This window comes from Aurantiacibacter sp. KMU-128 (genome assembly GCF_056933515.1).
On sequence record NZ_JBXORT010000001.1, the window covers coordinates 455,914 to 512,146 of the forward strand.

Consider the following 56,233-nt stretch of genomic DNA (forward strand, 5'->3'; position numbering starts at 1 on the left):
ATGAGCCGGTCGATATCGCCATCATCGTGCACCGGCGAAGGGGTCAGCCGCAGCCGTTCGGTGCCCACCGGCACGGTCGGATAGTTGATCGGCTGCACATAGATGCCGTGATTGTCCATCAGCCAGTCGCTGATCATTTTGCACTTGCGCGCATCGCCCACCATCACTGGGATGATGTGGCTGGGATTGGGCAGGTGCGGAATGCCCAGCAAATCCAGCTTGCGGCGCACTGTCTCGACGCGCTCACGCTGCGTTTCACGCTCGACTTCGCTCGCCTTGAGATGCTTGATGCTGGCGCAGGCGCCCGCAGCAACTGCCGGGGGAAGGGCGGTCGAGAAGATAAAGCCGCTGGCGAAAGTGCGCACGAAATCGACGAGATCGGCAGAGGACGCGATATATCCGCCCATCACGCCGAAAGCTTTGCCCAAAGTGCCCTCGATCACGGTGATGCGGTCCATCAGCCCTTCGCGCTCGGCAATGCCGCCGCCGCGCGGGCCGTAAAGGCCGACCGCGTGAACCTCGTCGATATAGCTCATCGCGCCGTGTTTCTCGCACACGTCGAGAATCTCGGCGATGGGGGCGATGTCCCCGTCCATCGAATAGACGCTTTCAAACGCCACCAGCTTGGGAACATCCGGCCCGTAGGCGGACAGGTGCCGGTCAAGATCGGCCGGATCGTTATGCTTCCAGATCTTGTATTCGGCGCGGCTGTGGCGGATGCCTTCGATCATGCTCGCATGGTTGAGTGCGTCCGAAAACACGACGCAGCCGGGGATTTTGCCCGCCAGCGTGCCGAGGCCCGCCCAGTTCGAGACATAGCCGCTGGTGAACAGCAATGCGGCTTCCTTGCCGTGCAGATCGGCGAGTTCCGCTTCCAGCAGCACGTGGTTGTGATTGGTGCCCGAGATATTGCGCGTGCCCCCCGCGCCCGCGCCGCATTTGTCGAGCGCCTCGTGCATCGCTTCGAGCACTACCGGATGCTGGCCCATGCCGAGATAGTCGTTGGAGCACCACACGGTGACCTCCTGCGTGCCGTCATTCACATAGCGGGTGGCGTGGGGAAAGGCCCCGCGCTTGCGCTCGATGTCAGTGAAGACGCGGTAGCGTCCTTCTTCCCGCACGGCCTGCAACTGGCTGGCGAAAAAGCCGTCAAAATCCATGACTATAATTCCCCTTTGGTAATCGTGTGGTGCGCCGCCTTTCCGGATGCGCGGCGCGGCAGGGCCCAGCCCCACAAAACACCGTCGCGGAAGGGCAGGGCGAGAAACAGATGTTCGAGAGTGCCGAGCGCGGCGAAGGCGAACAGCAGGCTTGCACCCACCGCCTCCGCACTGCCCGCAGGTGCAGCGATCGCCAGCGTGCCCAGCCAGAAGCTAAGCGCTGCGGCAGCGGCAATCGATGAGATAAGCAGCCAGCTGAAACGCTGCGGGCCGTAATAGCTTTTCAGATAGGCCAGATGCGGCGGCAGGATATCGGTCGCCGAATTGGGCACACCGTGGAAGATGTTGAGCTTGGTCGACAGCCGCATTGTATACAGCATGGCAAAGGTCATCGCGGCGATCTGGTTGGGCGCGTTCCAGGTGAGCGAGATCAGCAGCACGGCGGTAACCGCCAGCGTGATTTCATGGTGCACCAGCGTCTCGCTCGCCTGCCGGAAGCGTTCCCAGCCGCTCACTTGCGGGTCGCAAGCGACACGCCGCGGACCGGAAACGGCACCGGTGAGGAAGCCGATCTCGTGCCAAGTCCACACCATCAGCGCGCCGCCAAACGCAGCGTAGGACGCCCAGACGCTGACCGAACCCATGCTGAGGAATACCACGCACAGGCCGAGCAGCCCTGCGGCTCCGCCCCAGGCGAGGCTGCGCGGGAAAGTCTTTTCGCCGCGATTGTCCAGCCACGCCACAAGCCCTGTGGCGATGAACCAGATCGCAATGGTCGCCAGAACCGGCAGAATATGGCCGCTCCAGCTTACCATGCAGGGCGCATCGGGGTGGCTTGGGTGATGGTGTTGGTTTTTGTGCGGTGGAAATACATCCGCGCGAAATGCCATCCGGCGCGCGCCATTCCATTGATCTGGGTCAAATATCCGCCAACACCGCCTTTTTCCTTGCCCGCCTGGATCGTGTCATTGGCGCGGCGCAGGCCTTCCATTTGCGCGCGGAAGGCAGGGCTGTCGATGTCCAGCTCCACCGGGAAGACCTGGCGGCAAATCTGGTTGCAGATATTGAAGACCTTGTAGTCATAGACGGTCGGATCAATGCCCAGCGCGGCGTGGAACACCGGACGGTTGTGATCGCGCACATACATGGTGGCGTAGACCGAGAGCAGGAAGAAACGGATCCACAGCTTGTTGTGGCCTTTCAGCAGCTTGGGATCGGCGTGCATCAGCAGCGCGAAAGCCTCGCCATGGCGGAACTCGTCATTGCACCATTCCTCGAACCAGCTGAAAATCGGGTGGATCTGCTTGTCGGGGTTGGCGGCAAGGTGGCGGTAGATCGTGATATAGCGCGAATAGCCGATCTTTTCCGACAGATAGACCGCGTACCAGATAAATTTGGGCTTGAAGAAGGTGTATTTCTTGGTGCGCGTCAGGAAGCCGAGGTCGATGCCGATGCCCGCATCCTTCAGGCTTTCATTGATAAAACCGGCATGGCGGCTTTCATCGCGGGCGAGCAGTTTGAACAGCTGCTTCACGTCGGGATTTTTCGTCCGCTTGGCGATCTCGGCATAGAGCACACAGCCCGAAAATTCGGCGGTGAGCGAGCTGACGAGGAAATCGACAAACTCGGCGCGCAGTTCCGGCTCAAGCCGGTCGATTGCACCGATGAAGCTATCATCCTTCTTGAAGTGCGTTTTGTTGGGATCACCCTGCATTTCCGCGATCAGTGCGTCCCATTCACGGCGCACCGAAGACACGTCGATGGCATCAAGCGCATCGAAATCGGTGGTGTAGAAACGCGGGCTGAGTACCGTGTTCTCTTTCGCCAATTCCATGGCATCGTCTTTGGTGATTGGTGTGTGTGCGTTCATCGCACCCTCCCCGGGTTAAAACTCACTTCGTAGAGTTCTTTGAAATCGAAATAGGCCAGCAGCCGCGTCCACGCGCGGCCCAGCGGCGTCGCACGAGTTACGGTGGCCATGCGGTCAAACACGGCGGTTTCGCCGAACGCGATCTGGATCGGATCGCCATGGACGCGCACGCTGTCGCCCGGTTCGATGGCGATGTTGTCGGCCAGTTCGACATGGGCGTGGAAGTGGTTCGCGCTCTGCTCCACGCTGATGCGGCACGGCAGATCGAAGCTGCGGGCACTCATGAGGCATCTCCCTGGTCGAGCATTTCGAGGAAGACCGTCCGGTTATCTGCTCCGAATGCGCCCAATTCGATACTGCGGTTGGTCGCCGTATCGACAAGCGAGAGCGAGCCGTCTTCCCACAGGGTGAGCGCAAAGGGCGGTTCGGAACCGACGGAATGCATCCGCCGTTCGCGCGCCATGCCGCGCATCACGCCGCGCACGAAGCCGCCGCTTTGCGTTTCCATATCGATCACGGCCACCGTTTCCCCGCTGTCACCGTCGCTGACGAGGACAGTGCCATCGGCCTGGTCGGTAAAGCGCAGGTTGCGCTCCGCAACCGCGCCGACATTTGCCTCCGCCCGCGTCACCTCGGGCACGGCAAGCCGGTCGACGAAGCCCAATGAGGCCGCCGTGGCGAGGCCGAGGCAGGCGAGCACCAGCACCATGGCGCTGGCAAGCGCGGGGCCGGGGACGGTGTTTTCGTGATCGTGCGTATGGCTCATGCGGTGGCTTCCTCCAGACCGGCGCTGGCGGCGCGGCCATTGGTGCTGACGAGTTCTCCGCGCACATTGGGCACTACCGCCGCGCAGGCATCACCCAGCAGCTTGGCGACTTTTGCCGCATCGGGCACGGCGCGCAACATTGGCTGTACGGGGCTGATCCGCCACGGGCGCGCGTGCGGCCAGAGCATCGCATAACCAAGCCCGTGACGCCCCACGAGCTCCAGCGCGATATCTCCGGTCTCGCCCAATTGTGAACGCAAATGGGCAGAGCCGATCATTTTCAGGGGCAAATTGACGCAGGCATTCAGCGCCACGCCGATGCGCAGAACGATGCGGCGATTGGTGATGGTGTAAACGCTGGTACGCGCCACCAGCACGGCAAATCCGGCCAGCAGGCCGATCGTGCCAAGCCCGCCAATCACACTCGCCACCGCGCCTCCCACCGAACCGCTGGCGAGGCTGACCAGCGCCAGCGCGGCGAAGTAGAGCGCGATCCAGCGGGAGTATAGCGCACTGCGCAGGAACACCCGCCAGTCCGGCGCGCCCTGCCAGAGGATGCGCTCGCCTTGCGGCAGCTCCCCCGGCAGGCCGCGCACGGGCTCGTTCTCATATTCCATCATATGAGCGGCTCCTGCCGGCACTCCTTGGCGTAGAGATAGCCGCCGCCGAAGTAGCCGATCACGCGCTCTTCTTCGAGGCGGGTGATCTCGGTCGCCGATGCCAGCGCCGGAACGCCGGCATAGTCAGCGGCATTGATCGCGTCGATCTCGACATAGTCGCGCTTGACCACCGCCATCGCCATGGGCGCGAGCACTTTCTTGTCACCGATATCGACTTCGAGATAGCGCACGATGTGTTCGGAACGGTCCACCCACATATCGCTCACCTTGCCTGCCACCTTCTTGTCGGCGCCGATCACGTCCAGCCCGCGCGGATCGGTGCTGAGCAGGAAGTGGGCAACCCCGAAGTCGGCATCGCTCGACATCGGCACGATGCGCGCCGTGCCGTGGGCGGTCATGTCGGGATAGTTTTCACGCTGGGCGTAGCTGGCAGGGCCAACCCCGTCAGCCAGCGGATTGCCGGTAGGGAAATAGGGCGCACCGGCGAAATTCTCGCGGCGCCGTGCAGCGATTTCTACCGGCTCGCGCCCGTCGCGGCGGCTGCGCGGATAAGACACGGTGCCTTTGCCGAAGGGCAGTTTGAACGTCTTGGGCGAAGCCGTGCTCAGCGGGCCGCCATATTGCCCGACATGGCCTGTCACCGCATCTTCCAGCGGATAGCCTTCGCGCCGGTCTTCGCGTCGCAGCCAGAAGACGAGCGCAAGAAAGAACAGGAAGAATAGCGAGAGCGCTATCTCCGCAAGGTCTATCGACCCAACAATATTACCGTCAGCCATCGCTTTTTCCTTTCACGAGGATCATGTCGGAAACTCCTGCAAGCCGAACCGGGCGCTTCCGGGCGTGGAAGCGTCGGTGCGGTTGCGTCCGACAAGGGGGCCGAGCACAACCAGCGTGCCCAGCAAGAGGAGAATTTCGAGAGTGTAGACCGCCGTGTAGCCGGTCGCGCGGCCCGCCATCGCCGCACCGAAACCGTCGGCCACCGCGTAGTCGCCAATAAGGTCGCGCATCGCGCCGCCCATGGCGATGGCAAGGCCCGTGGCCGTTGCTTGCACTGCGCCCCATGCGCCGAGTGCGAGGCCCGCCTTGTGGTCTTTCGCAAGATCCATCGCGGCCACCAGCGTGCCGACCGAGAACATTCCGACGCCAAGGCCGATCAGCAGCGCACCAACCGTCAGAAGGAAGGGGGCGGAGAGCGGGGCTGCGAATAGCACGATCAGGAAGGCTGTGACGCCGATCACACCGCCCGCTCCCGACAGGCGCAGCGGATCGCCGCCGCGGGTAAGTCGGTGGCCCGACCAGGCAAAGCCGCAGAGCGCGCCCATTGCCCATGCACCGGTCAGCCGCGTTGTCGCGCCCACCGAGAGGCCGAGAATCTCGCCGCCAAAGGGTTCGAGCAGCGCGTCCTGCATGGCAAAGCCCATCGTGCCGAGCGCAATCGCGACGAGCAGCCGCACCGTGCTGGGCCGGGCAGTGTATTCGCGCCAGACGGCGGCAAAGGCGGGCGGCGCTTCGGCAATATCGGTCGCCGCGCGGTTGCGCGCCTCCTGCTTCCAGAGCGCGGTCATGTTCAAAAGCACGGTAATCACCGCGCAGCTCTGGATCACCTGCACCAACCGTGTGTGCGAATAATCCTGCAGCATCCCGCCGATGACAAAGGCGGCGAACATCATGCCGACGAGCAGCATCACATAGAGCAGCGCCACGGCGCGCGGACGCTTGCTTTCGGGAGCGAGATCGGTCGCCAGCGCGAGGCCTGCGGTCTGCGTGGTGTGCATTCCTGCTCCGGCGAGAAGGAACGCGCCCATGCTGGCAATCACGCCGAGCGTAAAAGTGGCAGGGCCGCTCATCAGGATAAGCGCGAAGGGTATGATGGCAAGGCCGCCGAACTGCCCCAGCGTGCCGAACCAGATATAAGGCACCCGCTTCCAGCCGAGGACCGAGCGGTGATTGTCCGAACGGTGGCCCAGCGCCGCACGGAAGGGGGCCACGAGCAGCGGCACGGCGATCATTAGCGCGACCAGCCAGGCAGGGATGCCCAGCTCGACAATCATGACGCGGTTCAGTGTGCCGTTCAGCAGCACCAGCGCCATGCCAACGCTCACCTGGAACAGCGAGAGACGCAGCAACTGGCCGAGCGGCAGCTCGGTGCTCGCCGCATCGGCAAAGGGCAGCCAGGCCGTCGCGACCCGCGTCCATTTTGCCGAAAGGGGAGCGCGTTCGGCCATCAGCGGCGCACCAGCTCGAATGCTTGGGACTTGTAGAAGCCGCTTGATACGCGATGGCTGCGGGCCACGCGCCAATCGGCGAGAGCGGCCAGCCGTTCGCGCAAGCGCTTTTCCGCCACCGGCACAATCGCGGGCGAACGGTCGCTGCGCGGGAAGACTTTGCCGACCTTGTGCATCGCGCCCAGCAGCGGCGTGTGCGGGGCGAAGGTGAACAGAAGCGAGCGGTTGCAGCGCGCGGTCAGCTTCGCGAGCGTCGCCACCATATCTTCGGGCGAATAATGGATCAGCGAATCCATCGCGACGATGTGGTCGAAGCTGCCCAGATTGGGATCGAGCATATCGCCCGTGCGCCAGTGGATTTTGCCATGTCCGGTAAATCCGTCGGCACGCTTCGCGGCAATATCGACAAGCCCGCCTGCAACATCGATGGCGGTGATTTCCGCACCCCGGCACGCCGCTTCCATGCTAAGCGCGCCCGTGCCACATCCGGCATCGAGCAGGGTTGTGCGCCGCATATCGACGGGAAGCCAGCCGAGCAGCGTATTACGCATTTCATCGCGTCCTGCGCGCACCGTGGCGCGGATGCCGCTGACCTTGGCATCAGAGGTGAGATCGATCCACGCCTTGCGAGCCGTCCCGTCGAAATAGGCGGCGAGCTTTTCCCGCTGGGCATCATATTGGGTGGGAGCGTGGCTGGCCATCATTCAAACCCCAGGAAGTCGAAGATATCGCGGTCTTTCATCGGGTGGGCGACTTGCGGCTCCACCCCGTCCCAGAGCATTTGCGCCAGCCGCATATATTCCATCTGCGCAGCGAGCACGTCCGGGTCGTCGCTATCCATTTCGAAGAGGGTGCACTTTTTCAGGCGGCTGCGGCGGATTGCGTCGAGATCCTTGAAATGGGCGAGGCGCTGCATTCCGATGGCATCGGCGAAGCGGTCAATCTCGTCAGTCGCGGCCGAGCGGTTGGCGATCACGCCGGCGAGCCGCACGTCATAATTCTTCGCCTTCGCGCCGATGGCGGCGACGATGCGGTTCATCGCGAAAATGCTGTCAAAATCATTCGCGGCGACCACCAACGCGCGCTCGGCGTGCTGCAAGGGTGCGGCGAAGCCGCCGCAAACAACATCGCCCAGCACATCGAAAATCACCACATCGGTATCTTCGAGCAAATGGTGTTGCTTAAGCAGTTTGACCGTCTGGCCGACGACATAGCCGCCACAGCCGGTGCCCGCCGGGGGGCCACCCGCCTCGACACACATCACGCCGTTATAGCCTTCGAACATATAGTCTTCGGGGCGCAGCTCTTCGGAATGGAATTCCACGCTTTCCAGCACGTCGATCACCGTCGGCATCAGCTTTTTGGTGAGTGTGAAGGTGCTGTCATGCTTGGGGTCGCAACCGATCTGCAGCACGCGGTGGCCCAGCTTGCTGAAGGCGGCGGAGAGGTTGGACGAGGTGGTCGATTTGCCGATCCCGCCCTTGCCATAGACGGCAAAAACCTTCGCGCCCTTGATCTTGTCTTGCGGATCAAGCTGGACTTGCACCGATCCTTCGCCATCGGGCTGCATTGTCTTCGGGGGTGTCATCAGGTTCATTGCACTGTCCTCATTCGGCCGCGACTATGCCTTCGAGCCGGTCTTCAAGATCGTTAGAGGCTGCTTGCAGCGCCTCCAGCGTCTCGTCATCCGGCTCCCACAAACGGCGTTCGCAGGCTTCGAGCAGGCGTGTGGCAACCCGCGCCGAGCTTTTGGGGTTAAGCGCGGCCAACCGCTCGCGCATTTCGGGATCGAGCACGAAAGTCTCGGAAATCTTCTGGTAAACCCAAGGATCAACCTGGCCGGTGGTGGCAGACCAACCGAAGGTGTTGGTCACATGGTTCTCGATATATTTCACACCTTCATAGCCGTGCTTCAGCATTCCTTCGAACCATTTGGGATTGAGCGTGCGGCTGCGTGTTTCCAGCGCAACCTGTTCGGCCAGTGTGCGGACCTTGGCAGCGCCTTGGGTTGCGTCGAGAATATAGACCGGCGCGTCATGGCCCTTGGCCCGGGCAACCGAACGGCTGATGCCGCCAAGTCCGTCAACATATTGATCGAGATCGGTAATTCCGACTTCGACGCTCTCGAGGTTCTGGTAGGTGAATTCGACTTCGGCGAGCGCGCTGCGCAGCAATTCACGTTGCTGCACCGGCGTGCCGTTCACGCCGTAGGCATAACCCTTATGCGTTTCGAACGCGTTCGCCAGCTCGTCGGGATCGGCCCAGACGCCGCCTTCGATCATCTGGTTCACATTCGCGCCATACATCCCCTCGGCATTGGAGAAGACGCGCAGCGCGGCGGTTTCCATATCGCAGCCATGCGTCTTGGCGTGGGCGATCGTGTGTTTGCGAACGAAGTTCTGGTCGGCAGGCTCGTCGGCCTGTGCGGCAAGCAAAGCGGCCTCGGCCAGCATCCGCGTTTGCAGTGGCAGCAGGTCGCGGAAAATGCCCGAGAGGGTCATCACCACGTCGATGCGTGGGCGGCCCAGTTCTGCAAGCGGGATTAGTTCCGCGCCGCACAGGCGGCCATAGCCGTCATGCCGCGGGCGCGCGCCTAGCAGTGTCATCGCCTGCGCGATCTGCACGCCTTCGCTCTTCATATTGTCGGTGCCCCAAAGCACCATGGCGAGGCTTTCAGGATAAGGCTGGCCGGTGGAGACATGACGGGCGATCAGACCTTCGGCTTGCACGCGGCCTTCCTCGCAAGCGAAGCGGCTGGGGATGCGGAAGGGGTCAAAGCCGTGGATGTTGCGGCCCGTCGGCAGCACCTCGGGATTGGCGAGCAGATCGCCGCCCGGTGCGGGCTTGGTATAGCCGCCGTCGAGCGCATGGATTACCGCGCCCAGTTCGTCGCAGGCATCGAACGCGGCGTTCAGCGCCCTGGTATCGGCGTCGGGATCGGCCTCTGCCATCGCGGCGAGCAGTTCCTCGCGCTCGGTTCCGGCGGGTGACTGGCCGAGCACGTGCAGGCCCTGCGGGATCAACGCGCGCTCCATCTCGTATAGCTGCGCGGCAAGATCTTCCGGATTGGCGCAATTAATGTCCAGCGCATCGCACTGGTCGACGATCAGCTCCTGCAGCGCCGCGCGCTCCTCGCCATCAGGCAGGCCGCGCCAGCGCTCGACGCTCGCCTTCAGTTCGGCAAAGCCTTTGTAGAGGCCCGCCTTGGCAAGGCTCGGCGTCAGATAGCTGATCAGTGTCGCGCCCGAACGGCGCTTCGCCAGAATGCCCTCGGACGGATTGTTCGAGGCGTAGAGATAGTAATTGGGAAGATCGCCGATCAGCCGTTCGGGCCAGCAATCGCCACTGAGGCCCGCCTGCTTGCCCGGCATGAACTCCAGCGCGCCGTGGGTGCCGAAATGCAGCACCGCATGGGCGCGGAAATCCTCGCGCAGATAACGGTAGTAAGCGGCAAAGGCATGGGTCGGGGCAAAGGTGCCGTCAAACAGCAACCGCATCGGATCGCCTTCATAACCAAAGGCGGGCTGGATACCGACAAAGACATTGCCGAATTGCGCGCCGAGCACATGGATGCTGGCACCATCCGACTGGATTTTGCCTGGCGCAGGGCCCCATTGTGCTTCGATTTCAGCCAGATGCTCTTCGCGCCGGACATGGTCGTCTGCCGCGATCCGCGCGGCAACATTGGCATCGGCGCCGTAGCGCTCCGAATTGCCAATGAGCACGGCTTCGCGCAGCGCGTCTACCGATGCGGGCAGATGCACCATATAGCCTTCCGCCTTTAGGCGGGTGAGGGTGGCGAACAGCGATTCCCAAACGGCGAGGAAGGCTGCTGTGCCAGTCGCGCCGGCGTTGGGCGGGAAGTTGAACAGTGTGATCGCGACGCGCCGCTCGGCCCGCTTGGCGCGGCTCTGGCGGATGAGTTTGACCGTTTTCGCGGCTAGTGCCTCGGCCCGCTCTTCGCAGCACATCATGGCGCGGACATTCTCGGCTGAGGGCGTGGCGCAGTGGCGCTCGCATCCTTCGCAATGTCCGCCGGGATCGGAGCGTCCGCCGAATACGCTGGGGCAGATCGACCCGTCCAATTCGGGCAGCGCGACCATCATGGTGGCTTCCAGCGGCAGCAGTCCCTGCGCGCGCTTGCGCCATTCGCCCAGCGTCTGGAATTCGATGGCATGGGCGGCGAGGTAGGGCAGGTTTAGCCCCGCCAAGGTCTCAACCGCGGCTTCGGAGTCGTTGTAGGCGGGGCCACCCACCAGCGAGAAACCGGTGAGGTTGATCACTGCGTCCACCGTCGGCTGGCCTTCGCGGACGAAGAATTTCTCTATTGCGGGGCGGGCATCAAGACCGCTGGCGAAGGCGGGGATGACGCGGAGGCCCGCCGCTTCCAGCGCGGCAATCATGCCATCGTAATGCCCTGCATCCTTGCCCAGCAGGTAAGAGCGCAGCAGCAGCACCCCGACCGTGCCGTTCTCGCCGCCCTTGCGCGGCAGCAGCCGCAGGCTTTCGCTGATCTTCTGGTCGGTGCGCGGGTGATAGACCCCGCATTCGGGATATTCGCGCGGCGGCTCGACCTTTTCCTCGCCCGCCCGCCACGCGCGGTCACCGGTGGCGTAACGGTTGATCAGCGCGCGCACCATGTGGACGACATTCTCGTCCGAACCGGCCAGCCAGTATTGCAGGGTGAGGAAATAGGCGCGCACATCCTGCGCGGTGCCGGGAATGAATTTGAGGATTTTGGGAAGACGGCGCAGCATCTTCATCTGGCCGGCGCCCGAGCTTGCGCCCGATTTCTTCGATCCGCGCAGTTTCTTGAGCAGCGCCAGCGGCCCCTTGGCGGGCGCATCCATGCGGTATTGCCCCATCCGGGTCAGCTTCACCACTTCGCCTGCCGACATCATGCAGACCATCGCGTCGCATTCCTCACGCCGCGCTTCCAGATCGGGCATGATCGTACGCACGTGATCGTCGAGGAACAGCATGGTGACGATGACGAAATCGGCCGTTGCAATGGCGCGCTTCGTGTCTTCCAGCGCAGCGCCGCGATCCCAGTCGGCTGCGGCGTGGAGCGAGAGCGAAACGCCGCTGTCGCGCAGGGTTTCACCGGCGCGCTCGACCGCACCTTTCAGGTGGTTGTCGAGCGTCACAATGGCGACGCGCACGGGAGCTTTGCGATTACCGAGCATAATGCGCCTTTGCGTCGTAAAGCGTGTCGAGATCGATCTGCGCGCGGCCTTGGTCGGCGGCGAATGCTTCGGTGTTACGCCGCGCCTTGCCGCGAACGAAGAACGGGATTTTCTTGAGCTCGCGCTCGGCTTCGGGGGTCCAGAGATCGTTGGCGGCAGCCGGCATTTGTGCTTCCGGCTCTTCCGGCGCGGTCTTCTTGGCGGACGAATGCGCCGCATGGTGCGAGGGGCCCGCCTCGTCCGAGAATTCGAAATCGTCGCGGAACATGGTGAGCAAGTGCTCTTCCAGACCCATCACCAGCGGGTGCACCCAGGTGTCGAAAATGACATTCGCGCCTTCGAATCCCATTTGCGGGCTATGGCGCGCGGGGAAATCCTGCACGTGGACAGGTGAGGAGATGACTGCGCAGGCCATGCCCAGCCGCTTGGCGATGTGCCGCTCCATTTGCGTGCCCAGCACCAGTTCGGGTGCGGCGGCGGCGATGGCGTCTTCGACCACCAGATGATCGTCGGTAATGAGCGGCTCCACGCCATACTTCTTGGCGGCATTGCGCACTTCACGGGCGAATTCGCGGTTGTAGCAGCCAAGGCCGCAGACTTCGAAGCCCAGTTCCTCATGCGCGATGCGTGCAGCGGCCACCGCATGGGTCGCGTCGCCGAAGATGAAGACGCGCTTGCCGGTGAGATAGGTCGAATCGACCGAGCGGCTCCACCACGGCATCCGGCTGCCGCTATCGCCCAGCGCAGGAGCGGGGTCGACGCCGGCAAGGGCGGCGACGGCGATGATGAATTCGCGGGTGGCACCTACGCCGATGGGCACTGTGCGGATGGCGGGCTGGTGGAAAGTCTTCTCCAGCCAGCGCGATGCCTCTTCCCCGATTTCGGGAAAGAGCACGATGTTGAAATCGGCGGCACCGATGCGGGTGATGTCTTCAGGCGTCGCGCCAAGCGGGGCGACCAGATTGACCTCGATCCCCAGAGCATCGAGGATCTTGCGAATTTCGATCACATCATCGCGGTGGCGGAAACCCAGAGCAGCAGGGCCGAGTATATTGACCAGCGCGGTCTTTTCCCCGCGCGGGGTGATCGCCGTGTCGGCCAGCGTGCGCACGACCTGATAAAAGGTTTCCGCCGCGCCCCAGTTCTCCTTGCGCTGATAGCTCGGCAGTTCGAGCGGGATCACGGGGCAGGGCAGGCGCATGGCTTCGGCAAGGCCGGCGGGATCGTCCTGGATCAGCTCCGCCGTACAGCTTGCGCCCACCATCACCGCCTGCGGCTGGAAGCGTTCGACCGCATCGCGCGCCGCGTCCTGGAACAGCTGCGCGGTATCCTTGCCCAAATCGCGCGCCTGGAAGGTTGTGTAGGTGACCGGCGGGCGCTTGCCCCGCCGCTCGATCATCGTGAACAGCAGATCGGCATAGGTGTCGCCCTGCGGCGCGTGGAGCACGTAGTGCATACGTTCCATCGCGGTCGCGACGCGCATTGCGCCGACATGGGGCGGGCCTTCATATGTCCAGACGGAAAGCTGCATCGCCCCTACACCTCCAGCACATCACGCCGCCGCAGCGGTCGTGCAAAGAGTTCGGCGAGGTCACCTGCCTGATCGAAACCGTGGATCGGCGAGAAAACGAGCTCGATCGCCCACTTGGTCGCAAAGCCTTCAGCTTCCAGCGGGTTGGCAAGGCCAAGTCCGCAGACAGTCAGATCCGGGCGGTCCTCGCGGACTCGGTCCAACTGGCGGTCAAGATGCTGCCCTTCGCTGATCCGTGCATTGTCCGAGATCAAAGCGAGGTCTTTGGCGAGATGCGCGCGGTGCAGATAGGGCGTGCCGACTTCGACCGGCACCATTCCCAGTTCGGTTTGCAGGAACCGCGCCAGCGGCACTTCCAGCTGCGAATCGGGCAGGAAGGTAATGCGCTTGCCCGCCAACCGTTCGCGGCTGTGTTCGATAGCGCGCTTGGCCCGTTCGCGACCCGGTGCGACCACGCGGTTGAAATGCATTTCATCGACGCCAAAGGCATTGGCGGCGGCGCGCAGCCAGTCGGTCGTGCCTTCTGCGCCGAACGGAAAAAGGGCATCGAGCCGCTGCGCACCGCGATCTTCCAGCGCCAGCGCGGTTTCCGTGAGGAAAGGCTGGGCGAGGAGATAGCGCGTATGCGCGCCGACCGAGGGGAGGTCGCTCGCATTGCGCGCAGGCAGACAGTGCACGCGTTCGATGCCGAGCTCTGCAAACAGACGAAGGAACTGGTCCTCGACAATATCGGGAAGCGCGCCGACGATCAGCAACTCGGGCGCTGCATCAGGTTCGCCCGCAGGCATTTCGGGAACGAGGCAGGCAAGACAGGCATCCTCGCCCTCGGTGAAGGTCGTTTCGATCCCGCTGCCCGAATAGTTGAGGATGCGCGTGCGCCCTGCATATTTCGCGCCGAGCCGCTGCGCAGCCTTGCCCAGATCCATCTTGATGACTTCGGACGGGCAGGAGCCGACGAGGAACAGCGTGCCGATATCGGGGCGGCGGGCGAGCAATTGCTCGACAATCCGGTCAAGCTCGTCCTGCGCATCGACCATGCCCGCCAGATCGCGCTCTTCCATGATTGCGGTGGCGAAGCGCGGCTCGGCAAAGATCATCACCCCGGCGGCGCTTTGCAGCAAATGCGCGCAGGTGCGCGAGCCGACGACGAGGAAGAAGGCGTCCTGCATCTTGCGGTGCAGCCAGATGATGCCGGTCAGGCCGCAGAAGACTTCTCTTTGACCGCGCTCACGAAGGACGGGGGCGCAGTCGGCGCCGTTTTGCACGCCGTTTTGCACGCCGCTTTGCACAGGGGCGGTTTGCCCGACGCTCATGCCGTCGCCGCCGTCATTTGCGCCGCCTGCAAGCGGGCGGCGCGCAGCTTGATGATAAACTGGCCTGCGTTGATGACATAGGTGGCGTAAGCCGCCAGCGCGACGAACAGCCGCTGCTCCACCGTGCCGATCGCGCCCAGCAGCATCACCAGATAGGCGGTGTGCAAAGCGAGCACGAGCATGGAGAACACGTCTTCCCAGAAGAACGGCTTGGCAAACAGCCATTTGCCGAACACGACCTTCTCCCAGATCGAGCCGGTGATCATGATCGTGTACAAAACGAGCGTCTTGATGACGACCGAGAGATCCGCCGCAAATGCGCCCCGACCTGAATCGAGATAGCGCAGCACGAGTACAAAGCTGACCAGAAAGACGACGAATTGCAGCGGGGCGAGCAGGCCTTGCACCAGCGTCCAGCGGCTTTCATCGCGGCGCTTGCGTTGTTCGGGCGTGTATAGGGGATCGGCAGCTGGCTGGCTGCTGGTTTGCTTCGCGTGGGTAATCGCCCCGTTCCGCATTACCGTTCCTGTCCCCTCATTGCGCGGCCACGTTCTTCGCAGAACTGGCCTTCCGCTGATTAGGGACGGAGCCTACGCCTTTACAGGGGAGGGTGTCAACTAAACTGGACGACAATAAAAATTGACACGGATGTGTTTGCCAGAATTGACAAAGAGGCGTAGGGTCCAATTTGTTCGTTGCATTGCCGGGACGGTTCTTGGTGGCGCGAGCTGAGCGCGCAGCGCGTCGATTCCTGGGAGGGTCGGCTATGGCATCTCAATCCGGTCCAGCGGGTAAACCTGAATTCGGCAATCCACGCGGTTGGAGCGACGGTGCGAGAGATTATCGCCGTAAATCAAACGCCTTTCCGCCTGAAACTGTAAATGTTAGGGCGGGCCTATATGGTGGCGACGCCTTCCTCAGCGATCTTGTGGAGCGGGAAATTCTACCGCGTCTGCTTCTCGCACACGGACCCGAAAAGGGGAGTATGCCGAAGGTGGCCGCCCGCTCCGAGTCGTCTGTTTTGGGCCGCGATGAGATTCGTGCCTTTGTGCCGTTGATCCTTGATGGCGACATCGACGTTCCGCTCAATCTGATCGAGTCGATGATTGCCCGCGGTGTGCGGATCGAGTCGATTCTCGTTGACCTGCTGGCGCCGACCGCAAGGAAGCTGGGCGAGTACTGGCAAGACGACACCTGCGATTTCGTTGATGTGACGATGGGGCTGTGGCGCTTGCAGGAATTGATGCGGGAAATCGCCCTGCGCTACCCCGATCGCACACACAGCAGCGGGAAAGTGCGCAGCGCGCTCTTTACGCCCATGCCGGGTGACCAGCACAGCTTTGGCACGCTGATGATCGAGGAAGTGTTTGCGCGGGCGGGTTGGGACAGTGAAGCGCTGCCTGAAACGCAGCGCCCGCAATTGTTGCAGCTGTGCGCCGGACATTCCTTCGACCTCGTGGGATTGACGGTCTCAACAGACTGTCATAGCGCGGAAATAGCCAATCTTGTGACGGCGATCCGCAGCGTTTCGCAATGCTCAGAGGTCAAAGTCATTATTGGAGGACAGGCGGTCCAGGCCGATCCTTCGCTGGTCGAAAAAACCGGCGCGGACGGTACGGCGAATTGCGCCGAGGCTGCTCTTGCTCTGGCGGATCGGCTAGTCCCGTCGCCCGCAACTGTGGGTAACCCTGTCCTCTAATTGCGTTTCAAAAACTGGATGCTCACGCGCAAACACAGCATTGAAGGCAAGCTGCATTTCGGTGACTTCGCCGGAATCTTTGACGACTGCGATCCGGACGCGGCGGCAAAACTGTCGCTTATCGCCGGCGACATTGCGCTTGTATTGGACAGGGACGGGGTGGTCGTTGGCGGCAGCGGCGATCCGGTGATGTTCCCCGAGCTTGAAGGCTGGATTGGTCAGGTCTGGCTCGACACGGTGACGCCGGACAGCCGCGAAAAGGCAACAGATTTGCTCGCGTCCATGCGCGCGGGCCGGCAACAACGCTGGCGGCAGATCAACCACAAGGGCAAAAGCGCGGATCTGCCGGTCCGGTACGCCATGGTCTCTTTCGAAAACACCGACCGATGCCTGGCGCTGGGGCGCGATATGCGCGAGGAAGCCGCGCTGCAGCAGCGCTTCCTGCAAGCGCAGCAGGCGCTTGAGCGCGACTATCTGCGGCTACGGCAGGCAGAGCAGCGATACCGATTGCTGTTCGATGAAGTGAGTGATGCGGTGCTGGTTGTGGAGGCCGACACCCAACGTATCCGTGAAGCCAATCCGGCGGCGCACCGCATCCTGAAAACCGCGCAAGGCGAACTTGTTGGCAACAAGCTGTCGGGCGTTTTTGCACGCGGCTCGCGCGACGCGCTGATCGGATTTCTTGGGGCGGCAACCGCGACGCAAGCCGTTTCGCCCTTGTCGCTGGCATTGGCGAGTGATGACAGTGAAGTGGCACTGTCCGCGGTCACCTTCAGGCAGCGCGGCAAACCCTATCTCTTCGTCCGCGCCTCTGCACCAACACAGGTGGGAGAGGCGCATAGAATGCTCGATATCGTCCAGCGGATGCCCGATGCCTTTGTGCTCGCCGATGCGGCGATGCAGATTGTCGCAGTGAATGCCGAATTCGCTGAACTTGTGGGGGTTGCGCATAGCGACCAGTTGATCGGTAAGCCGCTGGCGCAATATATCGGCCGTCCGGGGATCGATCTCGAACTGGTCAAGGGCCAGCTCGCCAAGGATGGCGTGGCGCGCAATGTCAGTACGGTCGTGGGTGCGAGCGATGATTTTCAGGGTGAGCCGGTCGAGCTTTCTGCGGTGCAGACGCAGAGCGACGATCCGCATCTGGGCCTCGTGATCCGGCCGGTGGGACGCCGCTTGCGTGATATGGAGCCCGCCACAACCGACGCGCCGCGCTCGGTCGAACAGCTGACCGAACTGGTGGGGCGGATGTCGCTCAAGGACATTGTGCGCGAATCCACCGATCTGATCGAACGCCTGTGCATAGAGGCGGCGCTTTCGCGCACATCGGACAACCGCGCCTCGGCGGCCGAAATCCTCGGCCTCAGCCGCCAGAGCCTCTATTCGAAGCTCCACCGCCACGGGCTGGGCAATCTCGGCAGCGACGGCGAGTAATCTGTCAACCTTGCTAGTGTCCATTTAGTTTGACACTTCCCGCGGTCAGGCATAGCCTTCCGGGATGGTCCGTTCCGTAGCTTCGACTCACCCTGTGTCGCCCCCGGCGATGCGGGATGTGTTGACGCTGCTCAAGCCGATCACATGGTTTCCGCCAATGTGGGCGTTCATGTGTGGGGTGGTGTCTTCAGGCGTCGGGCTCGACGGGCGCTGGCCCTTTCTCCTCGCCGGTATTCTGCTGACAGGGCCGCTCGTCTGCGGGACGAGCCAAGCGGTGAATGACTGGTTTGACCGCCATGTCGACGCGATCAACGAACCCGACCGCCCCATCCCGTCGGGCCGCATAGGCGGCACTTGGGGACTGCGGATTGCGGTGCTGTGGACCGGCCTTTCGCTTCTCACAGGTTGGCTGATCGGGCCTTGGGTCTTCGCCGCGACGATCTTCGGCCTTGCCTGCGCCTGGGCCTATTCCGCGCCGCCATTCCGTTTCAAGACGAGCGGCTGGGTCGGCCCCGCTGTGGTTGCCATGACCTATGAAGGATTGAGCTGGTTCACTGGCGCAAGCGTGATGGCGGGCGCGCTGCCCGCGCTGCCGATCCTGCTGGTTCTGGGACTCTATAGCCTGGGCGCGCACGGGATCATGACTTTGAACGATTTCAAAGCGGTGGAGGGTGACCGGGCGACGGGTCTGCGCTCTTTGCCCGTGACGCTGGGCGTTGACCGCGCGGCGAAGCTCGCCTGCGCGGTGATGGCGCTGCCGCAGATCGTGGTGGTCGTGTTGCTTCGGCAATGGGAGCTCTCGCTATCCGCCATCGCTGTCAGCGTCCTGCTCGCCGCGCAACTCGCCTGTATGCCGAAACTGCTGCGCAATCCGGCGCAATATGCGCCGTGGTACAACGCCACGGGCGTCACGCTTTACGTGCTGGGAATGCTCGCGGCAGCACTGGGGCTGGGGGGATACATTTGATGCACGGCTCGCTTTCACCCACCCGCGCTTCCACGGGGTTCGGCTGGCTGGGTATCATCCGCATCGGTTTGGTGCAGGCAAGCATTGGCGCGCTGGTGATGCTGGCAACCACGGTGCTCAACCGGCTGATGGTGGTCGAGTTCGCGCTGGCGGCGGCCATTCCTGCAGGGCTGGTGGCATGGCATTATGCCGTGCAGCTTGCTCGCCCGCTGTTCGGCCACGGTTCGGACAAGGGCCGCGCGCGTGTCCCGTGGATTATCGGCGGCATCGCGCTGCTGGGCGCGGCATCTTTGCTGGCGACGCAGGCGACCTTGCTGCTGGCAAGCGCGCCATTTGCAGGGTTCGCGCTGGCAGTGCTCGCCTACACGCTAATCGGTGTCGGCGTGGGTGCAGGCGGGACGTCGGCGCTGGCGCTGCTCGCATCGGGCGTTGCGCCCCAGCGACGCGCGGCAGCGGCAGCAGTGACGTGGATCATGATGGTCGCGGGGATCGTCATTTCGGCCATTACGGTAGGCGCATTGCTCAAGCCATTTTCGCCCGAAAGGCTGCTTCTGGTAGCGGGTGGTCTGGCGGTCGTGACCTTCACGCTGACCGTGCTCGCGACGTGGCGGCTGGAACGGCAGGCGGGCCAGTTCGGCAATGCGGCGAAAGACGAGGCCGCGCCCGATTTCCGCGCTGCTATTTCCGAGATCTGGCGTGAACCCGCTGCGCGGCGCTTTACCGTCTTTATCTTCGTCTCGATGATCGCCTTCTCGATGCAGGATCTGATCCTTGAGCCCTTCGCAGGCCTTGTCTTCGGCATGACTCCGGGTGAATCCACCCAGCTTGGCGGGCAGCATCAGGGCGGCATTCTGCTCGGTATGATTATCGCTGGTGTCGGCGGGAGCGCCTTTACCGGCAAGCGGCCTGACGGATTGCGCGTCTGGGTGGTGAGCGGCTGTCTCATGTCGGGTAGCGCTTTGGGCGCTTTGGGGCTGGCGGCGGTGGCGGGGCCGGGCTGGCCACTTGGCATCAACGTCTTCCTGTTGGGGCTGGGCAATGGCGTCTTCGCCGTCTCCTCCATCGGCGCGATGATGGGGCTGGCGGGCGCGGGCGAGACGACGCGCGAAGGCGTGCGCATGGGGGTTTGGGGTGCATCGCAGGCGATTGCATTCGGCATCGGCGGGCTGTCCGGCGCGGTCGGCGTCGATCTGGCGCGCCGCGCCATGGGCGATGACGGCAGCGCGTTCCAGCTGATTTTCAGTCTGGAGGCAGCGGCCTTCGTGCTGGCTGCGATCCTTGCGATCAAGGCGACCGGCGGTGCTGCAGTTCGTGCCAGCCTGCAGAGCAAAGACGGGGAGGTTTTCGCATGAGTGAGACAGTTTACGACGTGGTCGTTGTTGGTGGCGGGCCCTCGGGCGCAACCGCAGCTTGCGATCTGGCGCGCGCCGGACGCACAGTCATGCTGCTCGACCGTGCAGGACGCATCAAGCCATGCGGCGGCGCGGTTCCGCCGCGCCTGCTCGAAGACTTTGCCATTCCCGAAAGCCTGTTGGTGGCCAAGGCCAAATCCGCCCGCATGGTCGCACCATCGGGCCGCGCGGTCGATATGCCGGTGGGCGAGACCGGCTTCGTCGGCATGGTTGACCGTGACGAGTTTGACGAATGGCTGCGCAACCGTGCGGCGGCAGCGGGCGCGGTGCGGCAGACGGGCACATTCGATCATATCGAGCGCGACGATGCCGCGGGCGCAATCGTGTGCTTCCGCACCGAACGCGGCGGCGATCTCCACCGCGTGCGCGCCAAGCTGGTGATCGGGGCCGATGGCGCCCGGTCTGCCGTGGCGCGGGAGAATATCAAGGACGCGGCGAAAATGCGCTGCGTGTTCGCCTATCACGAAGTTATCGCCTCGCCCGAAAGCACGCCGCAGGGCTTTGACGGTTCGCGCTGCGACGTCCTGTATCAGGGCCACCTTTCGCCCGATTTCTACGCCTGGGTCTTCCCGCATGGCGACCAGTCGAGCGTCGGCGTGGGCAGCGCGCACAAAGGCTTCTCGCTGCGCGGGGCAGTGGAGACGATGCGCGACGACATGGGCCTCGACAGCTGCGAGACGATCCGCTGCGAAGGCGCGCCCATTCCGATGAAGCCGCTCAAGAAGTGGGACAATGGCCGCGATGTGCTGGTGGCAGGCGATGCCGCCGGCGTGGTCGCTCCTGCCTCGGGCGAGGGGATCTACTACGCCATGACCTGCGGCCGCATTGCCGCGCAAACGGCGGACGAATTTGTCCGCACCGCCAATCCCGCCGTGCTCAAAAAGGCGCGCAAGGCCTTTATGAAAGAACATGGCCGCGTGTTCTGGGTGCTCGGGATCATGCAGCATTTCTGGTATTCGAGCGACAAACGCCGCGAACGCTTTGTCGATATGTGCGATGACAAGGATGTGCAGCAGCTGACCTGGCAGGCCTATATGAACAAGCGGCTGGTGCGCGCGAAGCCGATGGCGCATCTCAGGATTTTCCTCAAAGACACCGCGCATCTGCTCGGCCTGAAGCCCGTCGCACGATGAGCAAGAGCTGGATCATGCCCGCCGTGCTGGCGGGGCTCGCCGCTTTCGCGGTTGCCGCGATTGGCGGGACGCTGACCGATCTGGGGCCGTGGTATCAGGAGCTCGAAAAGCCCGAATGGAACCCGCCCGCTTTCGTTTTCCCGATTGTCTGGACGACGGTGTTCGCCTTTGCAGTAATCGCTTTCACAACCGCCTGGTGGAAGGCACCGAGCACCAGGGTCGCCGACACGCTGATCGGCCTGTTCGCTGCCAATGCGTTTCTCAATATCACCTGGAGCCTGCTGTTCTTCCGCCTGCAACGCCCTGATTGGGCCTTCTGGGAGCTGACGCTGCTTTGGCTCTCGATCGCGGTGCTGATCGTCTATTGCTGGCGGGTGTCGAAACTGGCCAGCCTTGTGCTCGTGCCTTATCTGGCGTGGGTGACGATCGCAGGGGCACTCAATTGGCAGGTCGTACAGATGAACGGCCCGTTTGGCTGAACCAATGGGTGCGTTCTTCGCCAGCGGACATGCGGTCGATCTCGTGCTCGTGGTGATGCTGGCAGAGGCGATCTATCTCAAGACGCGCGGCTGGTCGGTGAGCGATATCGCCTTGCTGCTGCTGCCCGGCGTGCTGATGCTGCTGGGCCTGCGCGCTGCGTTGACCGGAGCCGGATGGCTGTGGGTCGCGCTGCCGCTTGCGCTATCCTTCCCTGTCCATCTGCTGGATGTAGCGCGCCGCTCTCGCCGCCGTGATTGAGCGCAAAAAAAGGGGAGCGCGAAGGCTCCCCTTTCCCCTGTCATAGGCGACCCTAAAGGATCAGTTGGCGTCGGTCATCTCGGTGGCTGGCACCGCTTCAACCTCTACGCCGTCAGTCGCGGCATTGCTGATGAGAAGGCGCTGCAGTCCCGGATAATCCGCGACCATACGTGCCCCGCCCATCGGACGGTTCAGCCCCTGGTGGCAGGTCGTGCAATTGACCTTGTAAGGATCACCCATCGGACCGAGGCGGTTCGCCGGGAACACATCGGTCAGAGGCGTGATGTAGGCCTCGTTGATATTGCCCGCCATGCGGATACCGTGCCATGCCGTTGTCCGTTGCGGCGTGGAATTGCTCCAGCTGCTGAACGACTGCGTGTTGTGGCAGAAGGTGCAGTTCACACCCAGCGACTGCGACATATGCATCATCAGCGAATAGGTCGCTTCTGTCTCCATCGTCGTCGTCGCATTGTCGCCCGGATGCATGCTGGTGGAAGCCACACGGATTCCTTCGGCCGAGTTACCATCGAGCAGATAGCGCGCCACCGCGCCATAGGGCAGCGAGCTGTAGCCATTGGCCGCAATCGGCGTGTTCTGCCCGTTGCGGTTGTTGGCAATGGTGGAGGATTCCTCCTCCGGCAAAGTCCACACTTCTTGCGGGATGTTGTTTCCGCGGTGGCACGTCCAGCAGGTTACGCCGGTTTGCGCGACGTGGCTCTGCCAGTTCTGGTTCACATCCTGCGTCATCAGCAGCATCGAACGCGCCACACCCTTGGTGTAAAGCTCGTCCGAAGCCATGTTGGCCGGATTGTGGCAGTAATTGCAGCCCTGTTCCGGTGCGACCCATTCGGTGATCGCCGCCATCAGATAGTTGAACTCGTCCGCCGAGAGATTGCCCAGCACCTGGACATTCTCATAGACTTCAGAGGCCAGCGGGCCGTCTTCGGAGACGACCAGCTCGTAAGGCGGAGGCGGCACATCACCGGGCTCACGCGAGTCCGATACATACACCGCATTCATGCCCGTTCCGCGAAAGCCGTCCTGCTCGGTCGTTTTGGGAGCAAGCTCGCAAGCGGTGAGCACTAGCGGCGCCGCCAGCAGAGCGATGTGATGAAGCTTTATCTTACCCATCGTCCTTACTCCCCTACAGGTGCGGCAGCGGGATCAACCACGCCGGTGTCGGGATATGCGGGTGCGTAGCCATGCTCCTGCGCCCACAGATACCAGTTATCGACTACGGTGCCGGTCAGCAGTATGCCGATGCCGCCGGTCAGCGTCGTCAGCACGGCAAACCACCAGGCCCAGCGGTGCACCGATTCCATCGTGGCGTTCCAGCCCATCGTCCAGCGCCAGAACAGCGCTGCACGTTCGGAAGCCGTACCACGATCGGTAATCTGCTCGATTTCGCGTTCACCGCCATACCGGCCAACGGCAAGGATGGTGGCGCCGTGCATCGCGAACAACAGCGTCGAACCGTAAAGGAAGACGATCGAGAGTGCGTGGAACGGATTGTAGAACAAATTGCCGTAACGGATCGAGAAGGCAGCCGTCCAATCGAGGTGCGGGAAGACTCCGTAAGGCACCGCTTCGGCCCAGCTGCCCATCAGCATCGGGCGGATAAAGCCCAGCACCAGCATCAGGAAGATGGCGGAAGCAAAGGCCCAGCAGACGTGCTTGCCCATGCCAAGCGCCGAAGCGCGGCGATAGGTGCGCACCCACCACAGGATCACCGAGAGCGAGAAACAAGCGCCTGCGAGGATGAACCATCCGCCTTCGGCCAGAGGCACGAAGGGAGAGAAGCCGTATTCCGGCCCCGGCGGCTCCAGCGAAAGCCAGAACAGCTGGCGCACGAACTGCACCGGATCCCAGCCGACCGAGGCCAGCATATTGAAGCCGATGATCTCGAACGCGATCAGGCCCAGCACCAGCGAAAGGACGCCGCACCAGCCCAGATAAACCGGCCCGATCTGCGCCTGTCCGATCAGGCCCAGCCAATGGTTGAACGTAGCGCGCGTGGTGCGCGAGCGGTCCGAGTCAGCTGTCGGAATGCCCATTTCGGGCGTGGCGGTCAGCTGAACCTGGGTAAAGATGTTTTGATATTGTGCCATGGATCAGTGCCCCTTCACGACCAGATCGGGAGGTTGAGCCACCAGGTCCACCATTCGGGCCAGCCTTTGGTCCACAATGGTCCGCTGATGACGATGCACACCGCGCTCCAGAAACCGGCATTCAGCGCCAGCAGCAGGCCCACACGGTGGATGCCCAGCGTGCCGACCGAATAGCCGATCAGATCGCGGAAGAAGGTGTCTTCATATTCGGGAGTCTTCACTTCCTCACCGGCAGCCGGGTTCGTGGCGGAAAGCACCAGCGCGCCGTGGAGTGCCAGCGCCAATGTGGTGGTGAAGAAGAAGCTCACCGCCAGCATATGCGCCGGGTTGTAGTGGAAGTGCAGATATTGATAGCCCGTATTGGACACCCAATCGAGGTGGCTCCAGATCCCGTAAGGGAAGCCGAAATGCCACCCGCCCATCAGCACGGGGCGGATAACCACCAGCGTGAAATAGGCGAAGATTGCCATGCCAAAGGCGAAGGGCACGTGATAGCCCATGCCCAATTTGCGGCAGATTTCCACTTCCCTGAGCGCCCAGGACGTAAAGGAAATCAGCGCGCAAACGGTGATGACCTGCCAGAAACCGCCTTCGTTCAAAGGCGCGAAGCCAAGACCGTAAGACAAGTCAGGTGGAGCAATACTGATCAACCACGGGTTCCAGGTTGGCCCCTGGGATGCTGCATAGAATATCAGCATCGTCCCCAAAGTGGCGAAGATTGCCGTCACGATCCCGAACAGCCCCACGTAAAAGGGCCCGACCCAGAAGTCGAACATATCTCCACCGATCAGCGTGCCGCCACGCACACGATATTTCCGCTCAAAACTGAGGAGCGCCATAGCCCATTCCTCCCCCGCCACTGCTGGCGGGACCAATGTTGATCAGCTTTTCGACTGTGAGGCACGGCTGGCTGACGCCAGCCGCACCTCTCGCACAGTCAAATGGTCTAAACGTTACGTCCCGGCTCTACTCGGTAACCGTGAGCTGAGCCGTAGCGCGTGCGTTGGGGCCATCCATCCAGTTATAGGTATCCGTGCTCAGCAGGATGAAGTGGATGGTGAAGGCCAGCACGGCGAGGAAGACATGAAGTCCAACCAGTGCCGTACGTGGATCGTACATCGTCCAAGTTTTCCACATGGTAATATTCCTTTTGTTTTTTCAAAGGCTGCGGCTTGAAACGAAACTCAAGCCGGTATGCGGATCAGCCGATCCACGGGCGCCAGGCCCAGATCAGGGCGTGTGCGACGACTGCGATCGCCACGTAGCCCACGAACCAGCCCATGAAAATCTTGTGAAATTCCTTGGCCTCTTCCGGCGTCAGATACGTCCGAACACCGAAGCGATCATCGGGATCACTCATAGTTTTTCTCCAGTTGGGTTGTTGTGCGAGAGGCGAAGTGCCTCCAGTGTATCCGCGCCCGCCGAAGCGATGCGTGGATGGGTGCAACCCGCTGGACCCGGGTAATTCGAAAGGGTGGACCAAATGGCGGAGAAGGCAGCGATCATGCGGCGCCCTCCGTCAAAAGAACATCGGCCAGAAGATCGGCCGTAACGCGCGCCTCACCTGCTTTGCGCGCGGCCTGTTCGGCAGCGTCGCGAAGGCGTTTGGCGGCGGAAATTCGGATGAGCACCGGCTGCGCCTCGACCAGCGCATCGAGCTTGGTCTTGGCGTCGTTGTCCCACGCCATCGCGGCCCGCGCGGGGGTGGGATCGACACGGTCGAGATCGGTGCTCAAGGGTATGATGTGGAACAGCGCGTCGAACAGCGCATTGCACACTTCCTGCACCAGATAGGTCGCACCCGAATAGCCCATGAAGGGCGTTCCGGTATGCCGCCGGATCGCCGCGCCGGGGAAGCTCGCGGGAATATAGATTCCGCGCGCACCGCACTCGGCCATATACATCCGCTCGTTATAGCTTCCGAATACCACCAGCGGCGGATTGGAATGGATTGCGGCGCGCACCGCCTGGTTGTCAGGCTTCACGCCGGCGGAGCGGCTGAAAGCGAAGGCGCAGGGCAGGCCCATGTCGTCTTCAAGGAACTTGCGGATGCCGCGCGCATAGGTCTCGTTTGCAACGATCCCGAAGCTGGCGGTGGCGAAGAAATCCTGCGTGACCGAGCGCCACAGATCCCACAAGGGTTTGATCGTGGTGTGTTTCTCGCGCTCGATAAAGGGTTCGGGGTCAAGCCCGAGCTCATCGCCCAGCGCACGCAGGAACTTGGTGGTGCTGTCGAGACCGACAGGCGCCTGAAAGAATGGCCGCTCCATCAACTCGCACAGATTGCGGCCGAATTCGCGGTACATACAGACATTGGCTTCCGCATCGGCAAGGCGGCGGATGTCTGCCAGATGGCTGCCCAGCGGGAAGACCATGTTCACTTCTGCGCCGATGCCTTCGATCAGGCGGCGGATTTCGGCGAGGTCGCTCGCCATGTTGAACATCCCGTAGGCGGGGCCGAGGATATTGACCTTGGGCTTTTCGCCTTCCTTGCGCGGACGCAGAGCGGGCACTTTCTTCGGGCCGAATTCTGTCCACAGCCAGCTCATCGCGCGGTCGGCGCTCTGCCACTGGTCTTCGTCAATCGTGCGCGGCAAGAAGCGCTTGATATTGGTGCCTTCGGGCGTGACGCCACCACCGATCATCTCGGCGATGGAGCCGGTGACCACCACAGCGGGCAATTCGGGGTCGAGCGTCTGCCAAGCGCGCTTCATCGCGCCTTCGGTGCCGGTTTTGCCGAGCTCTTCTTCCCCAAGGCCGGTGACGACGATCGGCAGCTCATGCGGCGGAAGGCCGTCCGTGTAGTGCAATACGGATGTGACCGGCAGGTTCTCGCAACCGACAGGGCCGTCGATGATAACCTGCAGCCCCTTCACCGCGGTGAAGACGTAGGTTGCGCCCCAATATCCGCCAGCGCGATCGTGATCGAGGACGTAGCTCATGTGCCCACCGCCTCCGCCGCCTTGCGCGCGGCTTCGTTGAGGGCTGCGTATTTCGCCTTGAAGTTGGGGCGATCCTGCGGGGTGTCTTCCCACACCCCGGTCGCATGATCGGTGCCGACGCCATCGAAGAAGGCGGCCATCGTGTCCATCCGGCCCTTGTTCGCCAAAGCGCCATTGATGACCTGCGCCAAGCTGCCAGCGCCCGCCGGGCCCATCAGCGGGCGAGCGGAAATGAGGTTGGTGAAATAGAGCGAGGGGATCGCCTTCTGCTTCGCGTGCTGCACCACGGGGGTGGTGCCGATGGCGAGATCGGGGCCGAATTCCGAAATGGCGGCGATATCGTCTTCCAGGCTGGCGCGGAAATTCACCCGCACGCCCTTGGCTTCCAGCCATTCGCGGTCCGGATCGGACCAGCGCGTTTTGGGGCAGGCAGAGCCGACATAGGGCACATCCGCGCCGCTTTCGATCAGCAGGCGGGCGACCAGCAATTCGGAGCCTTCATAGCCCGACACGGTGATGCGGCCCCTGATCGGGTTCGCCGCCAGCGCGCCCCGGATTGCGCCGACAAAGGCGTTCTTCGAGGCATCGATATGTGCTTGTTTGACCCCGCAAGCCGCGCCAATGGCATCGAGCCAGGCGGCTGTGCCTTCCGCGCCGACCGGCGCCGAACCGACGACCGCGCGGCCCGCCGCTTCGAATTCGCGCACGCTCGCGGTGTAGAAGGGGTGGATTGCGCCCACGGCCGCGCAATCCAGCGCAGAATAGAGCTCGCGCCACTCGCGTGTGGGAACGACCGGCCCGGCAGCGAGGCCAAGCGGTTCGAGCATCATGCCGATGCCCACCGGATCGGCGGGGAACATTTCGCCCAGCAAAGTGATCGTCGGCTTGTCGGATTTCTCGCGCGGAGCGGCAACGGGCCCTGCGGCCACTTCCTCGCGCGCATATTTCAGCATCGCGCCCGCCAGCACATCCTTGGCTTCGGCGTGGGTCGGTATCCCGAAACCGGGCACATCGATGCCGATCACCCGCACACCGTTGATCTGGTCAGCCAGCAACCGCAGCGGAACGCCGCTCGCGGTGGGCACGCACAGATTGGTGACGATGATGGTGTCGTACTTCTCCGGATCGGCGAGGTTTTCGACCGCTTCCTTGATGTCTTCGAACAGCTTGCCGGTGACGAGCGTTTCCGAACTGAAGGGCACGTAACCCACCGTCCGCCGTGCGCCATAGAAATGGCTGGTGAAGGTCAGGCCGTAAACGCAGCAGGCCGAGCCCGACAGCACGGTCGCCGTACGCCGCATCCGCAGGCCGACGCGCAAAGACCCGAAAGCCGGGCACATACTTTGCGGCTGGTCGTGCGGCCCAGCGCCTTCTTTGGCAGGATAGTCTGCCGCATATTGGTCGAGGATCTCGCTCTTTCCCGCCTTGCGCGCAGCATCCTGCATGGTGGACGCACTGGAGCACCCGCCGCCCCCGGTGGCGCCGACTTCGAGCCTATCGCGCTCGCGCACAGATGTGCTAAGGACGGTCACGGCCTACACCTCATCGTAGATCACTTCGAGGGAGGGCTTGGGTTCAAAAGAACCGCCGCGCATATCGGCCTGTGTGGCTGGCACCAGCGAGATGTCGCCACCCGTGTCTTCAGGGGAGAAGAGGCCAAGCAACCCGTCCTGGTCCAGAGGAGCGGGTTGGCGCGGCGGAGCCTCGGCGACGTTTGTGGCGAGCTCTTCAAAGAGTCCCCCCCATTCGCCACCAGGCTTACCGATAATCTGGTAATTGGCTGATTTGCGGCGGATATCCTCATCCGCCGGGATGGCTGTCAGCACCGGAATGCCTACCGCTTCGGCAAAGGCGTGCGCCTCGCCCGTGCCATCATCCTTGTTGATGATCATGCCGGCCACGCCGACATTGCCGCCCATCTTGCGGAAATATTCGACCGCCTTGCAGACATTGTTGGCGACGTAGAGCGATTGCAGATCATTCGAACCGACGACGATTACCTTCTGGCACATATCGCGGGCAATCGGCAGGCCGAAGCCGCCGCACACCACATCGCCGAGGAAATCGAGCAGGACATAGTCGAAGCCCCAATCGTGGAAGCCGAGCTTTTCCAGCAGTTCGAAGCCGTGGATAATTCCGCGACCGCCGCAGCCGCGACCGACTTCGGGCCCGCCCAGTTCCATCGCGAACACGCCGTCGCGCTGGAAACAGACATCTTCGATTGCCACTTCTTCGCCCGCCAGCTTCTTCGCAGAGGAGGTTTCGATGATCGTCGGGCAGCTTTTGCCGCCGAACAGCAGGCTTGTGGTGTCCGATTTGGGATCGCAGCCAATCAACAGCACGCGCTTGCCCTGCTGCGCCATCATGTAGCTGAGATTGGAGAGCGCGAAGCTCTTGCCGCTGCCACCCTTGCCGTAGATCGCAATGATCTGCGTTTCGGACTTCACCTCGCCCGTGGGTACGGGATCGGGTTCGATCGCGGCTTCTTCGCGAAGGGCGGTATCGGCGTCGAGCATAGTCATGCGGCTTGGCTCCAGTCGAGCACCATTTTCAGGCAATCGGGATCGTGAAAGGCGGTGGGGTAAGCGGTTTCGGCAGCACCGGCCGGAGCGGTGTGCGAGATCAGGCCAGACAGGCTCAGCGCACCGCTTTCGATCAAAGTGCGCGTCTGTTCGAGATCTTCGGGTTGCCATTCCGCTGCGACGCGAAAGCGGGCTTCGGCGCGGAAGGCAGCGGGGAAGTTGAAGCTGGGGCGGTTCGCGTAGAAGCCAGCCAGTACCAGCTCGCCGCGATGGGCGAGGCGGGAAATCAGCACGTCGATACCGTCGGCATAGCCGCTGGCATCGTAGATCACCGCGTAATCGTGCCGGTCATCATCCTTGGGGGCGAGGACTTCGTAGCCGGCGCCACCGGCGCGGCGCTCCGCCTTGTTGTCCCACACCACCGGCGCAGGCGCGCCCATGGCGATGGTCAGCCGGGCGAGCAAACGGCCGAGCGTGCCGTGGCCGACGATGAGTTCGGGCGGCTTTTCCCCCGAAAGTGCGTGCAGTGCGGTCGCCGCGAGTGCGAACAGTGTGCCGTCGCGGCCCAGCGACTCGGAGACGGGAAGCGCGCGGGCGGAGGGGACAACGACTCGCTCCGCTGTGCCGCCGAACAGGCCCTTAGCCTCCTGGTAACAGGTGGCGCCGGGGACGAAGACCCACTCGCCGATCCGCGCTTGGGCCTCGGCACCGGCATCAACCACGCGGCCCACCGATTCGTAACCCGGAACGAGCGGGTAACCCATCCCCGGAAACCGGGGCATCTCCCCGTTCCAAAAGAGTTTTTCGGTACCTGTGCTGATGCCGGAATAGTGGATATCGACGACGCAATCGGAGGGGCCGCAATCACACAGCGCGTGACGTTGCAGCGACAGCTTTCTTGGAGCCTGTAGCGTGACAGCTATGGCGTCCATTCGCTCCGTCCCCTTTCCGACCCTTGGGTCTTTGGCATCTACGAAGATGCTCTTTCTCGAAGGTTCACTTTAGAGCAATGTGCCCAAGTGTCAATTTAACTCGACACTATTTAATGTCAGACAAAACTTACAATGCAACTTGAGATAACCGGCTGGACGGTGCGGCACTGGCGCCAGCTGCGAAAACCCGCCTCGCGCAGCATACCGCCGAGGGCTTGCGCGGAGCGTGGTTTCCCCGAATTCATCGCCCACAGGTACAGCCCGAAATAGGTGCCCCCCATCGCCCGCGCGCCGCTGGCTTCCGCCATCGGCTCGGCGATCACCAATCGGCCATTTTCAGGCAAAGCAGCGCGGATGGCGCACAGGATGGCGAGAGCCGCCGCATCGTCGTGATCGTGCAGGATGCGATTGAGCGTGATGCAATCATAGCCTTGCGGCAGAGCAGTGGCGAAGAAATCGCCGGGATGCAGTGCAACCCGCTCGGCCAGACCATGATTGGCCAGCGCTTCGGCGGTGCCATCGAGCACGGCGGGCAGGTCGAAAATTCCGATGCGCGTATCGGGCGCGTGGCTGGCGAGCGCCATGGCGAAGGCTCCGTGCCCGCCCCCGACATCGAGCACCGCCTTGTGCCGGGTGAAGTCGTAAGCGGTGAAAGTCTGCTCCGCCACCATTGCGTGCGATGTGGCCATAAGCTGCGAATATTCGGCGGCTTTCTCCGCATTGCCCTGCGCATCATAGGCCCAGAACTGGCTGAGCTGTGTCGGCTCGCTACGGTCGGCGCGCAGCAAAGCGAGCGGATCGGCAAGGTCGGCATAGAGCAGCCGGTGGTGGCGGATCATCGCCAGCACGCCGCGATTACCTTGCAGCGCTGCGCCATGCTTGCCCAACATCCATAACCCGTCGACCTCTTCCGCCAATTCCAGCCCTGCCGCCGCGCGCACCAGACGATCCGCCGCATCCTGCGAAAGACCCGCCTGGCTCGCAATCGCAGCGATATCGGCAGGGCCATCGGCAAGCTGTTCAAGCAGTCCTGACTCGACGAAAGCCAGTAACGTCTGCGAATAGGTGAAGCCCGCTACCAGATCGAACAGACCGCCCGCACGCGCTCTCGCCACATGGCTGATCGGCCAGATTGCGGCACTGCGTTTCTGGAAGCTAGGCGAGGCGTAAAGCCGGTTGCGCCAGGCCAGCCAGCGGGCTTTCCACGAGTGTCGATTCCGTCCCATATGTCCAATCAACTGGACAGATGAAGTGTAAAGGTCAATGATCTTGGCGTAAGGGAGACTCCGCCTTGGCAGCAGTGCCTGCGTCTCATGTGGCCATTATCGGTGCCGGAATCGGCGGGCTAAGCGCTGCCGCTTTGCTCGCGGCGCAAGGCGTGCGGGTGACGGTGATCGAGAAAGAGGCGGTGCCCGGTGGCAAGGCGCGAGCGCTGCCGGTGGGCGGCACACAAGTCGCTGCAGGGCCAACGGTTTTCACCCTGCGCGATGTGTTCGATGCGATCTTCGATGCCTGCGGCGAGCGGTTGGATGACCATGTCACCACGCGCCCCGCCGAAACCCTCGCCCGCCATGCCTGGAGCGAGTCCGAGCGACTCGACCTGTTCGCCGATCCGCAGCGTAGCGAGGACGCAATCGGCGATTTTGCCGGAGCGGATGCCGCGCGCGGATACCGCTCGATGCGGGCAGAGGCGGCGAAGATATACAATCTGCTAGATGAAAGCTTCATGCGTGCGGGCAAGATCCATCTGCCGCCGCAATTCCTGTTCCGCATCGGCCTCTCGCGCTTCTTCGAGCTCAGTGCGGCGCGGCCTTACGAGACCATGTGGAAAGTGCTGGGCGAGCATTTCGCCGATCCGCGTCTCCGCCAGCTCTACGCCCGCTACGCCACCTATTGCGGCTCCTCGCCTTTCGAGTGCCCCGCCACGCTGATGCTGATTGCCCATGTCGAAGCGCAAGGCGTGTGGCTGATCGACGGTGGGATCGCCGCTTTGGCGAAGGCGCTGCGGACTCTCGGCGAACGGCACGGCGCGACCTATCGCTTCGGCACGGCGGTCGAGCGTATAGTCACCAGCGGCGGCAAAGCGACTGGCGTTGTGCTGGCAAGCGGCGAGCGGATTGTGGCGGACAAGGTCATCGTCAATGCCGACCCTGCCGCTCTGGGCGCGGGCCTGCTGGGCGAAGATGCGCGCCGCGCGGTGGGGGCGTTGAAACCGGCCAAACGCTCGCTTTCCGCCATGGTCTGGCTTGGCCAAACCGAAGCGAGCGGTTTCGACCTCAAACACCACAACGTGTTCTTTTCGAACGACTACCCGCAAGAATTCGCCGACATCGCCGCCGGAAGGCCCCCCGCCGACCCCAGCGTCTATGTCTGCGCGCAGGATCGCGAAACTTTCGGCGCTGCCAGCCAGTCCGGAAAAGAGCGCCTGCAAATCATCGTCAACGCGCCCGCCAATGGCGATGCGCGCACCTATTCACCCGAGGAGAAAGAGCAATGCACCCACGCGATGAGGAGAAGCCTCGCCCGCTGCGGTCTGACGCTGGAGGAGAATTGGGAGCATCGCCTGCTGACGCCGAACGACTGGGCGGAGTTCCTGCCGGGAACGGGCGGAGCGATTTATGGTCGCGCGTCGCACGGTTGGGCGGCATCCTTCCTGCGGCAAGGCACGCGGACGCGGATCAAGGGCCTGTATTGCGCCGGGGGAAGCACCCATCCGGGGGCAGGGGTGCCGATGGCCGCCTTGTCCGGGCAGTTGGCAGCCCGAACCGTGATGGCCGACCTTACTTCGACGCGGCGGTTCCTCCCGGCGGCTATGGCTGGTGGTATGTCGATGCGATCAGCAAGGACGGAAAATACGGCCTGACCATTATCGCTTTTATCGGCAGCGTTTTCAGCCCCTATTACAAGCGCAGCGGGCGCGGCGATCCGCTCGACCATGTGTGTCTCAATGTCGCGCTGTATGGCCCCAAGGCGCGCTGGGTGATGACCGAACGCGGCGGCGGCGCGGCGGTGCAATCGGCTGACCAGCTAGCCATCGGGCCGAGCAATCTGCGCTGGACGGGCGAGGCGCTGGAAATCGACATTGTCGAGCGGGATACGCGGCTCTTCAACCCCATCCACCGACGTGTGCGCGGCACGGTGCGGGTGGTGCCCAAGGCGGTGAACACAGTCGCTTTCGGGCTCGATCCCGAAGCGCGCCATCGCTGGCACTGCCTCGCCCCGCGCGCCCATGTCGAAGTCGATATGCTTGAGCCCGAAGTCAGCTGGAAAGGCGATGGCTATCTCGATTCCAATTTCGGCGAGGAGTCGCTGGAGGAGGGCTTCCGCCTCTGGCACTGGTCGCGCGCGCATACGCGTGATGGCAGCGTGGTGAATTACGAAGGCCTGCGCCGCGACGGATCGCGCTTCGCCAGCGCGCTGCGCTTCGATCGCCACGGAGCGCCCGAGCCTGCGGAGCTTCCCGATGTGGCGCGATTGCCGAATACGTTCTGGCAGGTGCAGCGGCGAACGCGCGCGGATGAGGGGCAGGCGAGAGTGCTCGACACGTGGGAGGATTCGCCCTTCTACGCCCGCTCTTCGATCATCGCGCATCTCTATGGCGAGCGGGTTGTCGGCGTGCAGGAAAGCCTCGATCTCGACCGCTTCACATCGCCCGTGGTGCAGTTCATGCTGCCATTCCGAATGCCGCGGGTTTAGTCGGCTTCGCGGGCAGTTTCTTCTTCGGCCTTCTTCGCCTTGTCGCGCGCGATTTCGCGGCTGATCGAGACATATTGCCAGATGCCGAAACCCAGCGCGACGCTGGCGGAAAAGACCAGCTCGATAAGGCCGAGATTGGCGCTGATGAATTCTCTCAAGGCCTTCTCTCCAGAAACCCCAAAACCCGCTCCGCCGCCAGTTCCGGCGCTTCCTCATGCAGCAAATGGCCCAAATCGGGTAGCAGTTCCAACTGCGCATCGCGCAAGCGCGCCGCCGCGCCTTCGACCGAGCCTGTTGGCACAGCCTTGTCTTTGCGGCCATGCACCAGCAGCACGGGATTGCTGATGGCTGGCAGGGTCTCGCCAAACGCCTCCAGATCCCAGTTCGCCATCATATCGAGCGCGCCCTCGCAATGCCGCGCATTGCCCAACAGCGCCTCGTAACAGGCGAGCTCAACCGCGCCTGTTCGTGATCCGGTGGAGCGGTAGAGGAACCGCTTGGCCTCGCCCGGAAAGCGCGTGCTGGCCGCGAAAATGCGCGGCACCAGCGGATTGACGAAAAGCATTTTGGCCAAGGCCGGAAACAGCTTGGCGGCAAGGCCGGGGAAGGGGGTGATGGCGGGCGCGAAGCCGATGACGGGCAGCGTCGGACCGGTCTGGCGTGCATGGTCGAGCGCGATGGCGACGCCTGCCGAATGGCCGGCAATCGCGGCAGGCTGCACGCCGAGTTCCTCCAGCAAAGCGCCGATCGCGCGGGTCATATTGCCCAGGCTCGGCCCGCCGCGCAGCCGTCCGCTCGTAAAGGCATGGCCGGGCAGATCGGGGACGAGCAGCGAGAAATGCTCTGCCAGCAGCGGCATCATCCCCTGCCAGCTATGGCAGCTCGCGCCGGTGCCGTGGAGCAGCAGCAATTCCGGCCCGCTGCCCATGCGCTGCACGTGCCAGCGTAGCCCGCCCGCCTCCACGAATTGCGAGGCTTCGCGGTGCGGCCAGAGCTTGCCCTCGCGCTCCCAATCGAGCGCGCCGCTCATGCCGGGGTTCTTTCGGGCTGCGCGGCCATGATGACTTTGCTCAAGGACTGCGCGTCGGCCACCGGCAGCGGCAAATATCGCGCGCGCATCGTTTCAGCGAGTTTGCGTGCGTCGGGGCGCGGGCGGGGGGAGATGTCGATCACCACCGCGTCGAGCCCGCTCGCCGCGATAGCTCTGGCTGCGGCTTCTGCATCCTCGCCCGCCTGCTTGCGACCCGGCGTGCCATCCGCAGCGATATTGGCGCTGCCATCGGTGAGGAAAACGAGGAACGGCGTGTTGCCGCGTGAGGCGATCGTCGCGCCGAGTTCGCGTGCAAGGCTTAGCCCGGAAGCAAGCGGTGTGCCGCCGCCTCCCGGCAATCCCGCCAGCGCCCGCCTTGCGCGGGTGAGCGAGCGGGTAGGGGGCAGCAGCAGTTCCGCACCCTCCTTGCGGAAAGCGATCAGCGCGACCTCGCTGCGTTTGACATAGGCCTGCGCGAGGATCAGCTCGACCGCGCCCTTCGCTTCTGCCAGCCGCGCTGCCGCTGCCGAGCCCGAAGCATCGACGCAGAACACGGTGACGCTGGCGGCGCGTTCCTCGAACCGGTGAATGCGCAAATCCTCTTTGCGAACCTGAAGCGCAATTGAGCCTGTTTCAGTGAGAGACTCACGCCGCCGCAATTCCTGAAACGGGACAGCGGCGCGCAGCGTGTCAATCAGCGCGAGGCGCGCGCCATCGCGCGGCATTCCGGGCCGCGCCCCCAGCGGCTTGCCGCGCAGTTTGGACTTGGTGCGCTTGCCCGAACCACCGCCCGAAGCGCGGCGCTGTTTGGCATTGCCCGCGATCATTTCCAGCACATCAGGCGGAATCGCGGCGAGCGCGGCTTCGAGGATTACGTCCTCAGGAATCTCTGACACTGCGTTGCTGTCGCTTTCCCCTGCATCCTCGCCGCTATCGGGCGGGGGAGGGGGCGCTTCCTCCTGCTCCTCCGCAGGCGGGTCGGGCAACCGCGTTGCGCGCGGGGCGAGGACGAGCCGGGCGGCGGCGGTCACATCCGTCTCTGCAATCTCGCTGCGACCGGCGAGCGCCGCATGGGTCGCCGCCACCGCCTGCGCGAACAGCAAAGCGCGCACCGAATCGACTCCCAGCGCGCTGGCCACCGATGCGAGCGGTTTCAGGCACGCTTCTGTGCCTGGCAGTGTGCCTTGAGCGCCGTTCTGCGGGCTTTCGACATTGAGCGACGTGACCCCCGAAAACTCGCAATGGAACGCCACGCGGTCCATCAAAGCAGCGGGCGGGCGTTCATCTGCCTCGACCCCGTCATCGAGCAGCACCAGCCCGAAATCTGCCGCGCCGTCCATCGCCTGCGCCAGCCTCCCGGCGAGCGCGTCGCCCATCCGCTCGGCCATCGGTGCGATCAGAACGCCGCCCGCCATTTCGGCAAGCAGGCCCTTTTGCATGACGGGCTTTGCGGCGGCGAGACTGGCGGCGATATCGACCCCGCCGAGCAGCCGCGCCTCGTCAATATGCGGCGGCAGGCGGCGGGTGCTCGCATTGGCGCGCAGGTAGTCGAGCACCAGATCGCGGGCAGGGCCGCTGCCGCGCAGCACCATGCCGCCAAAGCGCGCCGGAGCGGTGAGCAGTAAGTGCGCGGCGAGCAGGGCGTCGGCGAGGGGGTTCGCCGGATCGCTCATCCGAACAGTTCGGCGATGGCCCGTTCGATCCGCACGGTAGAGCCGGTTTCATCGAGCACGTCGCGCCGTAGCCGGTGGCGCAGCGCCAGCGGGGCGACATCGACCAGATGCTCGCGCCGCACCGCTTTCGCGCCCCGCAGCGCCGCCAGCGCCTTGGCCGCGCGCATCAGCGTCAGTTCGCCGCGTAGTCCATCCGCGCCAACCGCGGCGCAAAGTTCTGCCGCATCGGTCAGCACATCGTCGGGCACGGTGAGCGAAGCCACTTTTTTCTGGCCGCGCGCGATTTGTTTGAGGATTTTCGTCTCCTCCTCGTCCCATTCCGCAGCAAAGGCCGTTGCATCGGCTTCCTGCGCGGCACAGCGGCGCATGATCTCGACGCGGCTGGGAATGTCCTTTGGCGTGCGTACTTCCACCGAGAGTCCGAACCGGTCGAGCAATTGCGGGCGCAGTTCGCCTTCCTCGGGATTGCCGCTGCCAATCAAAACGAAGCGCGCGCGGTGACGGATCGACAGGCCTTCGCGCTCCACGACATTCTCGCCTGACGCCGCTACATCAAGCAGCAGATCGACCAGATGATCCTCCAAGAGGTTGATCTCGTCGATATAGAGGAAGCCGCGATGCGCCTTGGCGAGCAGTCCGGGTTCGAACGCCTTTTCGCCCGACCGCAGCGCCTTCTCCAGATCGAGCGAGCCGAGCACGCGGTCTTCGGTTGCGCCCAATGGCAGGTCAACAAACGGCACCGGTGCCTTGCGTGCACGGCTGGAGGCGCAGGGATCAGGGCAGGAGCCTGCTTGATCGGGCGCGCAGCCATAGCGGCACCCTTCGGCAATCGAAATCGGCGGGAGCAAAGCCGCCAGCGCGCGCGCTGCCGTGCTTTTGCCCGTGCCGCGGTCGCCAAACACCATGACTCCGCCTACGGAAGGATCGACCGCTGCGATCAGCAGCGCCAGCTTCATCTCGTCCTGACCGACGATGGCGGAAAATGGGAAACGGCTCATCTGTCCAACAATCTGGACAAGTCTAAGCGTCAGGGCAAGCGGAATCCCTGATTTATGGGAATGTCCGGCGATTCTCTTGTGTAGGGGCTTTACAAGCCTTTACTCGGCATTTGGCGCGGATGCTGGTATTTACCATCGCAAGCGCAGTGGACAGGGGAGCGCACACCATGGCCGATCCATTGAGGCAATCGCACGGCTCGCGGGCGGTAATGCGGCTGGGTGTTGCGCTGGTGGGAATGGCAGTGGTGGGCTGCTTCTTTGCCGCTTCCATGCTGTCAGGCGCACCTGCGGAGGCCGCTAATCCGCAGGCGCAAGAGTTACGACTTCCGGCGGATGCCGCATCACGCTAGCCCCCCTGGTGATATGCGCGCATCCGGCATCGCTTTGCACTCTGGGTCCTTCGAGGTCGCAATCGAGGCGCAAGGCAAGACGGTGTCTGACCGGATAACTGGAAGCGCGTCGGGGAGCCCCCCTCCCCGGCGCGCTTTTTTCGCGTATGGTGCAGATAAGAACACAGGTAAAAGGCCGACTATGCCAAGGATGAGCCAATCACCCCGCCGTACCGCTGCCGGTGCAGCCGCGATACTTATGCTGGCCACGTTGCCGATGAGCGCGTCGGCCGAATGTGACAGCGGCTATGTCACTTACCGGATGCAGGCAGGCGATACGCTCTATTCGCTCAACGAGCGGTATTTCCGCGGGGTGTCGGCGGTAGGCCAGATAGCGCGGATCAACGGCATTCGCGATCCCCGCAGAATCCCCGTGGGAACGCAACTGCGTATTCCGCGCCAGTATCTCGCTTATCGCGATGCCGGGCTGCAAGTGCGCCATTCCAGCGGAACGGTGCAGATCAACGGCGTGCAGGCCAACCGCGCCATGCAAGTCCCCAATGGCGGGCGGATCGAAACGAGCGCGGGCAGTTTCCTGACGCTGCAATCGGCGGACGGGAGCACCACGATCACGCTGCCTGCCAATGCCCGCGCGCAGCTGGCCTGTTCGCGCATCTACACGCTTGGCGATTTGCGCGACATCCAGTTCGACCTGCTCGACGGGCGCGGCGAAATCCGCGCGCCGACCCTTCGTAGCGACGAACGCTTCCGCACGTCGACACCGGTCGCGGTGACAGCGGTGCGCGGCACCGAATACCGTGTGTCGTTTGACGAGGCGTCGGGCAATGGCACTGCCGAGGTGACCGAGGGTCAGGTCGCCGTCGCCGCCGATGACAGTTTCGCCGGTGAAGTGCTGCCCGAAGCGGGCTTTGGTGTCGCGGCATCGCAAGCGGGCGTGGGCGATGTGGAACAGCTTCTGCCGCCGCCCGAACTGGGCGAGATCCCATCTTTGCAAATGGCCGAGACGGTCGATTTTGCAGTGGCTCCGCCCGCAGGCGGTGTGGCGACGCGGGTGCAGATCGCGCGCGATGAAACCTTTATCGAAGTGATCGCCGAAGACCTTGCCAGCGATGGCGCGTTCAGTTTCGAAGACCTTGAAGACGGGCGTTATCTTGTCCGAGTGCGCGGGGTCGCTGAGAACGGACTGGAAGGTCTCTCCGAAGAATTCCGCTTCCGCCGCAAACGGCTGGGTGCGGATGCTTCGGTCGAGGCATCAGCGCTGGCGGACGGGTTCCGCTTTGTCTGGTCGGCACAGGGCGCGGGCAACACCCATTTCGCGTTCCAGTTGTGGCGCGAAGGCGAACCGGGCGTGCTGCTCTATGACGAAATCGCCTTGCCCGGCGATGCGACGGTAATCACCTCGCTCGAGCCCGGCAACTATATGTGGCGCATCGGCGCGATGCAGACCGATGCCGAGGAAGGCCTGCTCACCGTCTGGAGCGAGCCGACCCTCCTGCCAGTGGACGCCGAGTAGTTTTACAAATTCTCTCGCCACGTTAAGGGCCGATCATGTTTCGCAGGCTCCTTGCCGAATGGATAGTGCTTTTGGCGCTCGGCCTGGTCTTTGTCGGCCTCGGCACCAGCGCCGGACTGATGGCGCGTATTGATGCCAGCGTGCTTGACCGCGCGGCGGCGCTCGCCCGTCCTGTACCGGCGGAGGACATCGTCGTGGTCGCCTTCGATGATCCCAGTCTGGAGGCAATCGGCCCATGGCCGTGGCCCCGCGCGCGCCATGCCGCTTTGATCGATGCGCTGCGCGAGGCGGGGGCAGGGCCGATCCTGTTCGATGTGCTGTTTCTGGAGCCGACCGCACAAGAGGACGACACTGCGCTCGCCGCAGCCATGCGCCGGCATGCCGAAGTTTACCTGCCGCACACATTCGCGCCGCGGCCGAATACACAAGCGGACGTCGATCCGGTCTTCCCTATCCCGATCCTGGCCGAAGCAGCGGCGGGTGTCGGCCATGTCGCCAGCGCGCCCGATGGCGACGGCGTGTTGCGCCGCTTCGAGCTGGCGCGGGACATCGATGGCACAGCCTTCCCGCATTTCGCCGTCGTCGCAAGCGGGGTGGAGCAGGGCACTGTGCCCGAAACCGCCATCGTTTCTTTCCACGGTGACGGTGCCTATGCCCGCCATTCTGCCTCCGCCGTTTTAAACGGCACGGTGCCCGCCGAATTCCTGCGCGGCAAGACAGTGCTGGTGGGGGCCACCGCGCAAGGCATGGGCGATCGCTACTCGGTCGGCGCAGGCGGCGTAGCCGTGATGCCGGGTGTCGAAACACAGGCCAATCTGCTCGATGCCTTGCGGCAAGGGGCGCTGGTGCGCGAGGCTCCGGCGATTTGGTCAGTTCTTTTAGGCGTGCTGGCCTTGCTGATCCAGTTTCTCGTCTTCTGGAAACTGTCGGCGCGGGCAGGCTTGATCGCGACAATTTCCATTAGCGCAGCTTTGTTGGCGGTTGCCGTGCTGCTCGTGCCGCTCACACATTTCTGGGTTGGCCCCGGCGTCGCTTTGCTGGCTGTGCTGTTCGCCTATCCGCTCTGGAGCTGGCGGCGGCTCACATCGGTCAGCGCCTATCTCGAGGAAGAAGCAGCGTTCCTGCGGCCCGAAGGCGCGCAAAAGGCGGATGTCGAGGGGTTCGACCAGCTCGCGCGGCAAGTCGCGCGGATGCGGCGGCTTGTCACCCATGTCAGCCGCAGCTTTGCCTTTCTTGGCAAGGTGATCGAGGCCGCGCCCGATGCCATTCTTGTGCTCGACCGGGAAGGGCTGGTCACTATGGTTAACCAGTCGGCCAAACGCCTCTTTCCTGACTTTGCAGAAGATAACCCTGAACCGCTCGCCGAATTGCTGGCGGACGCCATGGCGGTCTATCGTGCCGACGAAAACGAGATCGCCTTTCCTGACGGCACTGCGTTTCTGGTAGCGCGGGCAGGCTTCGAGTTGGATGGCGATGCACAAAGCGGTGAGATCATGGCGCTGCGCGATGTCACCGAAATCCGCCAGCGCGAGCAGGAACGGCGCGAAATGCTCGAATTCCTGTCACACGATATGCGCACGCCGCAGGTTGCGATCATCGGTCTGTCGCGCAAGGTCGGTTCCAAAAGCGGCGAGCGGGACATCGGCCCGCGCATCCGCAACCAGGCAGAACGCACGCTCAAGCTCGCCGATGATTTCGTACAAATCGCGCGGCTTGCCGAAACCAAGCCGCAATTTGAGGATGCAGACCTTGTGGCGCTGGTCGAAGAAGCGGCGGACCGTGCCTATGCCGCCGCGCGGGCCAAGTCGATCACGGTGCTACCCGATCTGCCGGAGGACCTGCTGTTTGCCCAAGTCGATGCCTCGCTGATCGCGCGGCTGCTCGACAACCTGATCGGCAATGCCATCAAATTCGCACCCGACAAAAGCACGGTCAAGGTGATCCTGCGCGAAGCGAGCGAAGGCGTGATGCAGTTGAGCGTGTGCGATGAAGGGCCGGGGCTGCCGCCCGAACGACTAGCCAATCCCTTTGCGCGCTTCGGGGCGCATGAAACCAAGGCGGGGCCGAGCGTTGGGCTGGGGCTGACTTTCGTCAAGCGGGTGGTCGATCTACATCATGGCACGATTGCTGTCGACTCCACACCCGGCGAGGGCACGTGCTTCCGCATCGATCTGCCCGAATTCCAGCCTTCCGACCGAAAAACCTCGGCCAACTAAAGTGCGTCGGCGACCAGCAGGTTCGCCAGTTGCTGCAAATCGGCCTGATTGTAGGAGCAGACGTCGCTTTCGGCGACGCCGCGATAGGCCAGTGTTCCTTCTGCCCGGTCTAGCAGGACAAGTGTAGCGCGAAGGCGAATCATTTCGCATTCCTCGTACCAATGCGATTCGCGCGGCAGCGATTCCCAGACAATGTTCTCCGGCGTCGAGTCGGCAGGATTGGCGATACCCGTTCGGGCGCTGCGCGCTCCGATACCGAATTCAACAATCATCGGTGCATTGGCGTCAATCACCACGCCTTCTGCCTGCAACGACTGTTCTAACGCGGTCGCGAAGGCGCTGCGAAGCGATCCGTCCGGCGCACTGGCAGCCATCCGCAGCGAGGCTCCTGCGGGCATGGCCCCCTCGGTCGAGACTATACTGGCGGGAGTCGTCGCCGCGCAGCCGGCCAGCGCCGCAACCAGAACGCAAGCGCCGAGCGCACGAAATGTCAGCGTTTGCAGGTCAGTTGGTAACCGTCTCTGGTTCGCGTGCATCATCGGCCCCTTCGAAAAACGCATCCATGCGATAGCCGAAGCCGAAGACAGTTTGAATGGCAAACCCGTTATGCGGGCGCAATTCCAGTTTGGAACGCACGCGGCTGACATGCATATCCAGCGTCCGCGTGGTGATATCGCCCATATTTCCCCATATCTGCGAGAAAATGTAGCTGCGCGAAAGCGGACGGTTGAGGTTTTCGAAGAACAGCGCCGCGACCTTGAATTCCTTCGCAGTCAGCTTGATGGCTTCGCCATTGCGCTCGATCACGTCGTTCAGGCGGTCGATCCGGTAGGGGCCGTAGGTCTGGAACCGCTCGGGCTTGGCCGGTTGCAGATTGCGCCGCGCCGCTGCCTCGATCCGCGCAAGGATAACCTCCTCGCTCTCCGGCTTGACGATGTAGTCACTCGCGCCCTGTTCAAGACCCTTAACCACATCGCTCTTGTCCGAACGGCTGGTGATCAGGATGAAGGCCGGCGGGCTGTCGAGGTTTTCGGTGCCCCATTTGACCACGTCAATGCCGGTCGCACCGGGCATATTCCAGTCGACGAGGACGACGTCATATGTCTCCCGCCGCAGGGCAACGAGCAGATCTTTTCCGTTAGTGAAACGGTCGAAATCATAGCCTGCTGCTTCGAGACAGGACGCAATCTGGTTCAAGACTTCCAGATCGTCGTCTGCAATTGCAATTCTCACGTTCTAACGCACCCCGTAATTATGTTTCTCCCGTAACTTTTGCTTTACACGGGGGCCGCGCAACTTTCCATCACTTCGGACCGTTTTGGCGGTAACTTTGACCAAATTTTACAAGTGTGTGACTAACATTAACGGCCGCGCGAGCTTGCGGGCGTCGGTTTGGGAACCGTCAAGGTTTGCGCCGCAAACCGCTCGCATCTTTACCTTGGTGGCCTTTTTCGCCATTGCCACGGCATGAGCATGACACCGCCCGAAGCCACCACGATCCGCACCGACTGGACGCGCGAGGAAATCGCCGCGCTGTTCGATCTGCCTTTCACCGAATTGCTGTTCCGCGCCGCGCAGACGCACCGTGCGCACCATGCGGCGGACGAAGTGCAGTTGTGCACATTGCTCTCGATCAAGACCGGCGGCTGTCCCGAAGATTGCGGTTATTGCTCGCAAAGCGCCCATGCGGACAGCGGGGTGGAAGCGACCAAGCTGATGGATGTGCGCGCGGTTCTGCAAAGCGCCGCACAGGCCAAGGATGCGGGCAGCCAGCGCTTCTGCATGGGCGCCGCGTGGCGGAACCCCAAAGATCGCGATATGCCCAAGATCGTGGAGATCGTGAAGGGCGTGCGCGCCATGGGGATGGAAACCTGCATGACGCTGGGGATGCTCACCCCGTCGCAGGCGGAACAGCTCGCCGAGGCGGGGCTCGATTACTACAACCACAATGTCGATACCGGCCCCGAATATTACGACCGGGTGATTACCACGCGCAATTATCAGGACCGTCTCGATACGCTGGCGAACGTCCGCAATTCGGGCATCAATGTGTGCAGCGGCGGGATTGTCGGCATGGGCGAAACGCGCGCGGACCGTGTCGGTTTTGTGCACACTTTGGCGACGCTGGAGCGGCATCCCGAAAGCGTGCCGGTGAACGCGCTGGTGCCGGTCAAGGGCACGCCGCTGGGCGATATGCTGGCGGATACGCCGATGGCCAAGATCGACGATATCGAATTTGTCCGCACCGTCGCGGTGGCGCGGATTTGTATGCCGAAAAGCATGGTGCGCCTCTCCGCCGGACGCGAGAGCATGAGCGATGCGACGCAGGCGCTGTGCTTCATGGCAGGGGCGAACTCGATCTTCACCGGCGACAAACTGCTCACCGCGCCCAATGCGGGTGACGACAGCGATGCGGCCCTGTTTGCGCGGCTTGGCCTCAAGGCAATGCAAGGCGAGGAACCGATGCGCGCGGAGAAAGCCTGCGCCGGAGCCTGCGCGCCCGAAAGCATACCTGCCGAATAGCGCCATGCGACACCGGTTTGCCGAAGCCCTGGCGGAGCGCAAAGCCGCGAACCGCCTGCGCAGCCTGCGCGCCATTGCGCCCGCGCGGCCCGGCCATGTGATGCGCGAAGGGCGCGAGCTGATCGACCTTTCGAGCAATGACTATCTCGGCCTCGCACACCACCCCGAATTGACCCGCCGCGCGGTCGAATGGACGCAGCGATACGGCACCTCTGCGCGCGGCTCACGGCTGGTGACGGGCACCTTGGAGGCACACAAAGCGGTCGAGGCAAAGGTCGCAGCGTTCAAAGGCACCCAATCCGCACTGCTCTTCGCCACCGGCTGGCAAGCCAATGCCGCGATCATTCCGGCGCTTATGAAGCTGGAGCCGGAAGCGGCAGTCTTCGCCGACTGGCTCGTTCATGCCAGCATCCATCATGGCATCCGCGCGGGGCGCACCAAGCATCACGCCTACAGCCACAATGATCTGGCGCATCTGGAAGAATTGCTGGTGGAGCATGGTGCCAAAGCGCCCGCGCGCATCATCATCACCGAGAGCGTGTTCAGCATGGATGGCGATCGCGCGGATGTGCCGGCACTAGTCGCGCTCGCCTACAAGCATGACGCGTTGCTCGTGGTGGACGAGGCGCACGCGACCGGCGTGTTCGGCGCGGGCGGGGCAGGGCTCACCGCCGGTCTTGCGGACAAGCCCGATATCGTGATGGGCACATTCAGCAAGGCGCTCGGCGGCTTCGGCGCCTATGTCGCGGCAGATCAGGAGATTTGCGACTATTTCGCCAACGCCGCCTCGGGCTTCGTCTACACCACTGCGCCACCGCCCGCCGTGCTCGGCGCGATGGATGCGGCGCTGGATGTGGCGCCGAAGATGGATAACGAGCGGGCGCATTTGCAGACATTGGCGGCGGAGTTGCGCGAGGGATTGCAGGGGCTGGGCTTCGATACCGGCGCTTCCGACACGCAGATCATCCCGGTTCTGATCGGGAGCGAGGCGGATACGCTGGCGGCCAGTGCGGCGCTGGAGGCGGCAGGCATTCTCGGCGTCGCGATCCGTCCGCCAACGGTGCCCGAAGGCGCGAGCCGCATCCGCTTCTCGCTCTCCGCCGCGCATGATGCAGATGTGGTGGCCAAGGTTCTGGACGTGATGGAAGGATTGCGATGAAGGGCTTTACCGTCACCGGCACCGATACCGGCATCGGCAAGACGATCTTTGCCGCTGGCCTGACCGGCGCGCTGGCCGGTGCCTATTGGAAGCCGGTGCAAAGCGGGCTGGAGGACGAGACTGACACCCAAGCAGTCACGCGGCTGACGGCGGGCCGCGATGTGCAGATCATTCCCGAAGCCTACACACTTGTCACGCCCTGCTCACCGCACGAGGCGGCGCGGATTGACGGGGTTACGATTGATCTGGCGAAGCTGGCGCTGCCCGCGACTGACAGGCCACTTATTGTCGAGGGCGCGGGTGGGGCACTGGTGCCCTACACCGATGAAGTGCTTGCCGCCGAGATATTCGCGCAATGGGGCCTTCCCGCCGTCGTTGTCGCGCGCACCATGCTCGGCACGATCAGCCACACGCTGATGACGCTTGAAGTGCTGCGCGCACGCGGGGTGGCGGTGGCCGGAGTGGCGTTCGTTGGTGATTATGAGCCTGTGTCTGAATCGGCCATTGAACGCGCCGGTTCGGTCAATCTGCTCGGCCGCTTGCCGTTCCTCGACCCGCTCGATGCCGACACTCTGGCCGCAGCCTTCGCGGCGCATATCAACCTGGGCAAACTCGCATGAGCCATTCACCTGTCTGGCATCCCTTCCACCAGCACGGGCTGGGCGAGGACATCCCGCTTGTTGAGCGCGCCGAGGGGGCAGTTCTCTACACCAGCGACGGGCGCGAGGTGATTGACGCCATCGCCAGCTGGTGGGTGACGACGCATGGCCACAACCACCCGCGCATTGTCGAAGCGATCCAGCAGCAGGCGGCGCAGCTCGACCAGCTCATTTTCGCAGGTTGGACGCATCAGCCTGCGGAGGATCTGGCGCGCGGGCTGACCGCGATCATGCCGCCCGAGTTGGAATATGTTTTCTACTCCGATTCCGGCTCCACAGCGGTCGAAGTCGCGCTCAAAATGGCGCTTGGATACTGGCACAATCGCGGCGAGGCGCGGCACAAGATTCTGGTGATGGAGCACAGCTATCACGGCGACACGGTCGGCGCGATGAGCATGGGCGCGCCCAGCGTGTTCAACGCCGCGTTCGAGCCGCTGCTGTTCGAAGTCGATACTGTCCCCTGTCCCATCGCCGACGATGATCGCGGGGCCTTGGACACGCTAGAGCGTCTTTGCGCTGCGGGCGATATCGCCGCCTTCATCGTCGAGCCTTTGGCGCTCGGCGCAGGGGGGATGCATATGTACTCGGCCCGCATTCTGCGCGAGATGCGGGAGATATGCGCCGCCCATGGCGTGCTGTTCATCGCCGATGAGATTATGACCGGCTGGGGCCGCACGGGAACGCTGATCGCCTGTGAGCAGGCGGGGATCGTCCCCGATCTCCTCTGCCTTGCGAAGGGACTAACTGGCGGCTCCATGCCGCTCGCCGTCACCATGGCGACCGCACCGATCTACGACGCGCATTATTCGACTGACCGCAGCAAGCTGTTCTACCATTCCTCCAGCTTCACCGCGAACCCCATCGCCTGCGCCGCCGCCAACGCCAATCTGGCGATCTGGCGTGAGGAGCCGGTGCTGGAACGCATCGCCACGCTCGCCAAACGCGAGCGCGCGGGGTTCGAGGCCATTGCTGCCAAGCATCCGATCACCAATCTGCGCCAGCTCGGCACGGTGATCGCGATGGATGTCGATGTGGGCGACAGCGGCTATCTCGCCGATATCGGGTTGAAGATGCGGCAGGGTTTCTACGCCCGCGATATCCTGCTGCGCCCGCTCGGCAACACGATCTATCTGATGCCGCCCTATTGCATCACCGAGGCGCAGCTGGGGCTGGTGTTCGGCGCGATTGACGAGGTGCTCTCGGAGCTCCTCTAATGCGCGTCCACTTGGTTATCGGGATGCGCTTTCTTGAAGGCTTCCAGCGCGTTGCACGCCGTCTCGATCCGCACCATGCGCGGGCAGTTTGAGAAGTCGAAAGCAAACCGGCGCGCATTATACATTTGCGGCACCAGCACGCATTCGAAGAAGCCGGGCGCTTCGAACAGGAAATCGCCGCTTCCCAGCTGCGCCAGCCGCGCTTCCACCGGGTGCAAGGTCTTGGCGAGCCAGTGGCGATACCAGTTGTCGATCTCTTCCTGCGAATGCCCCAGCGGGTCTTTCAGATATTTGAGCACTGGCAGGTTCAGCGGCGCGTGCAGTTCGGTCGCGATGGCATAGGCCAGCTCGCGGGCGCGGAAACGGTCTTCGATGCCGCCCGGCAGCAGCGCGCGTTCGGGATAGGCTTCGTCGAGCCACTCGATGATCGCCATGCTCTGCGCACGGTCGCCGCCTTCGGTCTCCAGCATCGGCACCCCAGCAAAAGGGTTGCGGCTGGTGAATGCCGCATCCTTCTGCGCCGATTCGAGCAGGTTGACGGGGCAATTCTCGTAAGCCAGCCCTTTGAGTTCCAGCGCGATGCGCAGGCGATAGCTGGTGCTGCTGCGCCAATAGCCGTAGAGTTTCATGGGCACCTCCTGTTGCTTCGCCCGTTAGCATTGCAAGGCGATTGTGTGTGAAAGTTTCATCTGATACTATATGGCTATGAGCTATCAAACGGGGTTTCTCAACCACTTCGCCACGGAGGCCGTTGCGGGCGCTTTGCCCGAAGGCCGCAATTCGCCGCAGCGCCCGGCTTTCGGCCTTTATGCCGAGCAGTTCAGCACCAGCGCCTTCACCGCGCCGCGCGCCGAGAACCGGCGGACATGGCTGTACCGGATGCGTCCGACGACCGAGCACGGGCGGTTTGTGCCGTATAAAGGCGCACCGCGCCTTGCCGCGCCCGATGCCGCGCATACTTCGCCCAACCGTCTGCGCTGGGACGCGCTGCCTTTGCCCGATGCCAGCGTCGATTTCGTCGATGGCATGGTGACCTATGGCGGGAATGAGGGGATCGCGATCCACCTCTACGCCGCGACCGCCAGCATGGACAATCGCGCCTTCCAGAACAGCGATGGCGAGATGCTCATTGTGCCGCAGCAGGGCGCATTGCTGGTTACCACCGAATGCGGCCGGATGGACGTGCCCCCAGGCCATATCTGCGTGATCCCCAAAGGGATGCGCTTCCGGGTCGAGCTGCCCGACGGCCCTGCACGCGGCTATGTCTGCGAGAATTACGGCGCGCCCTTCCGTCTGCCCGATCTCGGCCCCATCGGCGCAAACGGCCTTGCCAATCCGCGCGATTTCGAAACGCCGGTGGCATGGTTCGAAGACCGCGACGAGGACTTCGCAATCGTCCAGAAGTTCAACGGATCGCTGTGGACGGTGACGATCGACCACTCGCCCTTTGACGTTGTCGGCTGGCACGGCAATTCCGCGCCCTACCGCTACGATCTGGCGCGCTTCAACACGATTGGCACGGTCAGCTATGACCACCCCGATCCGAGCATCTTCACCGTCCTCACCAGTCCCTCCGACACGCCGGGCACTGCCAATTGCGATTTCGTGATCTTCCCGCCGCGCTGGATGGTGGGCGAGGACACCTTCCGCCCGCCTTGGTTCCACCGCAATGTGATGAGCGAGTTCATGGGGCTGGTGCATGGCGAGTATGACGCGAAAGAAGGCGGCGGCTTCGTTCCTGGCGGCGCGAGCTTGCACAACCAGCACAATGGCCACGGCCCCGATGTCGACAGCACTGCCAAGGCGATGGCTGCCGAGCTCAAACCGCACAAGATCGACAATACGCTCGCTTTCATGTTTGAAAGCCGGGCGATCATCCAGACCACCGATTTCGCCATCAATGGCGGGCTTCTGCAGAGCGATTACGATGCCTGCTGGAGCGGATTTCCGAAAGCGAGACTGCCCTAAATGACCGAGCGCACCGACCACACGCATGACATCTCCGCCACCAGCTGGGTGGAGAGCGCCAACGGCCATCCGGATTTTCCCTTGCAGAACCTGCCGCTCGGCGTCTTCTCCCACGGCGAAAGCGCGCCGCGTGGCGGCATGGCGATTGGCGACATGATCCTCGATCTGCCCGCGATTGCCATGCTGCTGGAAGACCCGGCAGAGGATGCCGCGCTCACGGCCAATGCGCCGGTACTTAACATGCTGTTCGCTGAAGGGCGCGGCCCCGTACAGGCCTTGCGCGAAGCGGTGTTCGCTTTGCTCACCGATGACAGCAAGCGCGCCGAGGTGGAGCCGCATCTCTATCCGGCGGGCGAATGCACGATGCATGCGCCGTTCCTGATCCACGATTACACCGATTTCTACACCGGCATTCATCACGCAGTGAATATCGGCAAGCTGTTTCGTCCGGACAATCCGCTGCTGCCGAACTACAAGTACGTGCCCATCGGCTATCACGGGCGCAGCTCTTCGATCCGCGTCTCGGGCACGCCGGTGAAGCGGCCGAGCGGGCAGACCAAGGCGCCTGACGCCGATGCGCCCACTTTCGGCCCGTCGAAGCGGCTCGATTACGAGCTCGAAATGGCGATCTGGATCGGGCAGGGCAACGAACTGGGTGACCCCATTCCGGTCGGCGAGGCGGAGGACCACATTGCCGGTATCTCGATCCTCAATGACTGGTCGGCGCGCGATATCCAGGCTTGGGAGTACCAGCCGCTGGGGCCGTTTCTGGCCAAGAACTTCGCCTCGACCATCAGTCCTTGGGTGGTGACAATGGACGCGCTCGCGCCGTTCCGCACCGCGCAGCCGCCGCGCCCCGAAGGTGATCCGGAGCCGCTTCCCTATCTGCAACACGATATGAGCGCCGCCGCTTTCGGCATCCAGATGGAAGTGTTCATCTCGACGCCCAAGATGCGCGAAGCGGGCGACGCGCCGCATCGCCTCTCGCATGGGCCGATGACCGCGATGTATTGGACGGCGGCGCAATTGGTCGCACATCACAGTGTGGGCGGGTGCAACCTCCAGCCGGGCGATCTGCTCGGCACCGGCACGCTGACCAGCGGCGCGGAAGGCGGCGAGGGCAGCCTGATCGAGCTGACCAAAGGCGGCAAGGCGCCGATCACACTCGCCAACGGCGAAACGCGCAACTTCCTTGAGGATGGCGACGAGATCATCATGCGCGCCTACGCCGAACGCGACGGCTTCGCGCGCATCGGCATGGGCGAATGCCGGGCGGTGATTGCGGGCTAATCGGGCTAACCTGTTACACCTGTTACACAGTCCTGGAGCAAAAACGAAACCCCCTGCACGGCGCGCGCCATGCAGGGGGTTTGTGTTTGAAACAAAGGGGTTGCGCTGTGCCATGCCCTTTGCGCTGGCACAGCGAAGGCGATGTAGGAAAGCGCGCCGTTATTCGTGCCGCAGCGCGTCGATCGGGTCGAGCTTGCTCGCGCGATAGGCGGGATAGAAGCCGAAGATAATGCCCATGACCGCGCAGAACGCGAACGCCATCATGTTGAGCGCGGGGTTGAACAGGAATGGAAGCTCGATCAGTCCCGCGATCAGGACTGAAAGGCCGAGTGCGAGCAGAATGCCTATCATGCCGCCAAAACAGCAGAGCACGACAGCCTCTGTCAGGAATTGCAGCCGCACTTCCTTCGCCAGCGCGCCAATGGCGAGGCGGATGCCGATTTCGCGGGTGCGCTCGGTCACACTGACCAGCATGATGTTCATGATGCCGATACCGCCGACGAACAGGCTGATCGCCGCGATGACCGCAACGACGGCGGTCAGCGCCTGAAACACGCCACCAATCGTATTGCTGATTTCCTGCGAATCGATCACGTCGAAATTGTTGTCTTCGCCATCTTGGACAACGCGCCGCTCGCGCAGCAGGTCAACCAGCTGGTTCTGGATGGTAATCGTGCTGTAATCGGCATTGTACTTGACGACGAAGAACTGGATGTCGTCACTGCCGATAAACCGCCGCTGCACCGTCTTTAGCGGCATATAGACGATATCGTTGGCATCATTGCCACCGCCCACCGATGCGCCGGTGCGTTCATCGGCAATCCCGATAACGGTGCAGGAGACATCGTTCAGCCGCATCTCTTCGCCGATCACCTGATCGGCCACGAAAATCTTCTCGGCTATGGTCGTCCCGATGATGCACACGCTTTCGCCGCGCGCCTCTTCCTCGTCGTTAAAGGTGCGGCCTTCGCCGATATCGATATTCTGTGCGGAGAAGAATTCCCGGCTCGCACCGTTGATGCTCGTTTGCCAATCCTGCCCGTTGTGGAAAGCAGTGGCATTGAAGAACACAGCGCCGGCCGCGAATTCGACCCCGGCAATCTGGTTGCGGACCGCCTGGATGTCTTCTTCCTTGAACGGCTGGCGCGGGACATTGATATCGGGCTGGCGCGGGACGACGATGAAAACTTCGGAGCCGAGACCGGCAAGGTCTTCCTGCACGTTGGCGGTAAGTCCCTGGCCAAGCGTCACCATGGTGACAACGGAGGCTACGCCGATGATGATCCCCAATGTCGTGAGAAAACTGCGCAGCAAATGTCGCCGGATTTCCCGGATGGCGAGCAGCAAGGTGGCGCCGAACATACGCATCAGGCGGTGACTCCTGCTTTGATGCCGCGATCGATCCGTTCGACCAGCCCGTCTTTGAAATGCACGATGGTCTTGGCGAAATGCGCCATTTCGTCCTCATGCGTCACCATCAGCACGGTGATGCCCTGCTGGTTCAATTCGGTGAGCAATTGCATGATTTCGATCGAGCGTTCGGAATCAAGGTTACCGGTCGGCTCGTCCGCCAGCAGGACGTCAGGATCGGTAACGAGCGCACGGGCGATGGCGACACGCTGCTGCTGACCGCCCGAAAGCTCTGCCGGAGTGTGATCCGCCCAAGGCAGCAGCCCCACCTTGTCGAGCGAACGCTCTGCGGCAATCCGCCGCGCCTTCTTGGTTTCGCCGCGGTAGAGCAGGGGCAGCTCGACATTCTCCAGCGCGGTTGTGCGGGCGAGCAGGTTGAATCCCTGGAAGACGAAGCCGAGATAGCGCCGCCGCAGGAGACTGCGCTGGTCACGCGACAATGCCTGCACTTCGACACCGCGGAACTTGAACACGCCGCTGGTCGGCACGTCGAGGCAACCGAGGATGTTCATCGTGGTGGATTTGCCCGAACCCGACGGGCCCATCACCGCGACAAAATCCCCGCGATCAATCGCCAGATCGACACCCTTCAGCGCGCGGAACGCTGCAGCGCCCGTCCCGAAGACTTTGGTGATGCCTTCCAGTTCGATAAGGGGCTGTTCGCTCACGTCTGCCTTACCCGCCCTCAGCGCTTACCGCCTGGATGCCGGTGACGACTTCCATATCGGCGGTCAGTTCGTCCGAAGTTACCACGGTGAAGCGGCCATCGCTCTGCCCGGTGACAACTTCTATGGCGCGCAATGTGCCGTCGGCCTCCACCACGTGGACACGCTGGCGGCTGCCGACACCGATTGATGCTTCGTCATTTTCTTCGAGGCCGAATTCGGGGTCGCTGAACACTCCGCCGCTTTCCTCTTCCTCTTCAGGATTGAAACGCAGCGCGCTGTTGGGCACCAGCAATTGCGTGCCCGTGCTCCGCGTCGCAATCGTCGCGGTCGCGGTCATGCCTGGGCGCAGCAATCCGTCGTCATTGCCGACAATCAGCCGCGCTTCATAGCTGACGACCTGTTGGCCTGCCGCCTGTTGCTGGCCGACCGTGGCGATATTGTTGGAGGCAAGATCGACCCGATCGACTGTCGCAGGGAAGCGGCGGCCGGGATAGGCATCGACGGTGAAGGTCGCTGCCTGTCCGGCCTCAACCTGGCCCACATCGGCCTCATCCAGATTGACCCGCAGCTGCATCGTCGCAAGGTCTTCGGCGAGCACGAACAGCGTCGGCGTGTTGAAACTGGCCACCACGGTCTGACCCGGCTCGATCTGCCGTGCGAGCACGACGCCGGACACGGGCGAGCGGATTGTCGCGCGGCCACGGCTGACCTGCGAAGAGCTCAACTGCGCCTGCGCGGCGGCGACATTGGCCTGTGCCGCGGCAACCGCGGCGCGGCCACGGTTCACAGCGGCGCGGGCCTGATCGATCTCGGCTGCAGAGGGTACGCGGCCATCCGAAATGCGCTGCACTTCGAGCAGGCGGTTGAGCTGCGCCAGATCGCCATCAAGCGTCGCCTGCGCCTGCCCGACCTGCGCGCGCGCGGCGTTGAGGTTCGCCTGACCCTGCCGGATCTGGTCGTCGATAATTTCGGTATTGATGATCGCCAGCACCTGCCCGCGCTCGACGCGGTCGTTGACGTCCACCAGCACGCGGTCCACCCGGCCCGAAATTTCGGAGCCGACTTCCACCTGGTTGGTCGGGCGCAGACTGCCCGTGGCTGTCACCGAGAGATCGAGCGAACGCTCTTCCACTTCGGCAGTGATGTAATTGGGCTGCTGCTCCCCGCCCGAGAAGGCGATGGCGGCACCAACCAGGGCGAGAATGATGATCGCCAGCAGCCACCAGCGTTTGCGCTTGTACCACTTCTTCGGCTTTGCGCTGTCGAGATAGTCGGCGATATCGTTGCCGTCATTGGCGATGGCGGTGTCACTCGTGCTCATTCGGCATTCCCGTCAGTGGGCTGGGCGGACGCACCGGCCAGCGGAAAATCGTAATCTGCAGCGTTCCAGCCGCCGCCCAGAGCCTGCGTCAGGCGGACAAAGGCCACCGCGCGGTCGGCTTGGGCTGCCACGAGCTGGTTCTGCGCGGACAGCAGCTGGTTTTCGGCAGAAAGAACGTTGCGGAAATCGGTCAGCCCCGCCTGGTACTGGCTGCGCGCGAGCAGCGCGGACATATCGGCGGCATCCAGCGCTTCCTCGTTCAGCGCCACCCGCTCGTTCGCGGTGCGTTGGTCGACCGCGGCGGTCTCCACATCTTCCAGCGCGTTGAGAATCGCCTGCTCCCACGAGGCGAGCGAGGCGCGGGCGCCTGCTTCAGCACTGTCGACCTGCGCCTGCGCGCGGCCGCCGTCGAAGAGCAACTGGCTGAATCCGGCGAACAAGTTGCCGGTGATCACATCGAAAATGCTGCCAAGCGGATTTGAACCGGTGCCAATCGACCCGGTCAGCCGCACCAGCGGGAGCAGTTGCGCGCGGGCAATGCCGATGCGGGCACTGCTGGAAATGAGCGTCGCTTCCGCTGCACGCACATCGGGGCGGCGGCGCAGCACATCGGCGGGCGCGGCAAAGCCGTTGAGCGAAGGGGGCGTGGGCACAGGAGCCGCACTGCTGGCGAGAATGGCATCGAGCACGCGGCCGGGAGGCTCTCCGATCAATGTCGAAATGGCATTGGCAGTGCCTGTCAGGCTGGCTTCAAGCGCGGGAATCTGTGCCGCCGTTTGCGCCCGCTGCGCGCGGGCCTGCTCGACATCCAGGCTGCTCACCAGACCCGCCTGGTTGCGCCAGCGGGCGATTTGCAGATTGTCGTCCTGATAGGCCAGCGTCTCGCGCGTCAGCCGCAACTGCTGCGCAGTGGCGCGGGCGTTGATCGTGGCGATAGCGACTTGCCCGACAATCAGCCGCTGGAGGTCGGCGAGCGAATATCCGGCGCTCGCCAGATCGGCCTCGGCAGCGCGCACTCCGCCCGAAATCTGGCCGAACAAGTCAAGCTCCCACGCCGCATCGGCGCCGATATTGAAGCGCAGATCCTCGTTCGAGAGATTACCCGCGCTGGTGGATACACCGCCACTGCCGCTCACGCTGGGCAAATAGCCCGCGCGCGCTTGCACGAGGGATGCCCGCGCCTGATCGAGCCGCGCGGCGCTGACAGCAAGATCGCGGTTTTCGAGAATCGCCTGCTCGACAAATTCATTGATCAGCGGATCGCCGAGCAGCGTCCAGTATTCGGTGATATCGGCGGTGATCGGCGCGGGATCGCTCTGCGCCCAGCTTTCCGGCACGGCGATAGCAGGCGCAGGTACCTCCACCGCGCGCGGCGTGGCGCAGGCGGCCAGCGCCAGCAGGGCAGGGGCGAGCAGCAAGGGCCGCGCCACTGTGCCTGATCGAACCATGTGTGAAAGCCCCCTGATATTGCGTCCCTTCCCGTGCTTAGCGCGTGTTGGGCGATGCTCCAACCGCGACTTACCCAGAGCCTGTCGTGCCCGCCAAGCCGTGGATTTTCAGCAACAAAGCTGCCGTGTCGCCCCCGACAGCGCCAGTCCCTCTTCCACCAAGCGCCGACATTTATCGACCAAACTGTATTGCCCGATTAATACGCCAGTGTCGCAATTTACGCCGGAATGCAAATAGGCGGTTGCTTTGCATAGCGGAAATGGGGAGAACGCGCGTCCGAACAATGTGTGCGCGAGCACGCGCCTTGTGGCTGGCGGAGGGGGTTTCGCACACAGGGCTGAATGGTCCGGTTAGCGTGGAGTGTACCGGATGTTCCCCCAGATAAGCGGGTTTGAGTTCGAACGGACTATGCGTGCCCTAGCCAGACTGATTGCCGTATCAGGGTGCCTTGCGCTCTCTGCCGGGCTGAGCGCGCAGGAGCGGCAGGAATTGCCGCCGGTGTATGGCCCCGTTGCAGGCCCGGTCTATGGCCCGACCG

The 56,233-nt window shown here is 63.2% G+C and carries 54 protein-coding genes (2 of these 54 running past the window's edge); 19 read left to right on the forward strand and 35 right to left on the reverse strand.

Going from position 1 to position 56,233, the window contains the following annotated elements; translation table 11 throughout:
* The 14 genes in view from hemA to bchF are tightly spaced (at most 21 nt apart) and all read right to left on the reverse strand, a layout consistent with a single transcriptional unit that may run on beyond the window.
* Window positions 1–1,160 carry the 5' portion of a 5-aminolevulinate synthase gene (gene hemA, locus ACS0VV_RS02375; protein WP_483531137.1) on the reverse strand. It extends 61 nt beyond the left edge of the window, so 1,160 of the gene's 1,221 nt are visible here — the first part of the coding sequence; it begins with the start codon at window positions 1,158–1,160; its stop codon lies off the left edge, out of view.
* A gap of 2 nt (window positions 1,161–1,162) precedes the next feature.
* A complete protein-coding gene (gene puhE, locus ACS0VV_RS02380; protein ID WP_483531138.1) occupies window positions 1,163–1,975 on the reverse strand; it encodes a putative photosynthetic complex assembly protein PuhE in 813 nt (270 codons plus the stop codon).
* Entirely contained in the window at window positions 1,969–3,030 is a 1,062-nt protein-coding gene (gene acsF, locus ACS0VV_RS02385) for a magnesium-protoporphyrin IX monomethyl ester (oxidative) cyclase (RefSeq protein ID WP_483531139.1), read from the reverse strand. The genes puhE and acsF overlap by 7 nt, the downstream gene beginning before the upstream one ends.
* Window positions 3,027–3,314, reverse strand: coding sequence for a hypothetical protein (locus ACS0VV_RS02390; RefSeq protein ID WP_483531140.1), 288 nt, complete (start codon window positions 3,312–3,314; stop codon window positions 3,027–3,029). The genes acsF and ACS0VV_RS02390 overlap by 4 nt, the downstream gene beginning before the upstream one ends.
* Entirely contained in the window at window positions 3,311–3,796 is a 486-nt protein-coding gene (puhC, locus tag ACS0VV_RS02395; protein ID WP_483531141.1) for a photosynthetic complex assembly protein PuhC, read from the reverse strand. The genes ACS0VV_RS02390 and puhC overlap by 4 nt, the downstream gene beginning before the upstream one ends.
* Window positions 3,793–4,416: a photosynthetic complex putative assembly protein PuhB gene (gene puhB / locus ACS0VV_RS02400; RefSeq protein WP_483531142.1), complete on the reverse strand. Its 624-nt coding sequence runs from the start codon at window positions 4,414–4,416 to the stop codon at window positions 3,793–3,795. Before puhB ends, puhC begins: the two co-directional genes overlap by 4 nt.
* On the reverse strand, window positions 4,413–5,192 hold the full coding sequence (puhA, locus tag ACS0VV_RS02405; RefSeq protein WP_483531143.1) for a photosynthetic reaction center subunit H: 780 nt from the start codon (window positions 5,190–5,192) through the stop codon (window positions 4,413–4,415). The genes puhB and puhA overlap by 4 nt, the downstream gene beginning before the upstream one ends.
* 21 nt (window positions 5,193–5,213) lie before the next feature.
* Window positions 5,214–6,641 carry a BCD family MFS transporter gene (locus ACS0VV_RS02410; protein ID WP_483531144.1) on the reverse strand — a complete coding sequence of 476 codons (1,428 nt, stop codon included), beginning with the start codon at window positions 6,639–6,641 and terminating at the stop codon, window positions 5,214–5,216.
* Window positions 6,641–7,342: a magnesium protoporphyrin IX methyltransferase gene (bchM, locus tag ACS0VV_RS02415; RefSeq protein ID WP_483531145.1), complete on the reverse strand. Its 702-nt coding sequence runs from the start codon at window positions 7,340–7,342 to the stop codon at window positions 6,641–6,643. Before bchM ends, ACS0VV_RS02410 begins: the two co-directional genes overlap by 1 nt.
* The gene (gene bchL / locus ACS0VV_RS02420) at window positions 7,342–8,229 is read right to left on the reverse strand and encodes a ferredoxin:protochlorophyllide reductase (ATP-dependent) iron-sulfur ATP-binding protein (RefSeq protein WP_483533482.1); all 888 of its coding nucleotides are present in this window, start codon (window positions 8,227–8,229) and stop codon (window positions 7,342–7,344) included. Before bchL ends, bchM begins: the two co-directional genes overlap by 1 nt.
* 19 nt (window positions 8,230–8,248) lie before the next feature.
* Entirely contained in the window at window positions 8,249–11,827 is a 3,579-nt protein-coding gene (locus ACS0VV_RS02425) for a magnesium chelatase subunit H (RefSeq protein ID WP_483531146.1), read from the reverse strand.
* Window positions 11,817–13,358, reverse strand: a complete 1,542-nt coding sequence (gene bchB, locus ACS0VV_RS02430) for a ferredoxin:protochlorophyllide reductase (ATP-dependent) subunit B (RefSeq protein WP_483531147.1) — start codon at window positions 13,356–13,358, stop codon at window positions 11,817–11,819. Before bchB ends, ACS0VV_RS02425 begins: the two co-directional genes overlap by 11 nt.
* 5 nt (window positions 13,359–13,363) lie before the next feature.
* On the reverse strand, window positions 13,364–14,671 hold the full coding sequence (locus ACS0VV_RS02435) for a ferredoxin:protochlorophyllide reductase (ATP-dependent) subunit N (RefSeq protein WP_483531148.1): 1,308 nt from the start codon (window positions 14,669–14,671) through the stop codon (window positions 13,364–13,366).
* On the reverse strand, window positions 14,668–15,189 hold the full coding sequence (gene bchF, locus ACS0VV_RS02440; RefSeq protein ID WP_483531149.1) for a 2-vinyl bacteriochlorophyllide hydratase: 522 nt from the start codon (window positions 15,187–15,189) through the stop codon (window positions 14,668–14,670). The genes ACS0VV_RS02435 and bchF overlap by 4 nt, the downstream gene beginning before the upstream one ends.
* A gap of 248 nt (window positions 15,190–15,437) precedes the next feature.
* On the opposite strand from bchF, the gene ACS0VV_RS02445 reads away from it, so the two are divergent.
* The 7 genes from ACS0VV_RS02445 (at window position 15,438) to ACS0VV_RS02475 (ending at window position 22,054) form a co-directional block, all read left to right on the forward strand.
* Window positions 15,438–16,370 (forward strand): cobalamin B12-binding domain-containing protein, encoded by a 933-nt coding sequence (locus tag ACS0VV_RS02445; protein WP_483531150.1) that lies wholly within the window; start codon window positions 15,438–15,440, stop codon window positions 16,368–16,370.
* 18 nt (window positions 16,371–16,388) lie between these two features.
* Entirely contained in the window at window positions 16,389–17,804 is a 1,416-nt protein-coding gene (gene ppsR / locus ACS0VV_RS02450) for a transcriptional regulator PpsR (protein ID WP_483531151.1), read from the forward strand.
* A gap of 64 nt (window positions 17,805–17,868) precedes the next feature.
* A complete protein-coding gene (gene chlG, locus ACS0VV_RS02455; RefSeq protein ID WP_483531152.1) occupies window positions 17,869–18,771 on the forward strand; it encodes a chlorophyll synthase ChlG in 903 nt (300 codons plus the stop codon).
* The gene (locus tag ACS0VV_RS02460) at window positions 18,771–20,123 is read left to right on the forward strand and encodes a BCD family MFS transporter (protein WP_483531153.1); all 1,353 of its coding nucleotides are present in this window, start codon (window positions 18,771–18,773) and stop codon (window positions 20,121–20,123) included. Before chlG ends, ACS0VV_RS02460 begins: the two co-directional genes overlap by 1 nt.
* A complete protein-coding gene (locus ACS0VV_RS02465) occupies window positions 20,120–21,316 on the forward strand; it encodes a geranylgeranyl diphosphate reductase (protein ID WP_483531154.1) in 1,197 nt (398 codons plus the stop codon). Before ACS0VV_RS02460 ends, ACS0VV_RS02465 begins: the two co-directional genes overlap by 4 nt.
* Window positions 21,313–21,795, forward strand: coding sequence for a TspO/MBR family protein (locus ACS0VV_RS02470; RefSeq protein WP_483531155.1), 483 nt, complete (start codon window positions 21,313–21,315; stop codon window positions 21,793–21,795). Before ACS0VV_RS02465 ends, ACS0VV_RS02470 begins: the two co-directional genes overlap by 4 nt.
* Window positions 21,788–22,054, forward strand: coding sequence for a hypothetical protein (locus ACS0VV_RS02475; protein ID WP_483531156.1), 267 nt, complete (start codon window positions 21,788–21,790; stop codon window positions 22,052–22,054). The genes ACS0VV_RS02470 and ACS0VV_RS02475 overlap by 8 nt, the downstream gene beginning before the upstream one ends.
* A 60-nt stretch (window positions 22,055–22,114) precedes the next feature.
* On the opposite strand, the gene pufC is transcribed toward ACS0VV_RS02475, so the two are convergent.
* The 10 genes from pufC to ACS0VV_RS02525 form a co-directional block, all read right to left on the reverse strand.
* Window positions 22,115–23,185, reverse strand: a complete 1,071-nt coding sequence (gene pufC / locus ACS0VV_RS02480) for a photosynthetic reaction center cytochrome PufC (RefSeq protein ID WP_483531157.1) — start codon at window positions 23,183–23,185, stop codon at window positions 22,115–22,117.
* Between the two features lie 5 nt (window positions 23,186–23,190).
* Window positions 23,191–24,162, reverse strand: a complete 972-nt coding sequence (gene pufM / locus ACS0VV_RS02485) for a photosynthetic reaction center subunit M (protein WP_483531158.1) — start codon at window positions 24,160–24,162, stop codon at window positions 23,191–23,193.
* A gap of 14 nt (window positions 24,163–24,176) precedes the next feature.
* Entirely contained in the window at window positions 24,177–25,001 is an 825-nt protein-coding gene (gene pufL, locus ACS0VV_RS02490) for a photosynthetic reaction center subunit L (RefSeq protein ID WP_151973889.1), read from the reverse strand.
* A 127-nt stretch (window positions 25,002–25,128) separates the two neighbouring features.
* Window positions 25,129–25,299, reverse strand: a complete 171-nt coding sequence (pufA, locus tag ACS0VV_RS02495; protein WP_151973890.1) for a light-harvesting antenna LH1, alpha subunit — start codon at window positions 25,297–25,299, stop codon at window positions 25,129–25,131.
* A 64-nt stretch (window positions 25,300–25,363) separates the two neighbouring features.
* Window positions 25,364–25,522, reverse strand: coding sequence for a light-harvesting antenna LH1, beta subunit (gene pufB / locus ACS0VV_RS02500; protein ID WP_151973891.1), 159 nt, complete (start codon window positions 25,520–25,522; stop codon window positions 25,364–25,366).
* Between the two features lie 142 nt (window positions 25,523–25,664).
* The gene (bchZ, locus tag ACS0VV_RS02505) at window positions 25,665–27,104 is read right to left on the reverse strand and encodes a chlorophyllide a reductase subunit Z (RefSeq protein WP_483531159.1); all 1,440 of its coding nucleotides are present in this window, start codon (window positions 27,102–27,104) and stop codon (window positions 25,665–25,667) included.
* A complete protein-coding gene (gene bchY / locus ACS0VV_RS02510; RefSeq protein WP_483533483.1) occupies window positions 27,101–28,549 on the reverse strand; it encodes a chlorophyllide a reductase subunit Y in 1,449 nt (482 codons plus the stop codon). The genes bchZ and bchY overlap by 4 nt, the downstream gene beginning before the upstream one ends.
* 90 nt (window positions 28,550–28,639) lie before the next feature.
* Window positions 28,640–29,626: a chlorophyllide a reductase iron protein subunit X gene (locus tag ACS0VV_RS02515; RefSeq protein ID WP_483531160.1), complete on the reverse strand. Its 987-nt coding sequence runs from the start codon at window positions 29,624–29,626 to the stop codon at window positions 28,640–28,642.
* Window positions 29,623–30,558: a chlorophyll synthesis pathway protein BchC gene (gene bchC / locus ACS0VV_RS02520; protein ID WP_483531161.1), complete on the reverse strand. Its 936-nt coding sequence runs from the start codon at window positions 30,556–30,558 to the stop codon at window positions 29,623–29,625. The genes ACS0VV_RS02515 and bchC overlap by 4 nt, the downstream gene beginning before the upstream one ends.
* A gap of 116 nt (window positions 30,559–30,674) precedes the next feature.
* Window positions 30,675–31,784 carry a methyltransferase gene (locus ACS0VV_RS02525; protein WP_483531162.1) on the reverse strand — a complete coding sequence of 370 codons (1,110 nt, stop codon included), beginning with the start codon at window positions 31,782–31,784 and terminating at the stop codon, window positions 30,675–30,677.
* A gap of 74 nt (window positions 31,785–31,858) precedes the next feature.
* Between ACS0VV_RS02525 and crtD the strand changes: the two genes are divergently transcribed.
* Together crtD and ACS0VV_RS02535 are read left to right on the forward strand one after the other, a co-directional pair.
* Window positions 31,859–33,421 (forward strand): 1-hydroxycarotenoid 3,4-desaturase CrtD, encoded by a 1,563-nt coding sequence (gene crtD / locus ACS0VV_RS02530; RefSeq protein ID WP_483533484.1) that lies wholly within the window; start codon window positions 31,859–31,861, stop codon window positions 33,419–33,421.
* 74 nt (window positions 33,422–33,495) lie between these two features.
* Window positions 33,496–34,254: a hydroxyneurosporene dehydrogenase gene (locus ACS0VV_RS02535; RefSeq protein ID WP_483533485.1), complete on the forward strand. Its 759-nt coding sequence runs from the start codon at window positions 33,496–33,498 to the stop codon at window positions 34,252–34,254.
* On the opposite strand, the gene ACS0VV_RS02540 is transcribed toward ACS0VV_RS02535, so the two are convergent.
* Genes ACS0VV_RS02540 through bchI form a run of 4 tightly spaced genes read right to left on the reverse strand, consistent with a single transcriptional unit; the run spans window position 34,251 to window position 37,955 of the window.
* Window positions 34,251–34,412, reverse strand: a complete 162-nt coding sequence (locus ACS0VV_RS02540; protein WP_483531163.1) for a hypothetical protein — start codon at window positions 34,410–34,412, stop codon at window positions 34,251–34,253. The two genes, ACS0VV_RS02535 and ACS0VV_RS02540, sit on opposite strands and share 4 nt — an antisense overlap.
* Window positions 34,409–35,284 carry an alpha/beta fold hydrolase BchO gene (gene bchO / locus ACS0VV_RS02545; protein ID WP_483531164.1) on the reverse strand — a complete coding sequence of 292 codons (876 nt, stop codon included), beginning with the start codon at window positions 35,282–35,284 and terminating at the stop codon, window positions 34,409–34,411. The genes ACS0VV_RS02540 and bchO overlap by 4 nt, the downstream gene beginning before the upstream one ends.
* The gene (locus ACS0VV_RS02550; RefSeq protein ID WP_483531165.1) at window positions 35,281–36,957 is read right to left on the reverse strand and encodes a magnesium chelatase subunit D; all 1,677 of its coding nucleotides are present in this window, start codon (window positions 36,955–36,957) and stop codon (window positions 35,281–35,283) included. The genes bchO and ACS0VV_RS02550 overlap by 4 nt, the downstream gene beginning before the upstream one ends.
* Window positions 36,954–37,955, reverse strand: a complete 1,002-nt coding sequence (gene bchI, locus ACS0VV_RS02555; RefSeq protein WP_483531166.1) for a magnesium chelatase ATPase subunit I — start codon at window positions 37,953–37,955, stop codon at window positions 36,954–36,956. Before bchI ends, ACS0VV_RS02550 begins: the two co-directional genes overlap by 4 nt.
* 167 nt (window positions 37,956–38,122) lie before the next feature.
* On the opposite strand from bchI, the gene ACS0VV_RS02560 reads away from it, so the two are divergent.
* From ACS0VV_RS02560 to ACS0VV_RS02570, 3 genes are all read left to right on the forward strand, one after another.
* Window positions 38,123–38,305, forward strand: coding sequence for a hypothetical protein (locus ACS0VV_RS02560; RefSeq protein WP_483531167.1), 183 nt, complete (start codon window positions 38,123–38,125; stop codon window positions 38,303–38,305).
* 190 nt (window positions 38,306–38,495) lie between these two features.
* Window positions 38,496–39,818: a FecR domain-containing protein gene (locus tag ACS0VV_RS02565; RefSeq protein WP_483531168.1), complete on the forward strand. Its 1,323-nt coding sequence runs from the start codon at window positions 38,496–38,498 to the stop codon at window positions 39,816–39,818.
* 35 nt (window positions 39,819–39,853) lie between these two features.
* Window positions 39,854–42,034, forward strand: a complete 2,181-nt coding sequence (locus ACS0VV_RS02570; protein ID WP_483531169.1) for a CHASE2 domain-containing protein — start codon at window positions 39,854–39,856, stop codon at window positions 42,032–42,034.
* On the opposite strand, the gene ACS0VV_RS02575 is transcribed toward ACS0VV_RS02570, so the two are convergent.
* Together ACS0VV_RS02575 and ACS0VV_RS02580 are read right to left on the reverse strand one after the other, a co-directional pair.
* Complete coding sequence (locus ACS0VV_RS02575) at window positions 42,031–42,594, reverse strand: hypothetical protein (RefSeq protein ID WP_483531170.1); 564 nt, start codon at window positions 42,592–42,594, stop codon at window positions 42,031–42,033. The genes ACS0VV_RS02570 and ACS0VV_RS02575 overlap by 4 nt on opposite strands.
* The gene (locus tag ACS0VV_RS02580) at window positions 42,539–43,267 is read right to left on the reverse strand and encodes a response regulator transcription factor (protein ID WP_483531171.1); all 729 of its coding nucleotides are present in this window, start codon (window positions 43,265–43,267) and stop codon (window positions 42,539–42,541) included. The genes ACS0VV_RS02575 and ACS0VV_RS02580 overlap by 56 nt, the downstream gene beginning before the upstream one ends.
* A 240-nt stretch (window positions 43,268–43,507) precedes the next feature.
* Between ACS0VV_RS02580 and bioB the strand changes: the two genes are divergently transcribed.
* The 4 genes from bioB to ACS0VV_RS02600 are packed head-to-tail and all read left to right on the forward strand — an operon-like array spanning window position 43,508 to window position 47,589.
* Window positions 43,508–44,557, forward strand: coding sequence for a biotin synthase BioB (gene bioB / locus ACS0VV_RS02585; RefSeq protein WP_483533486.1), 1,050 nt, complete (start codon window positions 43,508–43,510; stop codon window positions 44,555–44,557).
* Window positions 44,558–44,561: 4 nt separating this feature from the next.
* Window positions 44,562–45,716, forward strand: coding sequence for an aminotransferase class I/II-fold pyridoxal phosphate-dependent enzyme (locus tag ACS0VV_RS02590; RefSeq protein WP_483531172.1), 1,155 nt, complete (start codon window positions 44,562–44,564; stop codon window positions 45,714–45,716).
* Window positions 45,713–46,336, forward strand: coding sequence for a dethiobiotin synthase (gene bioD, locus ACS0VV_RS02595; RefSeq protein WP_483531173.1), 624 nt, complete (start codon window positions 45,713–45,715; stop codon window positions 46,334–46,336). Before ACS0VV_RS02590 ends, bioD begins: the two co-directional genes overlap by 4 nt.
* Window positions 46,333–47,589, forward strand: coding sequence for an adenosylmethionine--8-amino-7-oxononanoate transaminase (locus tag ACS0VV_RS02600; RefSeq protein ID WP_483531174.1), 1,257 nt, complete (start codon window positions 46,333–46,335; stop codon window positions 47,587–47,589). Before bioD ends, ACS0VV_RS02600 begins: the two co-directional genes overlap by 4 nt.
* Here ACS0VV_RS02600 and maiA read toward each other — a convergent pair.
* The gene (maiA, locus tag ACS0VV_RS02605; protein WP_483531175.1) at window positions 47,586–48,218 is read right to left on the reverse strand and encodes a maleylacetoacetate isomerase; all 633 of its coding nucleotides are present in this window, start codon (window positions 48,216–48,218) and stop codon (window positions 47,586–47,588) included. The two genes, ACS0VV_RS02600 and maiA, sit on opposite strands and share 4 nt — an antisense overlap.
* 70 nt (window positions 48,219–48,288) lie before the next feature.
* On the opposite strand from maiA, the gene hmgA reads away from it, so the two are divergent.
* Window positions 48,289–49,557, forward strand: a complete 1,269-nt coding sequence (gene hmgA, locus ACS0VV_RS02610; protein WP_483531176.1) for a homogentisate 1,2-dioxygenase — start codon at window positions 48,289–48,291, stop codon at window positions 49,555–49,557.
* Window positions 49,558–50,847, forward strand: a complete 1,290-nt coding sequence (fahA, locus tag ACS0VV_RS02615; protein ID WP_483531177.1) for a fumarylacetoacetase — start codon at window positions 49,558–49,560, stop codon at window positions 50,845–50,847.
* A 159-nt stretch (window positions 50,848–51,006) separates the two neighbouring features.
* On the opposite strand, the gene ACS0VV_RS02620 is transcribed toward fahA, so the two are convergent.
* Genes ACS0VV_RS02620 through ACS0VV_RS02635 form a run of 4 tightly spaced genes read right to left on the reverse strand, consistent with a single transcriptional unit; the run spans window position 51,007 to window position 55,694 of the window.
* Window positions 51,007–52,209: an ABC transporter permease gene (locus ACS0VV_RS02620; protein WP_483533487.1), complete on the reverse strand. Its 1,203-nt coding sequence runs from the start codon at window positions 52,207–52,209 to the stop codon at window positions 51,007–51,009.
* A 5-nt stretch (window positions 52,210–52,214) separates the two neighbouring features.
* The gene (locus ACS0VV_RS02625) at window positions 52,215–52,925 is read right to left on the reverse strand and encodes an ABC transporter ATP-binding protein (RefSeq protein WP_483531178.1); all 711 of its coding nucleotides are present in this window, start codon (window positions 52,923–52,925) and stop codon (window positions 52,215–52,217) included.
* A 7-nt stretch (window positions 52,926–52,932) separates the two neighbouring features.
* The gene (locus tag ACS0VV_RS02630) at window positions 52,933–54,246 is read right to left on the reverse strand and encodes an efflux RND transporter periplasmic adaptor subunit (protein ID WP_483531179.1); all 1,314 of its coding nucleotides are present in this window, start codon (window positions 54,244–54,246) and stop codon (window positions 52,933–52,935) included.
* The gene (locus ACS0VV_RS02635) at window positions 54,243–55,694 is read right to left on the reverse strand and encodes an efflux transporter outer membrane subunit (protein WP_483531180.1); all 1,452 of its coding nucleotides are present in this window, start codon (window positions 55,692–55,694) and stop codon (window positions 54,243–54,245) included. The genes ACS0VV_RS02630 and ACS0VV_RS02635 overlap by 4 nt, the downstream gene beginning before the upstream one ends.
* A 409-nt stretch (window positions 55,695–56,103) precedes the next feature.
* Between ACS0VV_RS02635 and ACS0VV_RS02640 the strand changes: the two genes are divergently transcribed.
* Window positions 56,104–56,233 carry the beginning of a TolC family protein gene (locus tag ACS0VV_RS02640; RefSeq protein ID WP_483531181.1) on the forward strand. 1,217 nt of this gene lie beyond the right edge of the window, so only the first 130 of its 1,347 coding nucleotides appear in the window; the start codon lies at window positions 56,104–56,106; its stop codon lies off the right edge, out of view.

Coding starts and splice junctions, on each gene's coding strand:
- ACS0VV_RS02550 (WP_483531165.1), bottom strand. CDS start 36,957: ATGAGCGATCCGGCGAACCCCCTCGCCGACGCCCTGCTCGCCGCGCAC.
- puhA (WP_483531143.1), bottom strand. CDS start 5,192: ATGGCTGACGGTAATATTGTTGGGTCGATAGACCTTGCGGAGATAGCG.
- ACS0VV_RS02390 (WP_483531140.1), bottom strand. CDS start 3,314: ATGAGTGCCCGCAGCTTCGATCTGCCGTGCCGCATCAGCGTGGAGCAG.
- ACS0VV_RS02600 (WP_483531174.1), top strand. CDS start 46,333: ATGAGCCATTCACCTGTCTGGCATCCCTTCCACCAGCACGGGCTGGGC.
- pufC (WP_483531157.1), bottom strand. CDS start 23,185: ATGGGTAAGATAAAGCTTCATCACATCGCTCTGCTGGCGGCGCCGCTA.
- ACS0VV_RS02465 (WP_483531154.1), top strand. CDS start 20,120: ATGAGTGAGACAGTTTACGACGTGGTCGTTGTTGGTGGCGGGCCCTCG.
- ACS0VV_RS02560 (WP_483531167.1), top strand. CDS start 38,123: ATGGCCGATCCATTGAGGCAATCGCACGGCTCGCGGGCGGTAATGCGG.
- bioD (WP_483531173.1), top strand. CDS start 45,713: ATGAAGGGCTTTACCGTCACCGGCACCGATACCGGCATCGGCAAGACG.
- bchL (WP_483533482.1), bottom strand. CDS start 8,229: ATGACACCCCCGAAGACAATGCAGCCCGATGGCGAAGGATCGGTGCAA.
- ACS0VV_RS02515 (WP_483531160.1), bottom strand. CDS start 29,626: ATGACTATGCTCGACGCCGATACCGCCCTTCGCGAAGAAGCCGCGATC.
- ACS0VV_RS02630 (WP_483531179.1), bottom strand. CDS start 54,246: ATGAGCACGAGTGACACCGCCATCGCCAATGACGGCAACGATATCGCC.
- bchM (WP_483531145.1), bottom strand. CDS start 7,342: ATGGCCAGCCACGCTCCCACCCAATATGATGCCCAGCGGGAAAAGCTC.
- ppsR (WP_483531151.1), top strand. CDS start 16,389: ATGCTCACGCGCAAACACAGCATTGAAGGCAAGCTGCATTTCGGTGAC.
- fahA (WP_483531177.1), top strand. CDS start 49,558: ATGACCGAGCGCACCGACCACACGCATGACATCTCCGCCACCAGCTGG.
- ACS0VV_RS02445 (WP_483531150.1), top strand. CDS start 15,438: ATGGCATCTCAATCCGGTCCAGCGGGTAAACCTGAATTCGGCAATCCA.
- puhE (WP_483531138.1), bottom strand. CDS start 1,975: ATGGTAAGCTGGAGCGGCCATATTCTGCCGGTTCTGGCGACCATTGCG.
- ACS0VV_RS02590 (WP_483531172.1), top strand. CDS start 44,562: ATGCGACACCGGTTTGCCGAAGCCCTGGCGGAGCGCAAAGCCGCGAAC.
- acsF (WP_483531139.1), bottom strand. CDS start 3,030: ATGAACGCACACACACCAATCACCAAAGACGATGCCATGGAATTGGCG.
- pufL (WP_151973889.1), bottom strand. CDS start 25,001: ATGGCGCTCCTCAGTTTTGAGCGGAAATATCGTGTGCGTGGCGGCACG.
- bchC (WP_483531161.1), bottom strand. CDS start 30,558: ATGGACGCCATAGCTGTCACGCTACAGGCTCCAAGAAAGCTGTCGCTG.
- bchO (WP_483531164.1), bottom strand. CDS start 35,284: ATGAGCGGCGCGCTCGATTGGGAGCGCGAGGGCAAGCTCTGGCCGCAC.
- pufB (WP_151973891.1), bottom strand. CDS start 25,522: ATGAGTGATCCCGATGATCGCTTCGGTGTTCGGACGTATCTGACGCCG.
- chlG (WP_483531152.1), top strand. CDS start 17,869: ATGGTCCGTTCCGTAGCTTCGACTCACCCTGTGTCGCCCCCGGCGATG.
- puhB (WP_483531142.1), bottom strand. CDS start 4,416: ATGATGGAATATGAGAACGAGCCCGTGCGCGGCCTGCCGGGGGAGCTG.
- ACS0VV_RS02470 (WP_483531155.1), top strand. CDS start 21,313: ATGAGCAAGAGCTGGATCATGCCCGCCGTGCTGGCGGGGCTCGCCGCT.
- ACS0VV_RS02635 (WP_483531180.1), bottom strand. CDS start 55,694: ATGGTTCGATCAGGCACAGTGGCGCGGCCCTTGCTGCTCGCCCCTGCC.
- bchF (WP_483531149.1), bottom strand. CDS start 15,189: ATGCGGAACGGGGCGATTACCCACGCGAAGCAAACCAGCAGCCAGCCA.
- puhC (WP_483531141.1), bottom strand. CDS start 3,796: ATGAGCCATACGCACGATCACGAAAACACCGTCCCCGGCCCCGCGCTT.
- ACS0VV_RS02435 (WP_483531148.1), bottom strand. CDS start 14,671: ATGAGCGTCGGGCAAACCGCCCCTGTGCAAAGCGGCGTGCAAAACGGC.
- bchY (WP_483533483.1), bottom strand. CDS start 28,549: ATGCAGGATGCTGCGCGCAAGGCGGGAAAGAGCGAGATCCTCGACCAA.
- pufA (WP_151973890.1), bottom strand. CDS start 25,299: ATGTGGAAAACTTGGACGATGTACGATCCACGTACGGCACTGGTTGGA.
- maiA (WP_483531175.1), bottom strand. CDS start 48,218: ATGAAACTCTACGGCTATTGGCGCAGCAGCACCAGCTATCGCCTGCGC.
- ACS0VV_RS02425 (WP_483531146.1), bottom strand. CDS start 11,827: ATGCTCGGTAATCGCAAAGCTCCCGTGCGCGTCGCCATTGTGACGCTC.
- ACS0VV_RS02570 (WP_483531169.1), top strand. CDS start 39,854: ATGTTTCGCAGGCTCCTTGCCGAATGGATAGTGCTTTTGGCGCTCGGC.
- ACS0VV_RS02525 (WP_483531162.1), bottom strand. CDS start 31,784: ATGGGACGGAATCGACACTCGTGGAAAGCCCGCTGGCTGGCCTGGCGC.
- ACS0VV_RS02460 (WP_483531153.1), top strand. CDS start 18,771: ATGCACGGCTCGCTTTCACCCACCCGCGCTTCCACGGGGTTCGGCTGG.
- bioB (WP_483533486.1), top strand. CDS start 43,508: ATGACACCGCCCGAAGCCACCACGATCCGCACCGACTGGACGCGCGAG.
- bchB (WP_483531147.1), bottom strand. CDS start 13,358: ATGCAGCTTTCCGTCTGGACATATGAAGGCCCGCCCCATGTCGGCGCA.
- ACS0VV_RS02620 (WP_483533487.1), bottom strand. CDS start 52,209: ATGTTCGGCGCCACCTTGCTGCTCGCCATCCGGGAAATCCGGCGACAT.
- ACS0VV_RS02565 (WP_483531168.1), top strand. CDS start 38,496: ATGAGCCAATCACCCCGCCGTACCGCTGCCGGTGCAGCCGCGATACTT.
- hmgA (WP_483531176.1), top strand. CDS start 48,289: ATGGCTATGAGCTATCAAACGGGGTTTCTCAACCACTTCGCCACGGAG.
- bchZ (WP_483531159.1), bottom strand. CDS start 27,104: ATGAGCTACGTCCTCGATCACGATCGCGCTGGCGGATATTGGGGCGCA.
- ACS0VV_RS02575 (WP_483531170.1), bottom strand. CDS start 42,594: ATGCGTTTTTCGAAGGGGCCGATGATGCACGCGAACCAGAGACGGTTA.
- bchI (WP_483531166.1), bottom strand. CDS start 37,955: ATGAGCCGTTTCCCATTTTCCGCCATCGTCGGTCAGGACGAGATGAAG.
- pufM (WP_483531158.1), bottom strand. CDS start 24,162: ATGGCACAATATCAAAACATCTTTACCCAGGTTCAGCTGACCGCCACG.
- ACS0VV_RS02410 (WP_483531144.1), bottom strand. CDS start 6,641: ATGGCCGAACGCGCTCCCCTTTCGGCAAAATGGACGCGGGTCGCGACG.